Below are 56978 nucleotides of genomic sequence, written 5' to 3' on the forward strand. Positions count from 1 at the left end.
TCCATGCCATGTCCATCACCTCGACCGCGTCGAGCGCGCTGCGGCCTGCCCAGGGCGCGCCCGCCGCATGCGCGGTCTTGCCGTGGAAGCTGTATTCGACCGAGACCATGCCGTTGTTGCCGAGATCGCCGTAACCGGTGCCGAAGCCATTGCCGACATGAGTGAAGATCGAAGCATCGACATCCTTGAACAGGCCTTCGCGGACATAATAGGCCTTGGTCGCGAGCAACTCCTCGGCGACGCCCGGCCACAGCATCAGGCGGCCCTTGATGCCGTGCTTGATCATGACGTCCCTGGCGGCGATCGCCGCGGCGACGATCAGCGGCATGCCGCTATTATGGCCTTCGCCATGCCCCGGCGCGCCCGGGACCTGGGGCGTGATCTTGGGCGTGCCCGGCATCTGCGACAGGCCGAGCAGCCCGTCGATATCGCTGCCCAGCGCGATCAGCGGGCCACCCTCGCCCCAGGTCGCGGTGAAGGCGGTGGGAATGCCCGCCACGCCGCGCGTGACCTTGAAGCCTTCCTTTTCGAGGATGCCGGTGATGTATTCGGAGGTCTTGAACTCCTGGAAGCCCGGTTCGGCGAAGCTGTAGATGGAATCGACCATCTGCTGCACCAGCCTGGCATGGGCATCGACATTGGCGATCGCCTCAGCCTTCAGCGCCGGCTTGGCCTGGGCGTTGGCGGCGGTGGGAACGTAAAGCGCGGTGGACAGCAAGGCGACCGTCAATCCAACCATCTTCTTCATTGGGATTCTCCTGATCTTTTCTGGTCTTGGGGTTTAGAAATCGAAGCGGACGCCGACCCGGAACACGCGGCCCAGGACATCGTAGAGGTTGCGGTTGGTCTGCGGATAGGCAGGCGTGTTGTTACCGGTCGGGCCGTTGCCCACCAGCACCGGATCGGTATCGAGCAGGTTCTTGATCGACAGGAACGCGGTCGTCTTCGCGCCGGCGATCTCGAAGCTGTGATTGACCTGGAGGTCGAGGTAGATCGCGCCGGCGATATCGTTGCGGTTCACCGTGCGGTTCGCGACGGTGGAGACCGGGCAATCGGTGCTGCAGACGATATAACTGTTGTCGTACACGCCGCCGCTGACACCGCGCCCAACGATCTGGAAGCCCCAGGGCCCGACATCGTATCCGGCCGTCAGGCGATAGGTCCAGTCGGGCAGGCTGCCCGAATTCTGGCCGGCCGCCTCGGTCGGCACGTCGATGCCATTGTCGGTATAGAGGCTGATATTCTTGGTCACCAGCGCGCGAAGCGTCAGCGCGCCCGGGCCGATCGGCTTGCGATAACTCGCCTCGAAATCGATGCCCTTCGCCTCGATCCCGACGAAGTTGGTCGGTTTCAGCTCGATGCTGGTGATGACCAGGCCCGGCGTCGTGACGCCGCGACCGCCCGTGGTCGAGACGGCGGCGCAGGCGGCTGCGTTGCTCTGCTCATAGCATTGGGTCACCAGCGTCTGCGCGGTGATGGTGTTGATCGCGCCGCTCAGCTTGATCTGGAAATAATCGACCGAGAAGGCGAGGCCGGGGATGAAGCCGGGCGTGAAGATCGCGCCGACGCCATAGGTCCGGGCGATTTCGGGGTTGAGGGCGGGGTTGCCGACGGTGGACTCGTTGAACTGGTCGGCGCGCTGGCCGCCGCCGGCCAATGGCACGTTGACGGTATTGGTGCGGCCGGTGCCCGGCGCGAACAGCTCGCCCAGGTTCGGCGCGCGGATGTCTCGGGAAATGGTGCCGCGGAACTTGACGTCGCTGATCGGCTGCCAGGTCACGCCGGCCTTCCAGGTGGTGACGGTGCCGGAGGTCGAATAGTCGGTCAGGCGGAAGGCGCCGTTGAAGTCGGCGCCCTTGAACAGCGGTATGATGGTTTCGAGATAGGCTTCCTTCACATTGTATTTGCCGAATGTGGGCAGATAGTTGCCGTAGATCCAGGTGCCGCTGGTCACGCCATTGGCGACGCGCGGCTGGAACAGCGGGTCGACCGAGCCTGAAACCGATTCCTGGCGCCATTCGCCGCCGAAGCCGAGCGAGATGGGGCCTGCCCAGATATCGACCAGATTGTTGGTGAAGAAGTTGAGCGCCGCGACATCCTGTTTCAGCGTCTGCTTCCGCAGCGGCTGAAGGCCGCCATAGAGCACATAGGCAAGCGCCTCGGGCGAAACGCCGCCGATGCCGATGCGGTTGATCGGCACGCAGCCATTGTTGACATTGGCGGCGGTCAGGCGGGAACGGCAGACGATGGTGCCCGCCGCGATGCCCGATGCGTTGCCGGCGGGCGCGACCACCGCATCGGTCGCAAGCGCCATGCGATCGATATTCCACGCATTGGTCAGCAGTTCGTTGGTCTTGGTGATTCCCTTCTGGTAATAGGCGTCCCAGTGCCAGTTGCGGTCGAACAGGCCGAAATCGCCGCTCGCGCCCACCACATAGCGAAACACCTCGCGGGTATTGTCGCTGCCTTGCGGCGGGATGCCGATATTGCTGGTGCCGATCTGCGCCGTGGTGACGGGGGTGTTGCCCGGCGTCGCGTTATAGGCGTTGACCTGGTTGAGGAAGCTGGCCGGCAGATAGGCGTTGACCAGCCCGCCATTGGCGGTGGACGGCGCGATCTGGATGGTGACGCCGGTTGTGGGCGTCTGCTGGTAATAGCTCTGGCCCTGGTATCGGCTGTACGCGAACTGCCCGTAGATCTCGATGGCTGGCGAGAATTCGTAGCTGATGCGGCCGAACGCGCTCTTGCGGTCCTCCGACGGGAGCAGCGTCGCGCTGCTGACATGGCCCTCGCGCCCGATCAGATAATCGCCCCCGACCATCCACTGGCCGTTGGACGGGCCGAACACGAAATTATTGGTGGTCGCCTTGCCGGTGGCCGGATTGATCTGGCCGAAATAGACGCCCCTGAACGGCCCGGTGCTGATCAGGCCTCCTTCGGTGAACTGGCCGGTGCCGATGCCGCCCTGGATCAGGCGCGAGGGATAGCAGATCGTCGCGGGATTGGTGTCGGAACAGGCGGCCGCGCTATAGGCCGGGTTGTCGATCTGGAAGAAACCGGCGTCGTTCCAGTCGCGGTCGATCGTATGGATGCCCTTCTGGGTGAAATATTCGCCGCTGACCAGGACATGGCCCTTGCCGCCGGCGAAGGGCGCGCCGCCCGTCAGCGTGAACTTGTGGTTCGGGCCGTCGCTATAGGTGGTGACGCCATATTCGTAGCTGCCCTTGATGCCGGTATATTTCTTGTCGAGGATGAAGTTGATGACGCCCGACACGGCGTCCGAGCCATAGGCCGAGGACGCGCCGCCGGTCACCACTTCGACCCGTTCGATCAGCGCCTGGGGGAAGGTGTTGACGTCGACCACGCCGCTGGTGGCCGCCGCGACCGAGCGCTGGCCGTCGAACAGCACCAGGGTGCGCTGCGAGCCGAGGTTGCGCAAATTGACCGACGCGACGCCGGCCAGGCCATTGCTGAGCGAGCCGTTCGAATTGGCCGCGGTCGAGCTGCCGCGCACCGAAGGAAGCGTGTTGACGAAGTCGGCGACGTTGGCGGGCGCCTCCGCCTGCAATTCCTTGCTACTGATCACGCTGACCGGGGTGGGGGCGTTATAGCCGTCGCGCACGATGCGCGATCCGGTGACGGTGATCTCGTCTTGCGGCGTCTCGCCTCCGGCGGGCTGATCCTCGGGGGCCAGATCGGCCGGGATTGCATCGCTGGCGGCGGTGGGTGCCTTGTCCTCGACGCTCGCCATCATCACCGGGGCCGTCTGTGCACCGGCGATGCCGGGCATCGCGGCGGCGACCAAGGCCAGGATTCCGGCGGTCGACAGGTTGTGCCGTCTGAAAAACCGGCGGTCTAAAGACGTACTTGTGCTGAATAGAATTGTCATGGTCGCCCCCGATTATTGTTACTCCCCGGGCAACCTCTCCCTTCTTCCTGTTCCTTTGGAACATTGTTCTTTCACGCACCCGTTGCTGGCTGATATATTTAACGCGCACTTCACCTGTGGCGCCGACATGGTGCGTCGGCGCCCGGTTCGTGTCTCGCATTCTGAATTCTCCCGACGGGGTAACTCTCTTTGGAACTACCCCGGCGCAAGATTAGCAGAGTTTAGTTGGGGGATGTCGCTATTTTCACGCGTAGAATTACATCGTTTGCGTGGAATCTTTCAAAGACATCGGATGAAGCGCAGATTTCGGGCGCTGCTCGACGTCAGCTAGCCCGATTTCCACATTGCAACCGGATTCGGTCCGAATCGGTGGAACGGCCTATGCCGGGCCGGCCAGCAGCACTGGCGGAACCGAGCGTTGCGCCACTTCGCGCATCACGAAGCTGCTGCGGATCTTGGCGACGTGTGGCAGCATGGAAAGCTCGCTGCGATAGACCCGGTCGTAATCCTCGAACGATTTCACATGGACGATCATCAGAAAGTCGACATTGCCCGAGACGAAGCTGCAATAGGACATTGACGGGCACTTCACGACCGCCGTCTCGAACTCCATCAGCACGTTCTCGGCCTGGGAACGAAGTTCGATCATCACGATCACGACGATGCCGAAGCCAAGCCGCGCCATGTCCAGATCGGCTGAATAGCCGCGCACCGCGCCGCGCTCCTCCAGGATCTTGCGGCGCCGGGCAACCGCCGTGCTCGACAGATGGACCCGCTCGCTCAGTGCCACATCCGAGGCGCGCCCGTCGCTCGCCAGCTCGCGGAGGATCCGATAGTCGATCGCATCGATATCGCCGATGCCCAAATCGTTCATGCCCTGTCCCCTTTACGCATCAATCGATCGATTGTGCGTTGCAACATGATTGGAAGCAACAAGGATGGCAACGTGCCCGGCAGATTCTATCTTGTGAAAGCGATCGACGGTTACCGCGCGATGGCTGTCCAGGCAATGGCTGATGCTGCGGCGCGGCGAGCAATGTCGAGCGGCAGCATCCCGGACGGTACGGCCCGGGCGGAGGCGATCGTCATGTCGGGCGACCGCGGCACGGATAGGGGATCGGTATAGTCGTCGGTGACGATCACCTGCGCGCCGAGGCTGATGATCGAGAACAGCTTCCTGGCAAAGGCGACCGGCAGGCGCACGCATCCGTGAGAGGCGGGGTAACCGGGATTCCTGCCGGCATGCAGCGCGATCCCGTCCCAGGTGAGGCGCAGCATGAAGGGCATGGGTGCGTTCGAATAGATGTTGGAACGATGGTCCGCATCCTTTTCGAGGATGGTGAAGGCGCCCACCGGGGTGTCGAAGCCGGGCGCGCCGCTGGAAATCGGCGAAAGGCCGATCAGCGCATCGCCGCGATAGACATAGGCACGCTGGAGCGGGATGCTGACCAGGATGCGGATGTCACCCGTGCCGCCGGTGTCGTTCCAGAGGAACTGGCCGGGTCCGAGCGCCGCGGCGACGTCCATGGTGAATGTCGCGCCCTCCGCGGCACGGGCGGGCGTCGCGGTCCAGGCAAGGAGGAACATCGCGGCGAGAGACCAGGTCGAACTCCGGGACAGGACCATGCGCACCTCGTTGTCGATCGTGGTTGTCGATCGGGCCGCCCATCTTGGCACCTGAGCGGCCGAATGGTTAATATGTGCCGCAACTTTATCCGGGAATCGAGGGCCAAATCTGCTATCCCGGCCCCCACGGACGGTCGAGGCTTGCCAGTGCGATATGGGCCAATGCTTGATGGGGACTGGGTGCCGTCGCGGCGCGCGGTCCTGCGCAACGGCGCGGGTGTCGCCGCTTCGCTGGCCGCGTCATTCGTGCTGCCGGACTTCCCTGGCAACGCCGCCATGGCGCAGGATTTCCCGCCGATCAGCGCGCCTTGCAAAATGCCCCCAGCCTTGCTTGGCCAGGCGCTGGTCGCGCTCGACCGGCATCGCCATCGGATCGAGTTTGCTGACCGTATCGCCATCGCCGACTTCAGCGCGCCGTCCTTCCAGCCACGCCTCTATCTGGTCGATCTGCGTAACGGGGCGACCGTCAGCTTCCTCGTGGCGCACGGCAAGGGGTCTGACCCCGATCATAGCGGATGGGTGCGGCGATTCTCGAACGACGAGGGGTCGCTTGCCTCATCGGAGGGGGCCTTCCTGACATCGGACTATTATACCGGTGACCACGGCGTTTCTCAGCGTCTGATCGGCCTGGATCTCACCAACAATAACGCGGAAAGCCGCGCCATCGTCATTCATTGCGCCCGGTACGCCAATCCGGACATCCTGCTGAGTCAGCCGGTGCTTGGTCGCAGCGACGGCTGCTTCGTCGTGGGCGAGGCGGAAATCGACCTCCTGTTCGACCGGCTCGGGCCCGGGCGAATGCTCTTCTCCGCGAAGGTCTAGCGCGGCGTCACCGCCGTCGCGTGGCCAGCGTTGCTCAGGCGGGAAGGGTAGCGAAGGGGCGGCGACGCGGCCCCGCGATCCGGAAGCTGTCGCCCACGCCGCGCTGTTCGGCGCGCAGGCGAAGCTTCTCCGCCAGAACCCTGCCGACAAGCTCGTGATCGGCTCGGAAATAGATGGTGCCGTTCATTGTCAGTCTCCGTTTACCTGGCCTTGGACTCCTCTCGAGTCAGGTGCTTGATCGTATTTCCTGCACACCTCGACGTAGAACACCGCAGATTCGCGATTGTTCCGCGCTTCGTCGCAATCCGGGCCAACCGTATTTTTGTCGGCGTCGGGAGAAAACCGACAGGGGTGAAGGCGCCCGGCGATCCATTCGTGCCGCTATCGAAACGATTCTTCGATGCGGATGGCGATATCGCCGGGGGCGGTCCGAATCGTCAAAAGCCACGACCATCGTAAAATAAATTTCCGCCCGGAATCTGGCTGATTCCGGACCTATTCGTTCAAATCGAACGAGATAGAACCAAAGTGGCGTTGACCGGGCCGGGATATGTGTCTCATATCGGGACAGTATTCCGGGGGGGAATTATGACTGGCTTGGTGGAAGCCGCGACTGCGATTCTCAGCGCGTCCGAAAGACGCCTTGCTGCAGTTTCGGCAAATATATCCAACGTTTCTACGCCGGGCTACAAGCGTCAGATCAGTTTCGCCTCGCTCGTCTCGCGGGATCGGGCCGATATGATTGGCGGGCTCGTGATGCGGCTCAGGCCGGATCTCGCTCAGGGCAAGATGGTCGATACCGGCAATCCGCTCGACATCGCGATCAGCGGCGACGGCTTCTTCAAGCTGCGGGACGGCAATGCGATGGTCTATTCGCGCCAGGGCCAGTTCCAGCTCGGCGCCAACGGCGCTGTCGTCACGCCGCAGGGCCAAGTGCTGCAACAGGCGGGCGGCGGCGATCTGGTGCTTGAGCATGCCGGCGTCGAGATTCTTGCCGACGGCACGGTGCTTGATGGCGACCGGCCGGTCGCACGGGTCGGCGTGTTCCAGGCGAGTGCCGGCGCGATCGAGGCGATCGATGGCTCGCTGTTCAGGCTCGGCACGGGCGAGGCCGAAGAAGTAGCCGACCCGCTGGTGCGCCAGGGCATGACCGAGGCGTCGAACGTCTCGGTCGGCGACGAGATGGTGACGATGATGGCGGCGCTGCGTCAGGCGGAAAGCGGCGCCCGGCTGGTGCAGACTTATGACGATCTGCTCGGTCGCGCGATCACGACGTTCGGGCAGAGCGGGCGATGAACGGCGCCTTCTATATCAGCTCGGTGGGGCTTCAGTCGCAGCAGCGCGCGCTGGATGTCATCGCCGGCAATATCGCCAATGTGAACACGCCCGCGTTCAAGCGGTCGCAGGTGCGTTTCTCCGAAGTGCTGGCGATGCGCAGCGACCCGGATGTGCCGCGCGCTGACCTCGACAACACGGCGCTGGCTACGTCGGGCGTGCGGGCCGATTCGGTCGCGATGATGAACGAGCCCGGCACGATGCAGGTCACCGGATCGAGCATGGACGTCGCGATCGAAGGGCAGGGCTTCATCGAGCTGATGGGGCCGAATGGCCAGACGCTGCTATGGCGCGGCGGCACGATGAAGGTCGGCGAGGACGGGTTGCTCTCCGCCGTCAACGGCATGGCGCTGAAGGCGGCCATCACCATCCCCGACGACACGTCGGCGATCACCATCGCAGCCGATGGCGTGGTGCGCGCCCGGACCGGCGAGGCAAGCCCGGTGGAGGTCGGGCAGATCGCGCTGGTCAAGGTCTCCGATCCGGCGATGCTGCAGCAACTCGACGGTGGGCTGTACCGGGCGAATGACGGCGCGCGCCTGGTCGATGCACAGGCCGGCGAGGACGGCACCGGCATGCTGGTGCAGGGATCGATCGAGCGGTCGAACGTCGAGATGACGACCGAGATGGTGCAGCTGATGCTGGTGCAGCGCGCCTATGCGGCGAATGCGCAGCTCATCCAGGCCGCCGATCAGCTCATGTCGATCGCCAACAGCCTGCGTCGATAAGGCTGCTCGCATGATTGCCGCCATCCTGCTCGCCGCCGGAGCCCCGACGATCACCGCCGCCGCTGAAGTAGCGGTGGCTGGTCGCCAGGTGCTGATCGGCGATGTGGTGACCGGATCGATGCTCGACGCCCGGACACGGGCCCGCGTCGTGGCGACCCTGCCGCGCGATGGGGCGTCGGTGACGATTTCCCGGCAAGGGCTCGCACGTCTGGTCAGGCGCAGCCTGCCTGGCGCGGAGATGGCAGGGCCGGACGGTGAGATCGTCCTCCGCTCGATCGCGCCGGCCCCTGTCGCCGGTACGTGCTTCGTGCTGGCGGCTCCCGTAGCGAAGGGTGAGGCAATTACGCCGGATCTGGTCTCGGCGGCATCGTGCGGTGAAAGCCGCCCGGGCTCAGTCGGTTTCGATCGCGCGGCCGGTGGGGCCGTGGCGCTGGCGGCTCTGCCGGCCGGTACCCGTCTCGGTCACATCCCGCCATTGTCCGCGGCTGGCGTCGGCAAGGGCGCTGCGCTCCGGCTCGTATCGGTCGCAGGCCCGGTCCGGATCGAGCGGCAGGTCACCGCGCTTCAGCCGAGCCGCGGGCGACGCGTCTTCGTGCGCGACGCGGACGGCCGGGTTTTCGCGGCGCCGCTGCACATCGGAGGGACGAAATGACCGGTCGTATTGCCGCGTCAGCCATGCTCGCTGCGCTGACGCTCGCCATGCCGGCCGGGGCCGAGGATCTCTACAAGGGCGGCGGCTGGTCGGCGATGAGCAGCGATCGGCGCGCGAGCCAGATCGGGGACGCGCTGACCGTCGTGGTCTATCAGGCGGCTGAATCGACCAGCACGGCAAAGACGGATTCGTCGAAGAACACCGCGCTCAGCGGCGGGCTCAGGGCGGGGTCGCTCGACGAATCCGGCGCCCTGCGCGTCGGCGGCAGCTATGCCGGCGGCGGCCAGGTGCAGCGCAGCGAGCGCTTCGTCACCCAGATGACGGTGGTGGTGCGGGAGATCCTGCCCAATGGCGATTTCGTCGTCACCGGCGAACAGCGGATGCGCGTGAACGGCGAGACCAGCAATATCGGCGTGCGCGGGCGGGTCCGCCCGGCCGATATCGATAGCGACAACCGTGTCCTTTCAAGCCGCGTCGCCGACGCGGAGATCAACTATGACGGCCAGGGTTTCGTCGCGCGCAGCGCGAAGCCCGGGCTCATCAACAAAGTGTTCCGTTTCCTCGGGCTTGGGTGATTTCCCGTGTTGTGTTTGCTTAGGTTGCTTGCCCTGCTGCTTGTCCCGGTCGCGCTCGGCTCTCCCGCCCTGGCGTCGGCGCAGGAAGTGTCGTTGCGAGGTCTCGGCCGGTTCGACGGCTGGCGGGAGAATGCGCTGATCGGCTACGGCCTCGTCACCGGCCTTGCCGGATCGGGCGACACGCGGCGCAGCGCGGTGACGCGGCAGGCGCTGCGCAACGTGCTCAACCGGCTCGGCACCACCGTGACCGACGACCAGATCAGCAGCCGCAACGTCGCGGTGGTGATGGTCATCGGCACCTTGCCTGCGTCCGCCAATGTCGGCGATCGGATCGACGTCACGGTGTCCTCTATCGGCGATGCGCGCAGCCTTGCCGGCGGGACGTTGCTGATGACGCCGATGCTCGGCCCCGACCAGCACCCCTATGCGCTGGCGCAGGGTGCCCTGGTCGCTGGCGGCTACAGTTTCGAAAGCGATCTCAACCAGCAGCAGCGCAATTATCCGACCACCGCCATGCTGCAGGGTGGTGCCACGGTCGAGACCGCGGTCAACGCGACGATCCTGCGCAGCGACGGCCAGCTCTCTTTCCTGCTCAGCGACCCGAGTTTCGGCACCGCGCAGCGTATCGCCGAAACGGTCAACAACCGCTTCGGCTTCGGTTCGGCGATCGCGAAAAGCGCTGATGAAGTGAAGATCCGCTACGCCGGGGACCCCGCCCAGCTCACCAATTTCCTCGCTCAGATCGAGGCGCTGTCGGTTCGGCCGGATCGCGCGCCCCGCGTCGTGGTCAACGAGCGTACCGGCACGATCGTGGCCGGCGGGGATGTGATGATCTCGAGCGTCGCGATCTCCCAGGGTGATATCAAGGTAACGATCAAGGCGGAGAACATCGCGTCGCAGCCGAATTTCTATTCCGGCTTCGCCAGCGACGTGCGGAGCCTGATCGTCACCAACACCAAGCTCGATGTCGACGATTCAGTCGGGGATACCGTGGTCAGCTTCCCCAACACGACTGTTTCCGATCTGGTCCAGGGCCTGTCGCGGGCCCGGGTCAATACGCGCCGGATGATCAGCATCCTGCAAGCCATCAAGACCGCGGGCGCGCTGCACGCGGACATCATCGTTCAATAAGGGGCCTGGAGCGTGGACGCCATTTCCTCCGTCATCATCAACAAGGCGCTCGACGGGCTGTCGATGCGTGCTCTCGCCACGGCGCAGAACATCGCCGGGGCCAGCTCGCGCGGTTTCCGTCCGGTGGAGGTCAATTTCGAGGACAGCCTCAAGGCGGCCGCGGCGAAGGGGCCGGAGGCAGTGCGCGACCTCGTCCTGACGATGAAGCCGTCGGCGATCACCGGCATCGGCGACGAGGCACGGCTCGATCTGGAACTCGCCACCGCGTCGGAAACGTCGCTGCGCTACGGCGCGCTGCTCGACATGCTCGGGCGCCAGATGTCGATCGCACGCACCGTCGTGCGCGGGGGGCAGTAATCATGGACGCAATGCAGATCAGCCGCACCGGGCTCGACGTCGAATGGCAGCGGCTTCAGGTAATCGCGCAGAACCTCGCCAATGTGAATACCAGCCGCACCGCATCGGGCCAGCCGTTCCGCGCCATGCGGCTGGTGTCAGCCCCCAAGGAGGGTTTCGCCGCGGTCGTGGCCGGCAAGACTCAGGCGGCGAAGCCGAAGGGCGTGCAGGTGACGGGTCTCGAGCCGATGCCCGGCGGGTTGCGCCGGGTCTATGAACCGAACGATCCGCAGGCCGACGCGCAAGGCTATGTCAGCTATCCGGCGATCGACCATGCCGGCGAGATGACGCTGCTGATCAAGACGTCGCGCGCCTATGAGGCGAACCTCACCGCGATGAACATCGCGCACCAGATGTACAGCCGCGCGCTCGAACTGGGGCGTCAGTCGTGACCGGGGTCGAGGGCATCGCGGCGACGACCGCGCTTTCCACCGATCCGATCGCCCTGCGGCTCGGCGCGATGCCGCAGGTGCAGCAGCCCTCCGGCTCCGGCTTCGGCGACATCCTGACCGCAGGCATGAAGCAGGTCGAAAGCAAGCTCGCCACCGCCGACGATCTGGTCCGCCAGTTCGCGCTCGACGATTCAGTGCCGGTGCACAAGGTGACCTATGCGCTCGAGGAAGCGCGGCTGTCGGTCGAGCTTGCGATGCAGGTCCGCACCCGGCTGGTCGAGACGTATCGCGAACTTATGAACATGCAGCTCTGATTCGATGGCCATCGAGACTGCCACCCCACGGGCCTTCACCAACCAGCGGCGCATCGCCGTGGTGGCGTTCGTGGCGATCTGCCTTGCGCTGTTCGCCGGCTATTATCTGTTCCTGCGCACCGATTATGTCGTGCTCTACACCGGATTGAAGCAGAGCGACGCATCGGTGATCGTGGCCGAGCTCAAGGCGAAGGGCGTGTCGCACCGGCTGCGCGACAATGGCACCACCATCCTGGTGCCCACGACCCAGGCCGACGATGTGCGCCTGTCAGTCGCCGGGTCGGATATCCCGATGAAGGGGGCGGTCGGGTTCGAGCTGTTCAACAAGTCCGACATGGGGCTGACCGACTTCGCGCAGAAGATCAATTATCAGCGCGCGCTGCAGGGCGAACTCGCCCGCACGATCATGATGATGGAAGGGGTGGAAAGCGCCCGGGTTCATCTCGCCATCCCCGAACGCTCGCTGTTCCGGGGCAATCGCAGCACGCCCAAGGCGGCGATCGAAGTGATCGCGAAACCGGGCCAGCAGCTGACGGCGGAGCGCGTTGCTGGAATCCAGCAACTCGTCGCCTCGGCGGTGCCGGATCTGCCGCTTGGCGAAGTCGTGGTGCTCGACGGGGACGGTCATATCGTCAGCCAGGCGCCGACGTCGCAGGCGATCGCGTCGCCTGAGGTCGAGGAACAGGTTGCCGCGCAGAATTATTACAGCGCCCGTGCCAAGGCGGCGATGGCGGGCGTGCTGCCGGGGCTGAATGTCGGCGTGCGTACGCTGGTGCTGGGTGGCGGGGATGCCGGTACGATCGGGACCGCGCCGGGCAGCACGTCAGCACCGGGCGCACGCAATTTCCGGTTGCGCGTCACTGTGCTGACGCTGTCGCCACTGGAAGCAGGCGATCAGGATCGTGGGCGTGCCGCCGTTGCCGCGGCAATCGGCCTTGACGAAGCCATCGGCGACAGCCTCTCGTTCGAAGTCGGGCCGATCACGGCGCCGGCGGCGGCGCCCCAGCCGGTCCTCCCGGCGGCGGCGCCGGCAACTGTGGTCGATCCGGTGACGCCGGTCACGGCGCTCGATTTTGGCGGACTGTTCAGCTGGTGGTCGCTTGCGCTGGCCGCGCTCGTGGCGACGGCCGCGGTGATCCTGGTCGTGCGCAATCGCCAGGGTGCCTTGTCGGTGGAGGACCGTGACGCCTTTGTCGGGCGCCTGCGCGCGCAGCTTGCCGGCGATCGGGGTGACGATGGCCGCTGACAGCCTGATCGCCCTGGCCGCTGAGCTCGACGCGATGTCGCATGGCGCGCGGCGTGCGATCCTGCGCGCGTTGACACCGTCCGAACGCGCCGCGCTCGACCGGCGGCTCGCGGCCGAGACCGATGCCGCAGTGGCCTATGCGCCGCCCGAGGCCGCCAGTGGATATTCGGTCTGGATCGCCGAGCGGATCGATATCGCCCGCACCACCACCGGCCATGCCGTCGCGGGGAACATGACGAGCGCCGCGCGTCAGGCGTTGCTCCAGGCAGTCGGGGGCGGATCGAACCGTCCGGCGCAGCGGCCCGCGCTGGTGCCGCCGGGCACCTCTGGTCGCTCGCTGCTCGATGCGGTCGGCGGGTTGCTTGGCCCGCGCAAGGCGCGGCCATGATCATCAAGTCCGGCAGCGACGACGGCAGCGTGAAATCCTTTTCCGGTGCGCCCGCGGTTGCGCCCGCCGTACCCGCGCCTCGCGTCGCGGCACCGGTGAAGTCGGCCACCGAACTGGCGCTGGATGACGCGCATGAGGAAATCGCCGCGCTGCAGGGAGCGCTGCTCGCGGCGCGCGAAACCGCCGCTGCCGCGGAGCGCGTCGCGCGGGACGAGGGGTATCGCGAGGGTCTTGATGCCGCGACCAGCGACAGCGAAAGCCTCGCCGCCGATATCCGCGACGCCGCGGATGCCGCCCGTGCCGCATGGGACGAACGCTTGGCCGGGCTAGATGCCCTTGCCCTGATGGTCGCGCGAGCCTCGCTCGCGCGGATGTTCGGCGATGACGCCGACATGGCGGATCTGGTGACGCTGGCGATTCAGCATCGCATCGCCGCCCTGCGCGCCGAAAGCGTGGTCGCGATGCGTGTCAGCGGGGTGGATTTTGCCGGCGATGCGCTCGATCTGCTGCGGCAACAGGCCGGCGGGACCGAGATCATCGTCGACAAGCTGTTGCCGAGCGGCGAGTGCCGCATCGACCTGCAACTCGGCCATGTCGCCTGCGGGCCGGTCACGCAGTGGCGGGAACTCGACGCCTTTCTCGCCGGTCTGGCGAGCGGGTCGTGAAGACGCACGCCTTCCTTCAACGCATCGCCGAGGCGGATTTCGCGCAGCCCTATGGCCATGTGCGCAAGGTCGCCTCGGGACTGGTCGAAGCGAGCGGCCCCGCCGCGGCGCTGGGCGATCTGTGCGAGATCGAATGCGACGGCGACGGCAGCACCCATTGGACCCCGGCGGAGATCGCCGCGGTCGATACCGACCGGGTCGTGCTGATCCCGCTCGAATCCGGTGCCGGCATCCGCCTGGATGCGCGGGTCGTCGCCCGGCCGCGCCACCGCCAGGTGTCGGTCGGCGACGGTTTCGCGGGGCGGGCGGTCGATGCCCTTGGTCGTCCGATCGACGGCGGTGCGGCGATCGTCGCCGATGCCGGCATGCCGCTGGCCGGCAGCGTGCCCAGGCCGATGGATCGCGCCGACCCGTCGCGCGTGCTGGACACCGGGCTGCGCGCGATCGACGGGCTGCTCACGCTGGGGGAGGGGCAGCGCATCGGCATCTTCGCCGCGTCCGGCGTTGGCAAGACCAGCCTGATGGAACAGCTCGCGACGCAGACGGAGGGCGATCGCTGCATCCTCTGCCTGGTCGGCGAACGCGGGCGTGAGGTCGAGGCGATGTGGCGCCTGCTTTCGGCCCGCAAGGATGCCGCGCGTTTCACCCTGGTCGCGGCGACATCCGACGAGAGCGCGGCGTTGCGTGTCCGGTCGGTGCAATATGCGCTGTGCCTCGCAGACTATTGGCGCGCGCGCGGCGAGCATGTCGTGCTGATGATCGATTCAGTCACGCGCATGGCGATGGCGCTGCGCGAGATCGGCCTTGCCGCCGGAGCCCCGCCGACGGTGCGCGCTTATACGCCCAACGTCTTCACTGCCTTGCCACGCATCGTCGAACGCTGCGGCGCGATGCGCAGCGGCGGCGCGATCACCGCGATCATGACGGTGTTGAGCGAGACCGACGATGTCGACGATCCGATCGTCGAGCTGATGAAGTCGTTGCTTGACGGACACATCGTCCTGTCCCGGACCCTTGCCGAGCAGGGCCATTTCCCGGCGATCGATATCGCCCGCAGCATCAGCCGCCAGTCCGAGCGGCTGGTCTCGAAAGAACAGGCCGGCGCCATGCGCGAGGCGACGGCCATGCTTTCCGCCTATGAGGAAGCCCGGGTGATGATCGAAAGCGGTGTCTACAAGAACGGCACCAACGCCAATGTCGACCGCGCCATCGCGGCGCGGGCGGATCTCGCCGCTTTCCTGCGGCAGCCGCGGACTGAACGCACTGCCTATGCCGAGGTGGTGCAGCGCTTGCGGCAGGTGGTCGACCGGGTCCGCGCGCATGGCTAGGCAAGTCGATCCACGCCAGGTCGCGAAGCTGGTCGCGGTGCAGCATGTCCGCCGCGCCGCCGCCGATTCAGCTCTCGCCGCGGCGCGCGAGGCCGAGGCGGAGGCGTTGAGCGCGCAGCAATCGGCGCGGGAGGCGGCGGACAGCGCGCGCGACGACTGGTTCGCGCATCTCGCCGAGCCCGGTTTCGCGCCCGACTATGCGCGGGGACTCGCTGGTCGCCTCACGCAGCGCGAGGGGCTCGCTGAAGAGGCGGACACCCGTCACCGTCTGTCGGCTGATCTCCATGTCCGGCGGCAGGACGACTGGCGCTCGGCCGAGGCGCGCGTTCAGCTGACCGAGGCGCAGCACGAGGCAGCGCGGCGCGACGCCGCACGCCGTCGCGAGGAAAAGCGGCTCGACGCGTTGTCGGACCGAGTCACGTATAATTGGATGATACGATGACCGTCAGCATTGGACCGCGTGCCGCCGGGCAGCAACGCGTCGCACCTCCGACACCTCCGGTACCGGAAGCGCCGCGCTCGAATTCTTCCTTCGATGACCTGCTTGGCGGGCTGGGCGCCCGGTTCGTGGCGGATTTTGGCGGTGCCGCATCCGGAGGCGATGAGGATGCTGGCGTCGGGGGCCATGCCGACATGTTCAACGCCGACGGCTTCTTCCAGGGGGCGACGGCCCTACCGGGGCAAGCGAAGGTCGAGGACCCATCCGCTGATAGCGTCGAGCCGGCCCCCGCGGTGGATGGTGCCGAGGCGATCGTCGCTGCCGCCGATCCGGTGGTGCCAGCGGCCGTTCCCGTCATTCAATCCGTGCCATCGCCCGGCCTCGCGGCGGCGTCCCAGCCCAGGCCCATGCCGGGCACGGCATCAATGATTTCAGGCAAGGCCATCGTCCCCATACCGCCTGAATTCTTGGCCGTGCCAGCCGTAGCGCCTCCGCCCGAACACATCGTTGCAATGCCGTCGTCCTTTGACACCTCGCCTGCCGCTGCACCGGACATCGGCGCCCCTTCTGGCCGTGGTCTGCTCGCAAGGCTTTTCGCAACGCGCGGCGCGGCGCTTTCCGCCCGCGTCGCCGTGCGGGAGGTCGAACAGGGCCTGCAGATTTCAATGCAGATCGGCGAGCTGGAACCGGCCGACCGCTTGAAATTGCGCGACCGCGTCGTTGCGCTGCTGTCGCGGCACGGGCTGGCGGCGAAGGATATCATGATCAACGGTGACAGCCGGGGTACCCGCGCGGGTACGCCCGGCACCGGAACGGGAGGACAATGACATGCAGGTGAACCCTGTCGGATCGGGATCGAACAATGTCGTGGGTGGCGCAGCGCCATCGGCGCAGCAGGCGGCGACGTCCGCCTTCGGCCTTAGCTTCGACGCGCTGCTCAAGATCATCCTGACCCAGCTGACCTATCAGGATCCGCTGAAGCCGATGGACAATTTCCAGTTCGTCTCCCAGCTCGCGCAATTCTCGCAGATCCAGATCGGCCAGACGACCAACGACCGGCTCGAAACGCTGGTCACGGCGCAAGGCAATTCGCAGGCTGCGGGGTTGCTGGGGCGGCGCGTCGATATCGGCGCCAACGCCTCGCTCGTCACCGGCAAGGTCACCGCGATCAAGTTCGAGAATGGCGATCCCCGCATCACGATCCTGACCGCCGATGGCCGGACGATCAGCAACATCTCCATCGGCAGCATCACGCAAATCCGCGAAGGGAGCTAAGCAATGTTCGGGTCGATCTATATCGGGCTCAGCGGCCTGAACGCCTATTCCAAGGGGCTTCAGCAGGTCAGCAACAACGTGTCCAACCTGAATTCGCAGGGATTCAAGTCGTCGACCGTCTCGTTCGAGGACGTGGTCGGGATTCGGGGGAATGGCGGCCTGTCCTATGCGTCGAGCGGGGGCTCGGGCGGCCATGGCGTGACCAATGCCGGCACGCGGATCGATCTCAAGCAGGGCGAGTTGCGGCAGACCGAACGCGACCTCGATCTGTCGGTCGATGGCGCCGGATTCCTGATGCTGCTGCGCGGGGAGGAGGTGGCCTATACCCGCACGGGCAGTTTCCAGGTCGGCAAGGACGGCTTCATCATGCTGACCGGTACCGAGTACCGGCTTGCGATGCTCGACGCATCGGGACGCCCGGTCAGCGTGTCGGTCGACACGTCGAGCACCAGCGTGCCCAAGGCGACCACCAAGATCACTTTCTCGGACAATCTTTCTTCCGACCAGACGACCTTCAGCGTGAACGACGTCAAGGTCGTCGACAAGAACGGTGTCCAGCGTCTCTGGCAGGTCAAGCTTGATCGCAGCGCCACCACCACCGGCGAGTGGACGGTGACGGTCAGGGATGGCAGCACCGATCCGGTCGGTACGGCCACGCTGAAATTCATCAACGGCATCGTCGATCCGAGCACCGCGAAGCTGACCATCACCGATACCCGCAACAACAGTCAGGCGGTCGTACTTGATTTCACCACGGTGACGTCCTTTTCCGGCGGTACGACGCAGTCTTTGCGCGCGGCGTCGGTCGACGGGTATAAACTCGGTACGATTACCTCGGTGTCGGTCAACGAGAAGGGTGAGCTCGAGGTCGGCTATTCGAACGAGCAGAAGGTGCAGCTGGGCGCCATCGCGCTCGCGGATTTCCGCGATCCGCAGGCATTGAAGCAGAAGAGCGGCGGGCTGTTCACCGACGGCGGCAATGCGGGGCGGCAGTTGCTGACCAGCACAGACGATCGCGTCGGCACGGTGCTCTCGCGCCGGCTCGAGGCGTCGAATGTCGATCTATCGCGCGAATTCGGCGATCTCATCCTCATCCAGCGCGGTTTCCAGGCCTCGTCGCAGATCATCAGCGTCACCAACGATATGATCCAGCAACTGTTCGGCATCCGCGGACAGGGCTGACGTTTTAGGAAATTCCTGTGCAGCGTACCCCTATTTCCTGGCTGCCGCCCGGCGCGCTCGATCGATCGGCGATCGACGAGGGCCTTGCCGACATGGCGCGGCAATGGTCGTCGAAATGGTTCGCGCGGTCGACCGTGCGGCCGCTCGATGTGGTTGCCCCGCTGGCGACTCTCGCCGGCGAGGCGCAGTGGCTGATGCTCGACAATGATCTTGCCATCGCCGTTCAACCGGGTGCGCGTGCCGCGCTCGCCCGGCTGATGCTCGGGGCGCCCGCCGGTGCCGAAGCGGCTACCGACGGCGATGCCCGGATCGTCGCCGACCTGTCCTCCGCGTGTCTCGACGACCTGTGTCGCCGCGTGGCGCAGGCCTTCCGCCTGCCCGCCGAGGCGCGCTGGACACCGCTCGACGGGGATGGGGTGCCGGAGATCGGGCAGCCGCGGGGGTGCGGCCTCGGCGTCGATTCGCGCGCGCTGCTGCGCATCGTCGCCAGTACCGATCTGATGATCGCGCTGGTCAAGGCAGGCCTGCCGCCGACACCCAGAACCGCCACGCTGCCGCCGCTCGCCGCAGGTCTCGTCGCACAGGAGGTCTCGTTGTCAGCGCTGATCGGGCGCTGTGCCCTGACGCTCGCCGATTTTGCCGACCTGAGCGAGGGCGACGTGCTGGTATTCGATACCGCGCTCGATGCGCCGCTCGGGCTCATGCTGGGCGGCGGCGCAGCACCGGCTGGCCGATGTACCGTCGAACGTTCGGGCGACCGGCTCGACCTCCATCTCCTCGATTCCCTCAACAGGTAGTTTCATCACGTGACAGAGCAGAAGATCAAACCCGGCACGGCCGCGGTGCAAACGAGTCCCCAGAGCGCAGGCCCTGCAACGGCGCCGGATGCGGTGCGCAAGATCGACACCAGGCTGCTCGAAGCAGTCGAGGTGTCGCTTGAGGGTTTCCTCGGCAATGCCCGGATCACCGTCGGCGATCTCACCGCGCTGAAGCAGGGCTCGGTCGTCGCGCTCGACGCTGCGCTCAATTCGGCGGTCGAGCTTCGTCTCAACGGTTCGGCCGTGGCGCGGGGCGAGCTCGTGGCGGTGGGCGACAAGTTCGCAGTCAGGCTGACCGAAATCGCATCGTGATGCCACGCACGTTCCGGCGATGCGTCGCCCTTGCCCTGCTCCTCCTTCCCGCGGTCGCCCTGGCGCAGGAGGCTGCGCGCCCGCGTCTCGGCGGCGGCGGCGCGATCGACATCTCGCTCGGACGGATCATCATTTCGCTCATCTTCTGCATCATCATCGCCATCCTGGCGATCCTCCTGATCCGGCAGCGCAGCGGCAAGATGGACCTTGCCGCCCTGTTCGCCCGCATCGAGCCGCGCGCGGGGGCGATCAGAGTGGTGGAGACGCGTCGCCTCAGCCCGCATGCCGACATTTGCGTCGTGGAGCATCGCGAGACCGAATATCTCCTGGTCGTGCAGCAGGGCAGCGTGCAGGTGCTGCGCGAAGGCCCGGTCGACGAGAAACCGTCCGCATGAGGCGCGCCGCATTCATCGTCCTTGCCGGCATCGCCTTGCTCGCGGCGACGCCTGCCGTGGCGGCCACCAAGGGTCTCGGCCTGTCGTCCGACGTGGTGCGCACCGCGCTGATCCTGACCTTGCTCGCGGTGATCCCGTCGATCCTGATCTGCATGACGAGCTTCGTCCGCATCGTGGTGGTGCTGTCGATGGTGCGCCACGCCTTCGGCATGCCGGAGACGCCGCCCAACCCGGTCCTGGTCAGCCTGGCGCTGTTCCTCACTGCCTTCACCATGGCGCCGACGCTTGGCGCGCTCAACACCGGCGCAATCCAGCCGCTACTCTCCAACCGGATCACCGTCGAACAGGCGATGGCCAACGGCACCGCGCCGCTGCGCGATTTCATGCTCGCCCAGACGCGCGATTCGGACATCGAGGCGATCTATGCCATCGCCCATGCGACGCCGCCCGAACGGCCCGATCAGGTCGACATCCTGAAGCTCGCGCCGGCGTTCATGCTCAACGAACTGCGCGTGTCGTTCACGATCGGGTTCGTCATCCTGCTGCCGTTCCTGCTGATCGACCTCGTGGTCTCGGCGATCCTGCTTGCTCTCGGCATGATGATGGTGCCGCCGGCGACCATATCGCTGCCGATCAAATTGCTCATGTTCGTGCTGATCGACGGCTGGAGCCTCATCATTCAGGGGGTGCTCGGCAGTTTCAAATGATGCAGGCGCGCGACAGTTCGGGGCTTGAGCTCGTCGTCGATCCGCACCGGGTGGAGGCGTCGCTGTGGCGACGTTTCCGCTTCGAGGACGATGCGCGCTGCCGCGAGACGCTGTTCAACCGCTATTTCGCGCTCGCCCGCACGATCGCCGGGCGCCTGTTCCGCCAGCGCAATGCCCGGCCCGCTGATCGCGGCGATTTCGATCAGTTCGCCTGCGAAGGTTTGCTGCACGCGCTCGACAGCTACGATCCGCTGCGCGGCGTGCCGTTCAGCGCTTTCGCTCGACGCCGCATCTCCGGGAATATCGCCGACGGCATTGCCGCGCTGAGCGAGATCGGCGCGCAATCCAGCCACCGGAACCGCGTCGAGCAGGAGCGGTTGCGCTCGATCGTGCGGGAGGATAGCGATGCGCTCGTCGCCTTGTCCGATCTCGCCGTCGGCATCGCGCTTGGTCTGATGCTCGAAGGTACCGGGCTGATCGGCAACGAACAGTCGCCGGATCCCCGGCCCAATGGCTATGACAGCCTGGCCTGGCGCGAGACTCAGGCGATGCTGGTGGCGGAGGTCGGCCGCCTGCCTGACAGCGAGGCAGTCGTGATTCGCCAGCATTACGACCATGGCCTGCCTTTTGCGCAAGTCGCGCACTTGATGGGGATCAGCCGGGGGCGGGTATCGCAGCTTCACCGCGCCGCGCTGGACCGGCTGCGCAAGCGTATGAGATCGATCGAATGAGTGAGGTGAAGACATGACCACATTGTGCAACGATTCCGATCTGCAGGATCTGATGGCGGCGATCGCGTCCGACGACCGCGACGAGATCGCACGGATCGATCGGCTGATGGCGGCGCATCCGGACGACCCCCGGCTGCATTTCCTGCGCGGATCGGTACTGGCGGGAATCGGCCGGCCGATCGAGGCGCTGGCGTCGCTGAAGCGTGCGGTGGAGATCGCGCCCGACTTCGCTATCGCGCGTTTCCAGCTCGGCTTTTTCCAGCTCACCTCGGGCGAGGCGGTCGATGCGTTGACCACCTGGGGCCCGATCGCGCTGATGCCGGAGGGGCATTATCTCCGCTTCTTCGTCGGCGGCCTGACTCACCTGATCCGCGATGAATTCGACGCGACGGTCGAGCGGCTCAACCAGGGCATCGCCGCCAATGACGAGAACCCGGCGCTCAACAACGACATGCAGTTGATCATCGACCAGGTGACCGCGATCCAGCGCACCGCGCCGCCGTCAGCATCGGACGAGAATAGGGATGCCGCATCGGCGACGAGCTTCCTGCTCGATCAGTTCGCCGGTCGTCGCCCGAACTGAGCGGCCGCATGACGCGCATCACCAATGCGGATCATGTCCTGCTGTTGCTGCAGGAACAGCTTGCGCGCCTCGGCAAGGATCGCGCGGGCCGTGCCGCAAAACCGGCCCCAGTGCGTGCAGGCGTGCCGGAACCGATGGCGCGGCTGCGGGCGCTTGCCGGCCGGGAAGAGCTGTCGGACGAAGATCTCAGGCGGGCGCTGGTGCGCGGGCTGCTGGTTCAGCAACTCGGCGAGGCGATCGGCAATGACCCGGCGTTCGAGGCGATCGCCGGGGACGTGCTGCGCATCATCGGCGAGTCCGAACAAGGCCGCGTTCTGGTCGATCGCGCCATCCAGCAACTGGGAAAGACCTGATTTGATATTGGCTCCATTGCGGCGGCAGTTCCGCTAAACTTCTCCGCACTCTTCCTGATCCCCCCGCACCGAACCGATGACCTTGCATCGGCGGAGAGATGTGGGGAACAGCGGTGGCTGGTATCTTTACCGGATTGGGCACGGGCTTCGAGCGCGGATCGGCAATGACGCTGGGGAGCCGGGGGCTGCTCGGCCAGGCCTCGCTCGGGCGCGGTGGCGACAGCGTGTTCGTCAACGCGACGAACGGCAATCTGATGATCAGCCGGCAGGACGAGTTCCTTGTCGGCCGCGGCCCCGATATCGCCATCTCGCGCACCTACAACAGCCAGGCGACGCTGCCTGACGACAATAACGACAAATGGCGCCAGAGCACTGACCGCCGGGTCTTCGACTTCAACAGCACGGCTGGCACCGTGCACCGGGTGTCAGCCGACGGCAGCGACATCACCTACACCTATAACGGCACGGCCTATGTCACCACCGACGGCAGCGGCGCTTATGACCAGATCGTCAAGGTCGGCAACGAATGGATCTGGACTGATGGCGATACCCAGCAGGTCGAGAAATATGACGACCTGAACGGCGGCCGCATCACTTGGCAGGGCGATACCGACGGCAATGCGATCACCTACACCTATGTCGGCAGCACCACGAAGCTCGACAAGGCAACGACCGCCGACGGCGCCTGGACTCAATATAGCTGGGTCGGCAACGACATCTCGAAAATCGTCACTGGCTATACCGATCTGCAGACGGGGACCGCCAAGACGCTGACCCGCACCTGGTATGAATATACCTCCGGCCGGCTGACCAAGGTCCGTACCGACCTGACGCCCGACGACAATACGCTGCCGACCGACGCCCAATCCTACTGGACGGCCTATGGGTATGACGCGAACGGCCGGATCAACTCCGTCTCGCAGAAGGACGGGTCGCTCCTCTCGATTCTCTATGATGCATCGGGTCGCGTTTCGTCGCTGACCGAGACGCCGGCAAGCGGTGTCACGCGCGTTACGACGCTTACCTACAATGCCGCCACCATGACGACCAGCATCCTCGATGCTGGCGGCCAGACTACCGAACTGACTTACGACGCGGCGGGCAATCTCACCAGGATCAAGGCGCCGCCCGCTTCGGCCGGCGCAGCGCAGCAGATCGTGCAGTTCGGCTATGATGCCGCCACCGGCGACCTCACCAGCGTGACCGACGCGTTCGGCAATATCTCGACCTACACCTATGTCGGCGGCAACCTGACGAGCGCGACCGATCGTCTCAACAACGTCGTCACGCGGACCTATGGCAGCAAGAACCAGCTGCTCACCGAAACCCATACAGCGACGGACGCCAGCGGGGCGGCGGTCAGCATCACCACGCGCTACGCCTATGACGCGGAGAACCATCTGCGCTACGCGGTCAGCGGCGAAGGCTATGTCACCGAATATCGCTACACTCCGGCCGGTGAGCTGCAATACAGCTTCGAATTCCCCGAACATCCCTACACGATCGGGTCGACCGCGGTCACCGAAGCGGCGATGGACAGCTGGCGCGCGGCCATCGCCGACAAGCAGTCGATCAAGATCACTTATTACGCCAGCGACGCGCGCGGCGCGCTGACCGGGACCACCCGCTACGGTTACGCCACGACGGCGGGCGCCGCGTCGATGAACGAAAGCTATAGCGAAAGCTTCGTCACCTATGATCAGGCGGGCCGCCTGCTCAAGCGCAACGCCGGCGGACAGGCCGTCGAGACGTTCGTTTATGACGGCATGGGCCGGCTCACCGCCTCGACCGATGTCAATGGCGGCACCACCAGCTTCGTGTTCGACGATGCCCAGACGACCACCACGGTCACGCTTGCTTCCGGCTACGTCACCACCAACACCTACAACAAGTCGGGTGACCTGATCAGCCAGACCGATAGCGGCAGCGCGGTCACCGGCGGCACCACCAGCTACGCCTATGACAAGCTGGGTCGCCTGCGCGTGGCGACTGACGCGGTCGGCAGCAAGACTTTCCACATCTACGACAAGGCCGGCCGCAAGGTCGCGGAGGCCAATGCCTATGGCGACGTCGTCGAATATATCTACGATGCCGGCAACCGTCTCGTCGGTACCTGGCGCCACGGCGCAAGGCTCACCGCGTCGCAGATGACCACGCTGTCGGACCCGAACGCGGTGTTCGATTTCAGCTCCATGCGCCCGGCCGACCACGCCAATGACGTGCGATCCTGGACCGTGTACGACAAGGAAGGCAATGTCCTGGCCGCGATCGCCGGCGACGGCAGCGTCACGGCCTATGGCTATGACAAGGCCGGCAATCTCGTTTCCACCATCGGCTATTTCAACAAGCTGACGCCGGCCCAGATCGCTGCCTACAAGACAACGCCGCCAAGCGTCGTAACCACGCCGACGGCCGATGCACGGGACAGCATCGCGCGCACCTTCTACGATCGCGACGGACGGCTGCTCGGCACCCTCGACGGTGAGGGCTATCTCAGCCGCGTGATCTACGACAAGGCGGGGCAGAAGGTGGAGGATGTGTCCTTCGCCAACGCGACTGCCATCGCCCAGCGCGCCGCCGGCAGCTTCAACGACCTGCTCAACAGCGTCACCGTATCGGCCGACGACCGCCGCGTCCGCTATGTCTATGACGGCCAGGGCCTGCTGCGATACGCGCTGGACGGACTCAACCAGGCCACGTCGTACAGCTATAACATTGCCGGCCAGCAGACGAGTTGGACACGGTTTGCCGTCGCGATGGGCGCAACGGCCGACTATACCTATGACAATGTCAAGGCACTGCTCGCCGGGCAGGTGAGCAACGCCGCGAACCGTACGAACTGGTCGGTTTACGATACCGCCGGTCGTCTCGCCTACGGAATCGACGCCGATGGCGGTGTCAAGGGTTTCGGCTATGACACCATGGGCCAGGTCGTCCGCGCGGTGAAATACGCCACCCGGCGCGCGACGCCGTCACTGCCGCTGCTGAGCGACATGACCAGTTTCAACGCCACCAACATCGGCAATGCGGACAACCGCATCACGCGCACCTGGTACACGGCGCGGGGCGAGGCGCGCTTCACCGTCGATCCCGAAGGCTATGTCTCGGCCAGCGAGTTCAATGCGCTTGGCCAGGTGATCGCTGTGAAGAGCTGGGATGCCAAAATCACGGTGAGCGACGCCACCACGCTGGCGCAGGTCCAGGCACTGGCGACCGGCACGTATACGGGGCGTACCTACACCTATCACCCCAATGGCAGGGTGTTCATGGAGTATGACGCGTACGGCGTGGCGACGCTGTACGATTATCTTGCCAACGGCCTGCTCAACGCGCGCTACGACGCCTATAACACCGCCGACCAGGCGCTCACCGCTTATGGTTATGACGCGACCGGGCGGCTGATCTACGAAGTGCGCGGTGTCGGAACGCCCGAGGTTTCGGCGGTCGGTTTCGCCTATGACGGCCTCGGCAATCGTATCTCGATGATCGATGCGCGCTCGATCACCACTACCTACACCTTCGACAAGATCGGGCAGCTCAAGACGCAGACCAATGCCTTGGGCGGCGTCATCGCCTTTGACTACAACGCCTTTGGCGAGGTCTGGAAGACGACCGATCCACGCGGCGCCGTCAGCTACAACTGGTACGACAGTCTCGGCCGCGTGACTCATGCTCGCGACGCCGAGAACTATCTGACGAAGACCAGCTACAACGTGTTTGGTGAGGTCGCCTCAGTAACCCGCTACTTCAACCCGGTCGTTGGTACGGCGGCGATCGGCGTGCCGCCATCGGCCACCGCAAACGCTGTCGAAGATGCGACCACCAGTTTCGTTTATGACAAGCTTGGCCGCGTTCTGACCTCGACCGACGCGCTCGGCTTCTATGCATCCTACAGCTATAATGCGTTCGGGGATCGTATTTCGGCCACTGCCAAGTCTGCGACCGGCACGGTCGCGGCCGGCGCCGTCACCAACTACAGCTTCGACCGCCGCGGGTTGATGCTGAGCGAAACGTTGCCGATGGCGACGTATGACAATGCCGGCAATCTGGTCAGCACGACCATCGTCAATCGCTTCGAATATGACGCGCGCGGCAACCGCACGAAGCTCGTCGGAGCGGACAATCTCTCCTACAAGCGCACGACGCTCTACTTCTATGACAAGAGCGATCGCCTAATCGAGACACGCGGTGATCAGGTGAGCGTCATCGGTGACGATCTGGTCACTGTGACCACGCCCGCCGCACCGAATGAGCAGATCAAGTATGACGGGCGTGGCAACATCATCGAAACCATCGATGCCGGCGGCGCGCGTACCCTGCTTTATTATGACGATCTCAATCGGAAGACGGTGGAGATTCGTCAGACCTCGGCCAGTGGCAATACCTATTCGACCTACGCCTATGACGCGAACGGCAATGTCACGCTGACCCGTGTCTATGCCGGATCGATCGCCCTGCCGGGCATAGTCACCGCGACACCGCCGGGTGCGCCGTCCGGTGGCTACCGCGAAACCAGTTTCACCTATGACAATCTCAATCGCCTGAGCGCCAGCCAGGTCTCGAATGTCGTCGTTGGCACCCAGGCGACCGGCTATGCCGCCGCGAACCTCGTCACGGCCTATGTCTACGACGCCAGCGGCAATGTCGTGAACGTGACTGATCCCAATGGCGGCGTCACTTATTCCTATTTCGACAAGCTTGGCCGGAAGCTGGCGAAGGTTGATGCCGAGAAAGCGCTGACCACCTGGACCTATGATCCGGACGGTAACGTCACGGCGGAGATGCGCTTCGCCAATCGCGTCAACACGCAGAGCGGATCGCCGGTCACGCTCGATCAGAATGCTGGGGTGTCCGCACTGGTCGCGTCGGCGGGGTATAACGACGATGATCGCTATACCACCTTCACCTATGACAGGAACGGCAACCGGCTGAGCGAAACGCGCTATTCGCTGCGTGACGTGATGGTGTCGGGAGGCGCGACGACGATCGCCGGCTACAGCGCGGCAACGATCAGCTATCTCTATAATGGTCTTGGCCAGGTCATCCGCAAGACCGAGGCGACCGGCGACCAGACCAACTATGTCTATGATGGCGCCGGACGACTTTCGACCGAGACCCGTGCGGCCTTTGTCGATTTCAACGGTCAGAGCGTCTCGCCGACCACGCAATATCTCTATGATGGCCTCGGCAACCTTTCGCGCACGGTTCAATCGGGCGCAACCGGTGCCGCGGCGCGGGCTACGATCTATGTTTATGGAACGGGTGGTCGTCTTGCGAGTGTAACGGACGCGTCGGGTTTCACCCGCTCCTTCGCTTATGACATCATGGGCCGGGTCAAGAAGGAGAGCTATACCCGTGTAACGGCTGCCGGCGCGACAGTCAGTGACGCCATTGCCACCCGCTACGACCTGGTCGGGCGGACGATCTATCAGGGAGTCGCCAAGCTCGACGGAGCCAGCTTCACTGTCGTCGATTACAACGAGACACAGTACAATAATTTCGGAGATGTCTGGAAACAGGGTGTTCACGGCCTCTGGCAGAGCGAGAATCTCTACGACAATGCCGGTCGCTTGACGGCGACCAATGCTGGCGACGGCGTATGGAAATTCTTCGGCTACGACAGGAACGGGAACCAGACCGTTGCGATCACCTCGGCAGGCACCAGCCTTGCCGCCCAGAGCTTCGTCGGCGCTCTCTCGTTGATATCCTTGGCGACCGTCAACGCCACGTACACGATGTACGACAAGCGTAACATGGCGGTGCAGGTAAAGGAGGAGGGGCGGCAGCTCAACGCCGCCGGCGGCGCTGTCAACGAACTGAACACGTATCGCACATACAACGCGTTCGGCGAGGTGGCGAGCGAGACCAACGCCATCGGCGCGACCCTCGCGTATAGCTACAACAATATGGGCCGGCTGGTGAAGACGGAGAGCCCGTACGTCAACGTCACGCTGGAAAACGGCACGACGTCCAGCCTGCGGCCGACCGAATATTATTATTACGATCTGAGCGGCCGCCTGACTGGCAGCCGCGACGCCAACGGCAATCTCACCCGGCGCAGCTTGCTGGCCGGCACCGGCTATGGTGGCGGTCAGGCGCTGGTCGTGGCCACTGTCGCGGCGGATGGCGGCACCGTCACCAACAGCTATGACATCCAGGGCGACGTGCGTCGCGTTACCGACCAGATGGGTCGCGTCACGACACAGGACTATGACGGGATGGGCCGAGCAATCCAGGTCTCGCGTGCCGGTGGTCTGGTCGAGAATTACGCGTATGACGGACTGGGCCAGCGTATCCAGGCATGGAACAACCAGTTCCAGACGCCCATTTATGGCCCGACCGAGGAATATTGGGTCGAAGATTACGATCCCTATTACGGCTATTATACCGGCCAGGGACATTACGAATATTACACCCCGATCATCGGCTACACGCCCGAAAAAGCGCTGACCGAATATGACAGTTCTGGCCGGGTCATCAGCCAACTGGCTTTTGGCGGCGATTTGACCACGGTCAGCTACGTCTGGAATGCCGGCATCGGTACCGCCGTTGGCACGACTGGCGGCTGGGTGCAGACGACCACCTACGTCAATGGCAAGACGCTAGTTGAAACCAGCGACGTGTTCGGTCGCACAACCGCCAAGACCGATCTCGGTGGTCATGCCTGGACCTATACTTACGACGTTTCCGGCCGCATGGCGCAAACGTCGATGGGTGGATTGTCGACCTATTTCAGCTACTTCAACACCGGGCAGCTCGCCCAGACCGTCGTCGGCACGCTCACGCCGCAGGTCAACACCAACTGGTCGCGTACCGTCGCCGTCTATGGTTACGACCAGCTCGGTCAGCGTATCCGGGAACAGCAATCCGAAGAGGCAGGATATTATACCGAAGGTCACTATGAATATTATGGCGACCCATATGATCCATGGGGAAATTACGGCGAATATTGGGTCGACGAGAGCTATTACACGACCTCGGCGACGCTGACCGACGTTACGGTCGGGTATGACTGGCTCGGTCGGATGACGTCGTTCCAGGAAGCTGGCACGACTTATTCGCCCGCAGCCAGCATCAACTATAGCTATGACGCGAACGGCAATGTCCGCCGTACCACCGCGACTTATCGCATGCTCGACCGGCACGGCGTGGCGTCGGGGCCGGTGACCAGTGATTACTGGTTCCGCTATGATGGCCTGAACCGCCTAGTCACCGACAAGGGGACTTTGCGCGGCGGCCAGATCGTACGGGGCGAAGCCGGCGGGCAGGATATCCTGTACAACGCGGCCGGTGATCGTGTCGCAATCCTCAAGACCGAATATGGTGCCGGTTACTACGACTATGAATATGGTTATTATAATCCCGGCTATTATTACGAGAATCGCGAAACCTATCTTTATGACGGTGCCGGTCGCCTGTCGGAAGTCCAGGTCTCGACCGGAGGTATCGTTTATGAGGAATATGACTATTATACCGGCCTGACGACGCCGCCGACGAGCGTCCCGGCAGCGCCGGTAACGGGTACGAGGCGTTCGAGCTTCGGCTATGATCTGATGGGCCGCCAGGTATCGCAGAGCGACTATGACTATAACGGTACCACCGTCATCTACAGCCGGACTGCTGGGTATAATAACAAGGGGCAGCTTACGTCGGACAGCACCTCGACCAAGAAATATGACGGCTACACCTATCAGTCCGTCACAACCTATGATTATGGCTATGGCACCAATTATGCATTGGGCAGCGTCGTCAGCTCCTATTCCCGGAACTATCGTAACTGGAACGATGGCCAAGCGCCCGATACCTCGACCGTAAACACCTACCAATGGTGGGACGGCGCGGTGCAATCAAGCATAAGCTTCAAGCCGAACACCAGCCAGTCGACGACCTATACGACGGGCTTCTATTATAACGGCTTTGGTCAACTGAGCTCGATCTACGTCTCTGACGGCCGCGCGCGCTCGATCACCTTCAAGACCAACGTCGAAGGCCAGATCATTCGCCGCGACGAGGAGGACTGGCGCGCCCAGGGCAATCCGCACGAGATCTGGTATCGCTTCAACGGCCGCCAGCTTGGCTATACCGGCAATAACGGCACCAGCGACGTCACCACCACGACCTCGATCGCCGAGCGGCAGCAGGTTTCACCCAGCAGTCCGGGCGCGTTCCGTGGTGGCTACAACTATGGTGCGTCCTACGCCGATTTCGCCAACAGCTACGATCCGATCAACAGCTATTCACAGGGCTCGGCCGGCGGCAGCTACACGGTGCGGGCAGGCGACAGCCTGCAGTCGATTGCACAGAGTCTTTGGGGCGATAGTTCGCTCTGGTATAAGATCGCCCAGGCCAACGGCATGTCCGGCGCAGGCGGCCTCGTCGAGGGGCAGACGCTGACCCTGCCTACCGGTGTGATCAAGTCTGCCCACAACGCCAATACATTCAAGCCCTATGATCCGTCCGAGGCCATCGGTGATGTGTCTCCGACGACGCCGAAGCCGGCGGCGCCCAAGAAGAATAAATGTGGCGTATTCGGCATGGTCCTGCTCGCGGTCGTTGCGATCGCGGTGACAGCCTGGGTCGGGCCTGGAGCGATCGCGTTCTTTCAGGGCTCGCTTGGGACATTGGGCGGCGCCATCGTGGGCGGCGCAGTTGCGGGTGCAGCCGGTTCGATCGCGTCGCAGGTGGTTGGACTTGCAACGGGCATCCAGGACAAATTCAGCTTCAAGGGTGTTGCTTTGGCTGCTCTCGGCGGTGCGGTTGGCGGTGCGCTCAAAGGGCTCGATGTCTTTGGTAAGCTTGGCATTGGCGGCAATATCGCCGGCAGTGAGTTCCTGGGTAACGTGGTACGTGGTGCTGCAACCAGCGCCATAAACCAGGGTGCAGCTGTTGCGCTCGGCCTCCAGGATAAGTTTGATTGGGCTGGCGTCGCCGCGGCGGGCATCGGTGCGGGAGTTGCTGGCGCGACGGGCAAAATGTTCGGCGTAGAGTCGTTCGACTTCGACAATTCTGTCGCTAATCACGCAGCAAATCTAGGGGCAGATGCAGCCTCTCTGCTTGCGAATGCCGCTGCCAGAAGTTTGATAGATGGATCGGACTTCGGCGATAACATCATTGCTGCCTTACCAGATGTGATTGCTCAGGCTTTCTCTAATGTACTGATGCACGGCATAGGAGGGTCGCTCAAGTTTGACGATGTGGCAGAGCGGGTGCTTGCAGCACAGAGCGAACAAGTGGCGGCGCTGCAAAATAAGCGCGATGAGGCGGCGCGGCGCGGTGACGTCCAGGAGGCCGGAAGGCTTGATGCGCAAATCGAACTTCAGGGTAACCGAGATCTGGCGATAGCCAATGCCGTGGCGATCACGGGGCGTCGTCGTTTCGGCAGCAGCGCCGCGAATATGCGCGTGTCTGATATTGTCGGCCCCAATAGCAGATATGTCAGTGTAACGTCGGGCGGACCCAGTTCGAGTATGGCGTCTGTATCCACTTATGGCGATGATGCGACAGGAAGTGCCGACTCCACAGCCAGCGCGGAACCCGCTTTCGAGTTGGAGGAAATCGTCGTTACTGCCCGGCGAAGGCTCTCTGTGGATGGTGAATCGTCGCTTGGTCGTCTCGCGGTAGATGCAACAGTATATGCCAAATCAAAGGTCGAATCGATTGATCCATTCTTCCGTGGGGCCGCGATCGCTGGCACGCGGGCAGTACTGACGGGCGGAATAGCGCCCGTCATTCAATTCGGCATCGATCAGGGGGTCAGTGCGATGATTCCCTATCTCCCCGATGCTATCCTAGAGCCGCTGACCCGAGTGGGAAATGCTATTGACGATTTCATCGGCCGTGGCGGTGGTGGAATGTTGCTCGGTATCGATCGCGAGAATGTGAATCGGGTTGACAGTGGGGGCGTGTCATGGGCCGCTGAAACCCTTTTAGGCGTCAGCTTTGGTCGTATCGCTTCGCTGGCGAGGAGGAATTATGCAGGGAGAATAAGCAATTCTAGGATCTTCACGGGAAGGACATCTTTTAGGGGGCCGGGCACTGGCATAAATTATCGGGTGTATCAGCAGAGTATAGATCCGAACTTCACCTATCGCGGCGTTTCGAATATGGATAGAATGTTGGCAGGAAATGCGCCCTACGTCATGAAGGATGGTCGAGCGCAGCGTATAGAGCTTCATCATTCTAGGCAGGATGCTGAAGGGTCTTTATTCGAACTTAGCGAAGGATCGCATCGCGCTAGATCCGGGCAAGGTCGGGAGGCTCTCCACCCTTATGGAAATTCTCCGCATCCCTATCGTCCCGTCGATCGCCCCTTGTTTGGTCAAGATAGAACTGCATACTGGATGCAGCGGGCGGCCGCCCTTCAAGGTGGCTCGAGGAATTGAGCGGCATCGCTCAGCCATGAATCAATATCGTATCTGGATCGAATATGGCCATTCCGAATGATCTAACCAAACTGTGCGAGCAGAATGCGTTTTGCTGGCACAGGAACTCACCAAAGTACATTGATGAGGCATTCGATCAATTCGGATGGGAACGCAGCGGTGAGCTATATGAATTCTTGCTCATATACGCATTGCAATTTAATGCGATCAAGTTTGGATATGAGCTTTTAGACATAGTCGATGAAGATGGCCGCATCAGTGACAACATTGAATTCTTTTATGAAGAATTGGGTATAGAACGAGATTTTATACCACTCTCCTCCTTTGAGGCGGGGGGGGCGTATGTTTATAGAATTCGGGATGGAAAGGTGTTCGAAATTAAATCAAACGCCGATCTTGGTCAATTCGAGTATGAAGAGATAGCTGGAAGCTTCTTCAATTTTATGCGTATATATTTATCGTAACGATCAGATTTTCTGCGGTCGCCGCCTCGGGCGCGAAGTGCGTGTTGCCTATGCTTGCGCGCTCAAATGGAACTCGTCTCCCGTTGGGCAGGCCGGCGTTTCACTTCGTCCAATCGCTTCAGTCCCGCTTTTGCCTCTGTCCCGACCTGATCGACAATAGATCTGAAGTCTGCCTGTAGGGGACTTGGCCGCACGTCGCCCGTCTCTCACCCGATCCCCATGCCCATTTTCGCCAGTGCCTGGCCGATCGTCCGGCCGCTGCCGTCGATCGGCGTGTTCGCGGCGCGTTCGAAGATGCGTCGCGCGGTTTCCTGGTCGCCGCCGCTCGCCGCGAGCAGCGACTTGGCCAGGGCAGCCGAATAGCATTGCCGGTCGAGGCGGAGCGCCACGTCGCTCTTCGTCTTCGCCTGTTCCAAGTCGCCGGCCAATATGTCGAGCACCGCCAGCGACCCATGCGTCTCCGCGAAGGTCGGGTCGATCGCCAGCGCTGTCTCGAATCTCGCGCGGCTGGTGACCAGGTCGTTGTTGACGAAATAGGCCCAGCCAGCCGCGATCCATGATCCCAGATGGTCGCCGAACAGTTCAGCGCCGCGATCGATATCGGCCGGCGCATCGCCCGCCTTGCCGGTCAGCAGCTTGGCGAGACCGAGCCCGATCCAGGCGCGGGGCGATTCCCCGTTGGCTGCCAGCGCCCGCTCGAACAGCACGAGCGCGTCGGTCGCATGTTCGTCGGCGAGCGCCAGCGTGCCGCGGGTGGTGAGCGCGTCCGGATGGTCGCCTGCCTTGGCCGCGCACTCCGCCGCCAGCGCCTCGTCCTCGATGTCGAGCGCCAGCACCGAGACAGCCGCCATCAGGCCACGATGCTCCGGGTGGAGCGCGACATAGGCCCGCGCTGCATCGCCGGCGCCGTCGAAGTCACCCGTCTCGTGCATCAACTGCACCCGCAGCATCGCCGCCTGCGGCAGGGCGCGGGCGCTGTCGTCGTCAAGCACGTCGAGCGCGGCGGTGAACTCCTTCAGGTTCGCGCGCGCCCAGGCGAGGTTGAAGCGCACCGCCGCATCGTCGGCGCCGCCGTCGAACAGCCTGCCGAAGGCGCCAGCCGCAGCGCCGAAGTCGTGCACCTGCAACGCCGCGATGCCGGCCAGGTTGGTCTCGCGCGGGCCAAGCGGTGCGATCGCCGCATAGCGCGCCAGCAGCGCGGCCGTGGTTTCCGGCTGCCGCTCGTCAAGCGCCGCTTCGGCCGTGTCGGCGAGCAACGGCAAATTGCCCGGATCGGTCTCCAGCAGCGCCAGCAATCTCTCCAGCCGGCTGGTCGTGGCGGGGCTTGCGGGATCGTTCATCATCGGCCTTTCTCGGGGCTGGCTTTCTCGGGATTGTGCGGCGTCATGCCTCGACCTTCACGACATCGAAGGAACGCAGGTTGATCCGCATCGGGATTTCATTGACCGACAGGACCGCGAGCTTCGGGATGCTGCGCTTGGTGAAGGCCTTCAGGTGGCGGCGCAGCTCCGGCCCGCACAACAGCACCGGCGCGCGGCCGTCATGGTGCATCGCCTCGACCATCGAGGACAATTTGCGGATGAGCTGCTCGGCCAGCCTGGGCTCGACCAGCAATGTCCCCTGCGCGCTGGCCTGGGCGACATTGGCGGAAATCTGGTTCTCGATGCGTGGATCGAGGCTCAGCACCGCGAGGTCCTGATGCTTGCCGCGCAACTGGTGGCAGATCGCGTAGCTCAGCCGCTGGCGGATCTGCTCGGTCAGTTCGGAAGGTTCCTTCTGCGTGCGCGCAAGGTCAAGCAGATGCTCAAGGATCAGGTCGAAATTGGCCACCGAAACGCCCTCGGACAGCAGGTTCTGCACGATACGCTGCACATCCGACACGGCAAGCGCATTGGGAATCAGTTCCTCGACCAGCCCGGGCTGGTTTGACCGGGCGTCCTCAAGCATCTTGACGATTACCGAACGGGTGACGAGCGTTGCCATCTCGCTGCGCACGATCTCCCCGAAATGCGTGATCAGCACCGTCACCGGATCGATCACGCGCAGGCCGGTTTCGCGGGCTTCGCCGGCCTGCGACTGCTCGATCCACGACGCCGGCAGGCCGAAGGCCGGATCATAGGTCTCGATCCCGTCGATCGCGATCTTCCTGTCGGCCGGGTGGATTGCTAGCAGGCGCTCGGGATGCACCTCGGCCAGCGCGAAGCGCGACCCGAACAGGCGGATTTCATATTCCAGGCTGCCCAGACCGGGCCCGTCGATCACGCGCACCGCCGGGAAGCCGATGCCATATTCCTGCTCGTGCAGGCGGCGCAGGCTGGCGATGCGATCCATGATAATCGGCTCCTCGCTGCGCCACGCTTCGCCCAGCTCGCTGCCGAGCCGGACCTCGAGTGGCGGGGCCGCCCCTGACGCGACCATCTCCCCGGCGTCCTCGACGATCACTTCGCTTTCGGCGCGCGCTTCGGCGGCGGCGCGGCGGGCACGGTACCAGCCGAACAGCGACAGGCCGATAATCACCGCGATCGGCCATTTCGGCATGCCCGGCAGCAGCAGCAGGACCATCAGCACGCCCGCCACGATCAGCGGGATGCGTGGCACTGATGCGAGCTGGCGGAACACTTCTGTGCTCAGCTCCTTGTCGGCGGAGGAGCGCGTGACGATGATGCCGGTCGCGATGGAGATGATCAGGGCGGGCAATTGCGTGGCGATGCCGTCGCCGATCGTCAGCAGGGTGAAATGCGCCAGGGCCTGGGTCCATTCCATCTCCATCTGCATCACGCCGACGATCCAGCCGGCGATGATGTTGATCAGCAGGATGATGATCCCGGCGATAGCGTCGCCCTTCACGAACTTGCTCGCGCCGTCCATCGCGCCGTAGAAGCTTGCCTCCTTCTCGAGCTCCTCGCGCCGTCTGACCGCCTCCTTCTGGTCGATCAGGCCCATGTTGAGATCGGCGTCGATGCTCATCTGCTGGCCCGGCATCGAATCAAGCGTGAAGCGCGCCGCCACTTCGGATACGCGCTGCGCGCCCGATGTCACCACGACATATTGCACCACGACCAGGATCAGGAACACGACGAGGCCGATGACGAAATTGCCCTGAACCGCGAAGGTGCCGATCGATCCGATCACCTCGCCCGCGCTGCCCCCGGTCAGGATCAGGCGCGTCGCGGCGACGTTCAGCGACAGGCGATACAGGGTCGCGACCAGCAGCAGCGACGGAAAGGTCGAGAATTCGACTGGCTTGCCGACATAGAAGGTCAGCAGCAGGATCGTCAGGCCAAGCCCGAAATTGGCGATGATCGCCAGATCGAGGATCGCCGGCGGGATCGGCGAGAACAGGATCACCAGGATCAGGATCATGGCGGTGACCAGCGCCAGATCCTTGTTGTTGCGGAGAATGCGGTTGATCATGGCAAATCCTCGGGCTTCGTATCGGCCGTTTGGGCAGAGTCGGGGGCAAGCTTGAAATACAGGTCGGCGACGGCGTGATAGTGGCTGGCGCCGATCTCGCTGCCGACCTCGCACTCGGCGAACAGCGCGCGCGCCAGCGGCGGGCTTTCGAAGATCGGAATGTTCAGCTGGCGGGCGCGGCGCTTCATGATCTGCGCATGGAGGTTGCGGCCCTTCGCCAGGACCACCGGCGCGCCGGATTTTGCCCGGTCATAGGCAAGGGCAACCGCGACATGTTGCGGATTGACCACCAGCATGTCCGACCCCGGCAGCGCGCCGAGCCCTGCTGAACGCTGGGCGAACTCGGCATGGAGCTGCTTGCGCTTGCGCTTCAGCCGCGGATCACCCTCGCGCTCCTTGCCTTCGCGCGTCACCTCGCGCCGGCTCATGCGCATCTGCTTGCGGAACTCGCCGCGCGTCAGGATCTGGTCGAGGATCGCGAAGAAGAAGGCGAGGCCGGCAAAGACCCACAGCATGCGCATGCCGGATTCGTGCATCGCGCCGCTCAGGCTGGCCGCGTCGCTGACCGCCAGCCCGGCGCCGTTCACGGCCGATCGGATCAGCAGATAGGCGACCGTCGTATATACCGCCATCTTGATGACGCTCTTCAGCGCTTCCTTCAGCAGGCGCATCGAGAAGAGCCGCTTCAGCCCCTTGGCCGGGTTGATCCGGCTGAAATCAGGCTTGAGCGGATGCGCGCTGAACACGAAACCGCGCAGCTGGATGATCTCGAACAAGGCGACGACCGCGAGGATCGTGCCGCCGAACAGCAGGACCGGGCGCAATGCCGCGCCATAGGAGGTGGCGACCACGCCGAGCGCCTGTTGCGGATCGCTCGCCGTCGAGATGCCGGCGGCGAGCGCGCGGCGCATCATCATCGCCAGGTGCCCGATCATCGCCTCGCCGGCGACGCTGAGGAAACCGGCAAGCGCGATCAGCCCGGCGAAGAAGCTGAGGTCGACGCCGCGCGCGACCTGACCCTTTTCGCGGGCGCGGGCGAGCTTGTAGGGGCTTGCCTCCTCGCTCTTGTCCTGGTCCTGCGACGCCTCGGCCATGTCAGATCAGGCGCGGCGCGGTTTCGAGCGCGTAGCGCAGCATGCGCAGGAACAGCGTGCCCGACACGCCGATCGCGACCGGCAGGACAGCCAGCGTGGCGATCGCCTTCACCTGGAAACCGAGCAGCATCACGTTCATCTGCGGCAGGGTGCGCGACAGGAAGGCGACCGTGATGTCGGCGAGGAACAGCGCCAGCATGATCAGCCCGCCAAGCCCGAAGGCCATCACGAACACGCCCGAGATATAGGCGGTCAGCACCGTCACGTCGCCGCCGATGCCCGCACTGCCCAGCGGTACCCGGTCGAGCGATTCCGACCAGATGGCGAGCAGGTCGGCGGGCCCTTCGGTGGCGAAGAACACCGCGCCCGCGGCATAGGCGAACAGGGTGCCGACCAGCGGCAATTGAGATCGCGTGGTGGGATCGATCAGCACGGCGAGCCCGAACCCGGCCTGGATGTCGATCGCGCGCCCGGCGGTGAGCAGCGCCGCAAACGCCAGCTGAAGCGAGAGCGCCAGCGCGATGCCCAGCAGCAGCTCGCCGATCACCGTCAGGAACAGACCGTGCGACCAGAAATCCGCCTGCCAGCTCGCCGTCGGATGGCTCGACACCAGCCAGCCGGCCAGCGCGATACCCAGCATCACGCGGATCGTGGCGGGAACGCGGATCAGGGTAAAAGGCGGCGCGAAGGCAAGGGTCGGCGCAATCCGCAACGACACCAGCAGGATCGCGATCGCCTGGTCGGTCAGGTCCTCCATCGTGTTGCCGATCAGCCGGCGAGCGATGGAATGATCTGGTAGAGCGAAATGGCGAACTGGGTGACCCGGCCCATCATCCATGGCCCGATCGCGATCAGCAGGAATGCCGCGACCAGGATCTTCGGCACATAGCTCAGGGTGATTTCCTGGAGCTGGGTCGTCACCTGGAACACGCTGATCAGCAGGCCCACCAGCAAGGTGGCAATCAACACGGGACCAGCCACCAGCAGACTATTCCACAGCATATCGTTCAATATGCCAAGTGCACGATCCGCCCCCAATTCATCCCCCCGCGATACGCAACTGAGGCATTGCCCCCGAGTCGACCTGCCCCCGATCGTCTCATTTTAGGACATATGGGCTGAGCGTTCGAAAGACAATCATATGCGGCAGGCCGAAACGGATCGCGGCGATCGATCCCCGTCCGGACCATGGTCGTGGCGTCGTTCCGCCCGGTGATTCGCGCGATCGGCCGCCTTCGGGGCCAGGCGGCTTCCGTCGCTTTTCCACCGGGACCGGAGACGTCGCAATCCATTGGAAGGGTTCGTTACCGCGCGTCCATTTCGCGGCGGAGAAACTGGTCATGTCGTGCCCCCCGACCAGCCGATGTGAAACATGCCGGTCATCCTCCCCGCCTAAGCGCCTTCGCAGTGCGGCGAATCAGGGGCGGCGATGTCGATCGAGAATGCGGACTACCGGCAGTTGCGCGAGGACGCGTACCGGCTGGTTTATCGGCAGATTCGCGATCATGCCGCCGCGGAGGACGTCGTGCAGGACAGCTTCCTGCGCCTTTCGCGCTACCAGGGGACGATCGGCAATCTCGGTGCGATGGTGCGGGTGATCGCCACCAACCTGATGCGCGATCGGGCGCGTATCCTCGGCCGCCGCGCCGAAGATCCGCTGCCGGAGACATATGAGCTTGCCGCTGGCCTGCCATCCGCTGAAGAGGCGCTTCTCCACCGGGAAAGGGTCGAGATGGTCGAGCGCATCCTACAGGACATGCCGCCGCTGCGACGCGAGGTCTTCCTGCGCCGGCGCCTGCGCGGAGAATCCGCGCGCGACGTTGCGAAGGCGCTGGAAATCACACCGGCGGCGGTGGACACCCATGTCGCGCGCGCGGTGCTTGCGCTGCACAAGGCGATGGCCGAAATCAGCCGCCGGGAGAACGCGGCATGAGCCGGACGTGGGACGACATGGAGGACGAGGCAGCGGCGCTCTGGGTCTCGCGGCATCTGGGCGGGATGATCGACGCCACCGCCTTCAACGCATGGCTTGCGGGCGGGCAGGGGCGCCGGGCCCGGTTCGATGCTCTGTGGGCGACCTGCATGTGTCCGGCGGTGACCGACGCGCTGGACCGCCTGGACAGTGCGCAGGCCATGCCGCGGTCAACGGCCCGGCGCCGTTCGCTCGGGATCGCGGCGGGGGTGCTGGGCGCCATGGCGGCGATGGTCGCGCTTTTTCTGTGCCTTCCCGCCATCCGTTTCGCTCTTGCCCCGGCGCAGGACTATGCGACTCGTGTCGGCGAGGTTCGCACCTTCGCGCTCGCCGACGGATCGCGCGTGACGCTCAGCGGGGCGAGCCGGATACGGGTGAAGCTGGCGGGGGATCGGCGCGAGGCCGTGCTGCAGGGGGGCGAAGCCTTTTTCGACGTTCATCATGACGTCGAACGACCCTTCTCGGTTACCGCGGGCGATGGCCGGGCGACCGTGCTGGGTACCCGTTTCGACGTAGCGCTGGCCGGGCAGCGGATCGAAGTGTCGGTGGAACAGGGACTGGTGCGTTTCGGTCCGCGCGATCCGGAGCGCGATTCTGTGCTGGTGCCCGCAAATCATGGGACCGCGCTTGACGCGGGACATCTGGAGCCGGTCCGGAAGCTGGAAGGCGTTCCGGTCGCCGCATGGCGCGAAGGCTGGCTGGAGGCGGAGGACATGCCGCTCTGGCGACTGGTGTCGGCGCTTCAGCGCTGGACCGACCGGCCGATCCGGATCGCGGATCATGCTCTGGCTGACAAGCGCGTGGCGGGCCGTTTCCGCCTGAACCGGGCTGAGCAGCAACTGGTCAATCTCGCGAGCCTGCACGGTTTCCATCTACGCAAGGACCCCGCCGAATACGTTCTTTCAAGTCATTGAACTGACGTAAAAATGTAACAAAATTCCTCGCTCGGTCTCGTGTCAGATTTGCCGATTCCCGTCGTCATTGCGTGAGACGGCCATCGGGGCCGGAACATTCAAAGCGGGGATTTATGCAGTTTCGTAGCATGATGTTGTGCAGCGTTGCCGCGCTGTCAGCGACGGTGGCCGGGCCGGCGAGCGCACGGGAGATGGACTTCGCGATCCCGGCGGGCGCGCTGGCTCCGGCGCTGACGGCTTTCTCGCGCACTGCCTCGGTCGATTTGATGGCTGACCCCGCGTTACTACGCAATCGCAAGACGCCGGGCCTGCGCGGCCGTTTTGCCGTGGCGGGCGGCCTCGGGCAGTTGTTGAGCGGCACCGGCCTGACCTATCAGCAGCGCAACGGCTCCTTCGTGATCGTCGTCCAGCCGGGGCCCGCGCCGGTCGCCACGCGCGTCTCCGCCCAGGCGCATGCCGTCGCGGCCCATGCCGACGATGTTGAGGATGAGGCAGGCGCCGCCGAGATTACCGTTACCGGCCAGCGCGGCGCCAACCAGAACGCCATCGCCATCAAGCGGCGCGAGCGCAACATCGTCGACGCCATTTCCTCCGACGAGGCGCAGCGCCTGCCGGATCTGACTATCGTCAACGCAATGCGCCGCATCCCGGGCGTGTCCGTGCTACCGGTCGCGGATAACGAGCATCCTCGTGACGAGGCCATCGCGCCGGTGCTGCGCGGCCTCAACCAGTCGTACAACAACGTCACCATCAACGGCCTGCCTGTCGCGTCTCCTGGCATTCCGCAATCGGGCACGGGCGCGGCCGGGCGCGGCGTTCGCCTCGACATCCTACCGACATCGCTGGTCAAGCAGATCGTGGTGGTGAAGACCTTCACGCCTGAACTCGATGCCAATGCGGTGGGGGGCGCGGTGGACCTGCGCACGCGCAGCGCCTTCGACGGGGGCGGGCGCCCGTTTCTAACGGCGGAGGCCGGTCTCGCCAACACCAGCCAGAAGGGCGTGCCGCATCCGCAGCAGGATTTTGGTCGCCGCTTCTCGATGACGGGCAGCACCACCTTTGGCGCCGAGCATAATCTCGGCGTCGTGGTGTCGGGCAATTACCAGCGATTGCAGAATTACACTGAAGTCCATGGCACCAGCGATTCCGTCTACTACAATTTCTACAACGACAAGGGCATTCGGCTGACCGACAACAGCCTGGGCAATGGCCGTGCGGTGCCGCAGCAGGACAAGAGCTGGTACAATGAAAGCGACCGCGAACGCTGGAGCGTGACCGGCCGGCTGGAAGGCGCGTTCGGTGATCTCAAGCTGTTCGGCATGGCCGGCTACTACAAGTTCATCGACGGCTACAACCGCAACGAGGTGGTCATCAACGGCCGTAACACCTCCATCACGCAGCAGACCGACACCGGCGGGCACTACGCCGCCGCCTCGGTTGAACTCGGTTACCGCACCGGCAGGACGATCAGCGCGACGAAGCTGTTCCAGGCGGGCGTCGACTGGCAGCCGAGCGATGCCGACGCAATCTCGGTGCGGGGCAGCCTGTCCAAGGCGACTTCGCGCGAGCCGCATGACATGGTGAAATATAATGGCGGCATCAACGCATCCGGCAGCACTATCGGCCTGCCGCAATTCGCGTTCGACTACGACACGAGCCAGTTCCACCACAGCTTCAACATCTCGCCCGACGCCTATTACAACATGTCGCTCTACCAGCCCGCCTATTGGCGTCATCGCGAGCGCAATTCGAGCGGCCGGATCAACAGCGTGCGCGCCGACTGGGCGCACAACATGGACAATGACAGCGAGGGTCTGGGCTTCGGGCTTGGCGCCGCCTATTCCGACACGCAGGCCACGCATAATTTCTACGGCGATCAGTACAGCACCACCGACCGCAGCCTCACGCTGGCGGGCATCGGCACGATGAGCAATGCCTGGCTGTCCTTCAACCGCAGCGGCCTGCGCCTCATCACCATCGATAACGACCGCGCCTGGCAGCAATTCTCCGCCAACCGGGCCTCGATCAAGCTGGACGATTCCATCAACGGCAACAACCAGGACAATTTCGTCCATAACGAAGAACTGCTGAGCGGTTATGCGACGCTCGCCTATGCGGCGGGTCCGCTGAAGCTCCTCGGCGGTTTTCGCGCCGAACGCACGAATATCGATACGCGGAGCTTTGTTCGGCTCGGCGGGCGGTGGACGCCCAATAACGCCAGGTCGAACTATAGTTTCCTGCTGCCGTCCTTCCTCGCCAGCTATGATGTGTCCGATGCGCTTCGCGTCCGGGGCGGCTTTTCGCAGACCATCGGTCGCCCAAGCTACGAAGCCTATGCCGCCCGTTCGTCCATCAGCTTCGAGAGCGACGCTGATATCGGCAATCCCAATGCCCAGAATATCACGGTCAATCTGGGCAATCCCGCCATCAAGCCGCGCCGGGCGGACAATTTCGACCTGAGCGTGGAGTGGACCTTGTCCAACGACTATGGCGGCATGCTCTCGGCGGCGGTCTTCCGCAAGGAGATCCATGACGAAATCTATGCGGCCCGCTCGACCGGCTTCACCTATGACGGCGTGACCTATGCGAATGCCGACGTGATCCAGCCCGCCAACGCGAGCAGCGCGCGGATCAGCGGTATCGAACTGTCCGCCGTCGTCAACTCGCTGGAATTCGTCAGCCCGATCCTCAAGGATATCGGCGTCTCCGCGAACTGGAGCCTGCTGGATGGTCAGATGAAGGTGCCGATGGCCAGCAAGGCCACCCGTCGCATCGACCGGCTGCTCGGCCAGCCCGGCGAGATTCGCAACGTCTCGATCTTCTATGCGCGCAACGGCTTCGAACTGCGCGGCGCCTATAACTGGACCGGCCGTGCGCTGCGCGACATCGTGCCGGACGTTTCGTGGCAGGATGTCTATTGGGCGCCCCGCAAGCAGTTCGACCTCCAGGCACGCTACCAGGTCAAGCCGGGCCTCCATTTGGTGGCGGAGGTCAACAACCTCACTGAAGAACGCATGGACAGCGTGACCGGGCCGAAGCGAAACCTGCTCAAGGACAGCTACTCCACGCCGCGCACCATCTGGCTGAGCATCAACTGGACGCCGGGCCGCTGATCGACGCCTCCATGGCTGACAAGGCGTGCGCGGCCCCGGTGACGGTCGCGGGCTCCCTTCTTGAAAGGAAATCATAATGCCGAACCGGATCACGACCCGGCTGCTCGCCTGCGCCCTTGCCCTGGCGCAGACGATGCCGGCACAGGGTGCCGAGAAGACTATAGGCCATGCGCGAGTGCTTGAACGGCGCCTCGCCGGGCCGGATGGATCGGTGATGGTGGTCGCCCATCGCGGATGCTGGAAGCAGACGTCGGAGAACAGCATCGACGGGATCGAGGCGTGTATCGCCTTTGGCGTCGATATGGTCGAACTGGATGTGCGCGCCACGGCGGATGGCGTGCTGGTCCTGATGCACGATGCCACGGTGGACCGGATGACGGACGGGACCGGCAAGGTCGAGGAGCTTGGGTGGGCCTATCTCCAGGCCTTGCACCTGCGCGAAGGAGCGGGTCGGGGATCGCCGGTCACGACGCGTCGTATCCCCCTGTTCGAGGATGCCCTGCGCGCGGCGAAGGGCCGCATCCTCATAAACATCGACGCCAAGAGCGACCTGACTCGGGAGGTGCTCGCGCTGGTCGACCGTTTCGGCGATCGGAAACAGGTATTGTTCAAGGCGCCGGCACCGGCGGCCGAAGTAATGACGAGCGCGCCCTGGGTGCGCGATGTGCGCTTCCAGCCGATCATCCGGGAAAGGGAGATGCAGGGGGACCCGAAGGCGACCATTCCGCCCTACGACCCGATCCGCCCGGTGGGTTATGAGATCGACGTGGTCAATCCGCCGATCATCGCGACGCTGCGTGACACGATACGCACGCGTTGCGCCCGCTTCTGGGTCAACAGCCTGAACGGCACGCCCGCGCTTCACGATGCGGAGGCGATGCTGGCGCCGGACCGGATATGGGGCCGGATGATCGCCGACGGCGTCGACACCATCCAGACCGACGAGCCGCTGGCGCTCAAGGCGTATGTCGCGAGCCGCGGACTGGAGACCTACCGGTGTCGTCCGAGGCCGGGAAGCTGACGACCTCCGCACCTCTCGCCTTTTGGCTCTCGTTTGATGACACTGGACGGCCGTCACGGGTCGAAGAGCCGGATGGCGATTGGTGACGCGCCGCCGCTTTATCGGGCCGGGGGGCGGCGCGGGCGATAGAGGATTTGGGCCTCGCCCTGTGCTTCGACCGGCAGGAACAGGCCCTGGCCGGTCGCCTTGATCAGGCCGTTGTCGACGCGCGAGACGTCTGCGGACAGGATGAAGTCGCCCTCGCGCCGCTCGGCGATCGCGCCACGCGCCGCGGTCAGCACTTTTTCATAGTCGCCGACGAAATCGTGGACGAGTGCTTCCCGGATGCTGTCGCGCACCGAACTGTTTTCGAACAGGGCGAACAGCAGGTTGACGCCAGTGCTGTCGGTTCGGCCGGCGATCTGGAGGTCCTTGACCCTGACCAGTTGCGAATTGGCATCGTTATAAGGAATGGCCGACAGCCATATCTCTCCCTTGGTCGCGACAAGCGAGGTCTTGCGCGCCTTCACGCTGGCGACGATGCCGACCGCGAGGTGATTGTTGTCGGTCGCATAGATGGTGACCTTGCCGAAGGTCGCGTCGACCGGGCCGACCCCGGTCAGGACGATCTGGCGCTTCTTGGCCAGCTTGGCCAAGGCCCGCTCGACGACCGGCTGGAGTTGTTCGTAATCGGCCAGCACCGGGATGAAGAAGCGCAGGCCGCGCGGCCCGGGCTGACGGGAAGGCGGCGGCAGCGGTGTCGGCACCGGATCGGGCGGACGATCGCCGACAAAAGTCTCGGTCAGGGCCTCGGCGGCAAGCGTCATTTCGAGCCGGTCGCCAACGATGCGGTAGCCGCCGAACCCGAGCGAGCGCGGCGTGATGCGCATCCACACCGGCGGGCGTTCGCGGTTGAGCATCACTGAGGTGAAACCCTGCCGCCAGACACCGTCGAGGCGGTTGCGCAGGTCGATCCGCGCGAGTTCCTTCGGCAGATCGCGTTCCAGGCCGGCGATGACTGCCTCCAGCTTGTCGTCGGCTTTCCCGGCGAACTTGATTCGCTGGCCAAGGAAATCGATGCCCGGCGGTTCGGTCCAGTCATAGGCGATCCGCACCTTGGCGGTGGGCGACCATCTGCGGTCGATCGACAGCGTCGCCGACGCGCGCACGATGGCGCTGCCGGTTGCCGTTTCCCGGCGGATGATGCCGCCGACATTCTCCGCGCGGATCGTGGCGGCTACCGGCATGGTGATGAGGAGCGTCGCACCGCTGCCGCTCAGCCTGATCCGCCCGCGTTTCACATGCCCGACAATGTCGCAATGCAGGCTTGGCGTGACCTTCAGCTTCTTGCCGAACAGCTTGACCCGCTTGGGCGGCACGCACAGCAGGCCGCGCTTTTCGATTCGCCACAGGGTCTTTGGCGTGCGCTGATTCAACCCGCGTTCCAGGTCGGCCAGCTTTGCGGACACCGGGACCACGATGGTGGAACTGCGCTGCGGCAGTTCGGCCGGCGTGACGACTCGTGGCGGCGCGGGATTGCCCACCTGGGAGGAGCATGCCGCGAGCAGGGTGACGAGGACACCGACGGCGATGGCGCGAAAGGATCGGAAGTCAGTCATCCTGCCCTTGAATAGCCGCCTGGCCGGTGAAGGCGCAAATATTCCTGCCTGCGCGGGCTTCGGACCTAGCTTCGTATTTTCGGGCCTCTCCCGGGCATTCCGCATCTGTGGGGAGAGATGAGGCGGCGCAGTGGCAGGACACAATTTGCCCGCCGTTGCTGTGGATGTCGCCGTCCAGCGCGCAGCTATCGCTATCGCAGTCCTTGGGATGATCGAACCTGACGCCTCGCCCGCCACGGAGTCGCCCCTAGTGCTGGCATGGTGGATGTGCCACCCTCTAAGGCTCGCCTGCCGCTGAAAATCGTTGCGCCAAGCGATGCTCGCGGAATGCGACGGTCATATGGTCGACAAAGGCGCGGGTCTTGGCGGGCAGTAGTTTTCGGCCGGCGAAATAAAGCGAGATCGCGCCGAGATCCGCGTGCCAGTCTGGCACCAGGCGTTGCAACGCGCCGCTTTCCAGATGCCGCTCGACATAGGGCATGGCGATCATCGCCACGCCCAGCCCCATCAGGGCCGCACGGCATATTGCCTCGGGATCGTTGGCGACCATGCGGGCCTTGTGTTCCAGCGTCGCCTCCTCGCCGTCGCGGTTGCGCATCTTCCAGACGCGCACGCGGCCAGTCAGGGCTGAGCGCATGGATATCCCATCGAACTGCGCCAGTTCATGCGGTTGCCGTGGCGGCTTGCGGCCTTGCATATAGTCCGGCGAAGCCACGGCGATGACATGCAGCGGTGCCAGCCGGTGCGCCACCACGCCGGGCGCCAGTTCCATGCCACCACCGATCGCCGCGTCGAACCCTTCGCCGATCAGATCGACCTGCCGATTCTCGAAGCTCCAGTCCATCTGAACGTCGGGATAGCGCTCCATGAAGGCCGGCAGAAACGGCAGCACGTAGTCCAGCCCGAACGTCAGGGCCACGCTCACCTTCAGCACGCCTGCGGGCTTGCCGGACTGTGTCGTCAAGTCGGCGATGGCCGCCTGGATCGACTCGACGCCGTCAGTCACCGACGCGAGAAAACGATCGCCGTCCTCAGTGAGACTCAGGTTGCGGCTGCTGCGCTGGAACAGGCGGACACCCAGGTTACGCTCCAGCATGGCCACATTGCGGCTGATGGCCGCCGGTGTCACGCCCAGCCGTCGCGCCGCGGCGGAGAAGCTGCCGCATTCGGCGCTGCGGATGAAGGATTCCAGATTGGCCAATGTCTCCATGAGATGATTTTAAACAGATCGTTGAGGTTGGTTCCAGTCATCAGCGACTAATCTTATCAAATTACCTCGCTATGCTGACTGCCTCGATCCAACCCGAATGAGGCCGCGGCAATGCCCATCCAGCCGGAAAATTCCATCGACTATGACCGGCTGATGCAGGCGAATCTCGCCCGTGTGTTCAGCGAGCGGGACACCGGGCGGCGTATCGCCGCGATCCATGAACTCTATGCGGAAGACGCCGTCCTCTATGAGCCGGAGGCATCGGCCACAGGGCATATCGCGATCGATGCTGCGGTGTCGGCGCTGCTTGCGAGTCTGCCGCCCGACTTTGCCTTCACGGCGATTGGGCCTGCGATCGGCCATCATGGCATCGGCCGGCTCCGCTGGCAGGCAGGCCCGGCGAACGGCCCGGTCGCCGTCGCCGGCATGGATATCGCCCAGGTTCAGGGCGGCCGCATTCACTCCCTCTACGTTTTTCTCGAACCTGCCGCCTGAACCACATCCAACACCCCAAAGGAGCCCCTATGCCCAAAAACGGTCTTGATGCCCTGCTGCGCCCCGAAGACAGCATTCTCGTGCTAATCGATCACCAGCCATATCAGTTCGCAAATCTGAACAGCCACGAACCGACGATGATTACCAACAACGTCGTCGGCCTTGCCAAGACGGCGAAGGTCTTCAATGTGCCGACGATCCTGACCACGGTGCTGGCGGAACGTGGCGGCCACCTGATCAAGGGCCTGCAGGACGTCTTTCCGGACCAGAAGCCGGTCGACCGCAGCTTCATCAACACCTGGCAGGACACGAACGTCACCGATGTTGTCAGGAAGAGCGGACGCAAGCAGCTCATCCTGGCGGCTCTCTGGACCGAGATTTGCCTCGCCATGCCGGCGATCCAGGCGCTTGGCGAAGGCTACCAGGTCTTCGTCGTCACCGACGCCTCGGGCGGGGTTTCGGTGGAAGCACACGACATGGCGGTGCGCCGCATGGTTCAGGCCGGTGCCGTCCCGATCACCTGGCTTGCTGTGCTGGGCGAGTGGCAGCGCGACTGGGCGCGCGAAGAGACCGCCGCTGGCGTCGCCGGGGTCGTTCTCGAACATGGTGGCGCCAGCGCCGTTGCCTTCGCCTGGGAAATGCAGCTCCTCGCCGCGGGCGCCAAGGCAGGCGGCTGACCATGCCGTCCGCGACCGCGCCCGTCCGCATCGGCTATTGCCTCTCGCTGACCGGGCCGCTCGCGGGCAACAGCCGCTCGGCCCGCCTGGCCCATGACATCTGGCGGGAGGACGTCAACAGGCGGGGTGGCCTGCTCGGCCGCCCCGTCGAGTTCGCTTGCTATGACGATCAGGGTGAAGCGTCGCGCGTGCCCGGCCTCTACAAGCGGCTGATCGACGAGGACAAGGTCGATCTGGTTATCGGCGGCTACGGCACCAACACCATCCTGGCGGCCATGTCCGTCATCATCGAGCGGCAGCGTTTCTTCGTCGGGCTGATGGGACTCGGCGTCAACAACGCGCTCGCTTATCCTAACTACTTCGCGATGATTTCGACCGGGCCAGACCCCAACGCCGCACTCACCGAAGGTTTCTTCGCGTTGGCCGCCGAGCAGGCACCGCGGCCGACGACCGTGGCGCTGCTGTCGGCTGATGCCGAGTTCTCGAAGAACCCGATCCTCGGTGCGAAGGCCAATGCCGAAAAATACGGGTTCAAAATCTTCCATGAAGCAACGTATCCGCTGGCGACGGAGAATTTCGAGCCAATCATTGATGCCGTCGCGGCAAGCAATTGCGATTTGCTGTTCCTCTGCTCCTATCTCAACGATTCGATCGGCCTCGTGCGCGCCATCCACGCGCATCCATTCCGCCCGAAGATGGTCGGGGCTAGTATGATCGGGCCGCAGAACACAGCGGTCAAGGTAGCGCTCGGTCCTTTGCTGAATGGTTTCGTGAACTACGAATACTGGGTCCCGGTCCCGACAATGATGTTTTCCGGAATTCAAGAATTTCTGGATGCCTATCAGGCCCGCGCCGTCAACACCGGCGCCGACCTTCTCGGGCACTACATGGCCCCGCTGGCCTATGCGCAGATGCAGGTCGTCACGCAGGCCGTCGAAGCAACTGGCGGTTTCGATGACGCCGATCTCGCTGCCTATACACGGGACACGGTCTTTGAAACCGTGATGGGAGCCGTTCGCTTTGGGATGAACGGCGAATGGCAGGAGCCTCGGGTACTGCAGGTCCAATTCCAGGGCATCACCGGCAATGAGATCGAGCAGTTCCGCAGCGGATCACGGCAAATCGTCGTTTCACCTCCGGGCTTGGCCTCCGGCGCGCTGCGCTTTCCGTATGCAGATGCGCTTTCGGCCCAGTGAAGCGCGCACTTCGATCGCACTCTAAATGGCGCATCCGCAGGATTCGAACATGTTGCCGACCAGGTCGGAAATGATCAGGCCGCGAGCAGCGCGACGGCGAGCTGACCCAACCGGCGCACGCCATCTTCGATACGCTCGTTCCAGCCATGACCCGCGCTCAAGCGCAGGCAATTCCTGAAGCGCCGGCTGGCGGAAAACACATCGCCGGGCGCGAAACAGATGCCCTGGTCCAGCGCCTTGTCGAAGAGCGCGCGAGAATCGAAGCGCTTCGGCAATTCGAGCCACAGCACGAAACCGCCAGCCGGCCGGCTCATCTTCGTCTCGGCCGGGAAGCTTGCCTCGACCGCATCTGCCATGCGCGCGAGAGTCCCTTGCAAGAGCTGGCGGACGCGGCGCAGATGGGCGTCGTAGCCACCCCTCGCCAGAAACTCGGCGATCGCGACCTGCGGCAGGACAGCGCCGCACAGGCTGAAGGCGAGCTTACGTTCGATCACCTGACGGGTGCGACGGTCTGCCGCGATCCAGCCGACGCGGTAGCCGGGGGCCAGGCTCTTCGAGAACGAACTGCAATAGATCGTGTTGGCGCCGCCATCGAGCGCGATGAACGGCTTCGGCCGCTCCCGCCCGAAATAGAGATCGCCGTAGACATCGTCCTCGATAAACGGGATGGCGTAGCGCCCGAGCACTTCGAGGAGTGCCCGCTTGTCGGTCTCCGCCATCATCGAGCCGAGAGGGTTGTTGAAGCTCGACGCGATCGCGAACGCCGCCACCCGTTCCGTTTCCAGCAGCCGGGCGACTGCGGCAACATCGATGCCGCGAATAGGGTCGGTCGGCAGTTCGACGGCCTTCAGACCCAGCATCTCCAGCGTGTGCAGCAATCCCATATAGGTAGGCGATTCAACCGCGATCGTGTCACCGGGCTTCGCGACGGAGGTGAGGGCCAACGTCAATGCTTCCGTGCAGCCGCTCGTGATCACCACCTCGTCCGGTGACAGCATATGGCCGACGCGCATCGCGCGTTTGGCGATCTCGCCGCGCAACGCCGGATCGCCCAGGGGGGTGCCATAGACATTGTATCGCGCGCCGTGCTGGCGGGCGGCGCGGGCGAGCGACAGGTCGAGCCGTTTCGATTCCAGCAGCGCGCCATCGGGCACGGCGCACCCGAACGGGAGAAAGGCCGGGTTCGACGAATGTTCGAGCAACGCCGCGACGGCACCGCTGATCGAGACGGCCGATGCCCTTGCGCGGGGGCGCGAAGCGGAGGGCAACGCCAGCACCTTGCGCGGCTTTGGCGCAACGTAGAAACCCGATCGCGGCCGCGCGACGATGACCTCCCGATCTTCGAGCATTCGGCAAGTCTGCAAGGCGGTCGAGATGCTGACGCCATGCTGGTCGCTGAGCGTCCGCACCGAAGGCAGCCGAGCCCCCGGCGCGAGAGCGCCGTTGTCGATCATGGTGATGATAAGCGCGGCAAGTTGCTCGTATCGATACATGGTGGCGGCCGTAGGAGACAAAACGAAGTCTCCGTACCATAACGTCGCGCTCCCGGTTCGCCAATAATCTGTTATGGTCGAATAGACATATACTGTGTCTGTTATGCTCGGTTCGCGAGCCGTATGATGTGCCCATGACCGCGCTCCTTCATCCTTCCGACGGAACGCAAACGCCCGACCTTGAGGAGGCAGGCTCCGCGAAATGGCGTGGGCGCTTTCCCTACAACGAGATCATCACGCTCCTGAACGTGAACCGCCCGCACAATCTGGCGGAGAGCACGTCGCGGGATTTGACGGTCGGTGAAGTCCTCGATCTCGCCGGTCTCGATCGCATCCGCGACCTCAATCTCGGTTATGGAAAATCCGCAGGCGCACTCGATTTGCGCGAAGCGATAACCGACGCTTGCGCGGTTCCCGCCGACCACATCGTCACGACACAAGGCACAGCGCTCGGCATCTTTCTTCTCGCGCTCGAACTCTGTCGGGCGGGCGATGAGGCCGTGCTGGTGTCGCCATGCTTCCCGCTGAGCCGTGACAGCCTGGTCGGCGCGGGCGCTCGCGTCCGCGAAGTCGCCTTGTCATTCGACAGCGGCTACCAGCTAGACCCGGATCGGATCGAAGCCAGCCTGTCGACGAGGACGCGGCTCGTCAGCCTCGCGTCGCCGCAGAATCCGAGCGGCATCCAGACATCCCGCGCCGTCATCGAAAATCTGCTGGCGATGATGGAGCGGCGATCTCCGCAAGCGCTGCTGTTCATCGATGAGACCTATCGGGAAGCGACCTATGGCGACGCTCCTCCGGTCGACAGCTTCGCCGGGTTCGATCCGCGCATCGTCACGGGCGCTTCTGTTTCCAAGGCACTCGGCGCGCCCGGCCTGCGAACGGGCTGGCTGACGGTCGCGGATGCCGACCTGCGCGCGCGGCTGACCGTCGCCAAGATGAACACCGTGATTTCCGGTTCGGTGCTCGACGAGACGCTGGCCGCCGCGCTGCTGCGCAACAAGGAAAGGGTTCTCGCGCCGAGACGCCGGTTGCTGGCCGGCGCGATCGAGGAATTGGCGAGGTGGCGCGAGGCGGAGCGCGCGCGTATCGACTGGGTGCGGCCCGACGCCGGCGCATTGTGCTGCCTGCGCCTCCGTCCGGGTGTGTTCGACGGAGCCGCCGTCTCACGCTTCTGGCGGCTTCTGCCTCACCATGACCTGCAACTGGCCTCCGGACGCTGGTTCGGCGAGAGCGAGCGCGTGTTCCGCCTTGGATTCGGCTATCTGCCGCCGGAACGCCTCGGACCGGCATTGTCGGCGCTTTCCGCCGCACTGGGTGCGGCCATCGCCTGATCGCACCGAAATTTTCAACACCTAACGATGAGCAGGATCATGAAAATCAAAGTCGCCTATATCGAGGAACCGCCATTCTACTGGACCGGAGACGATCAGCGTCCCACCGGCGCGGACATCGAAGTCGCGGAAGTGGTCCTGCGCGCGATTGGCGTGACCGACATCGAATATCACCTCACATCGTTCGGAGAATTCCTGCCGGGTGTGCAGGAAGGGCGTTGGGACATGAATGTCCCGATCTTCGTCACGGCTGAGCGCGCGCAGCAGGTTGCGTTCAGCGTGCCAATCTGGACGATCGGCGATGGCTTCGTCGTCCGGTCGGGCAATCCGAAGCAGCTGACGAGCTATGAAGCGGTTGCCGCGCGCAGCGACGCCCGGATCGGTCTCATCCCCGAGCAAATCCAATTTGCCGCCGCGAAGGCGGCGGGCGTGCGCGACAGCCAGATCGTGGTGCTGAAGGAGCAGCCCGAGGGCATCGCTGCGTTTATGGCGGGGACAATCGACGCTTTCCCCGGCACCGCGCTTGGCTGCCGTTCCATCGCCGGTGCCAATCCCGCACTGGAAGCCGTGGATGTGGAAATGGGTCCGTCAAGCGACGCGCCGGTCGGCGGCTTTTCGTTCGCCAAGGGCAATCACGCTCTGCTGGATGCGGTGAACAAGCAGCTTCGCCAGTATCTCGGCACGGCGGACCATCGGGCGCGGGTCGCGAAATATGGTTTTACCCCATCGGAGATCGACGGCGTGATCGGACGTGGGCAATGACAATCACGCTGCACAATCCGGCGACCATCGCGCCGCCATTCTCCTGCTACAGCCATGGTGCGTCGGCGTCGGAGAACGCCCGCTGGCTCTACGTTTCCGGCCAGGTTGGCGTGACACCGGATGGCACCGTGCCGATCGATCCGAGGCGGCAGATCGAGCTGGCCTGGGATAACCTCGAAGCGGTGCTGGCCGACGCCGGCATGGGTATGACCGATCTGGTGAAATTGGACGGCTTTATCACGCGCCCCGATCTTGTCCCGCTCTACCGGCAAGAACGCGAACGTCGATTTGCCGGGCACGCGGCCGCGACGACGATGGTCATCGTCGCGGGCCTCGCCGAGCCAAATCTGCTCGTGGAAATTCAGGCGGTTGCTGCGCGCTAGGCTTTCCCACGCCCGCTAATGCGTTCGCGATGGTATGGCCGATAACGCCTGCGACCGCAGGGTAGGCGTTATCACTTGTCTGGGGCAGCCATTTCCCCGCCGCTCTTGGTTGCGGCATAGGCCCAGGATAGCGGGCCGCCGTTCCAGCCGGTGAGGATGATCGCCGTCGCGATGACCTTGAAAAAGTCATTGTTGAGGAGGGTGTCTGCCGAGAGAAAGCCGTCACAGGGGGGTATTGGCTTCGGGAGCAACGGGTGCGCTACGTCGAGGTCGAACCAACAGCCGAGTGCATCGAACACACTGGCCGGCGTGTACCACTCATCAGATGCGCCGACAGACGCTTCCCACCCGCTCACAGCGCGCACCCCCAGAGGCTATTGGCGGGGGATGGGGAGAGGCAGACTTCACAACCGCAGGGTCGGACTACTGTCCTCGCGCCGCAGAGGTTGTGGAAGACGGGGAGCTCTTCCGATTCGCGGCTGTACGGGAGTTGTACGCGCGCGCCGGTTTTGTTCGCGCAAGTTTCTGCAATGTTCCGCAAGGAACTACATGGGAGGCGGCGGGAACATGGCGCACCCGACAGGATTCGAACCTGTGGCCTCTGCCTTCGGAGGGATTATCGCTTGCTCCGCCGATTAGCGCAAGGAGCCGCCGATGACCACCTATCTCCCTATAAACACTGAACAATTTGATTTCATAGCCCGCCAGCGGTATCCTTTCTCCCGCAGCGATTTCCGTCCCGCTGCTTACGTGGTGCTTACGCGAGAAAGCGGCGTCACGCTGGAGATGTCCAATGACTAAGATCACAAAGAGGGTCGTAGACGCAGCGGATACCCGCGAGAAGGACTATGTCGTCTGGGACGACGAACTTCCCGGCTTCGGCCTGCGCGTGTTCGCCTCGGGCAAGCGCAGCTATGTCATTCAGTACCGATTGGCAGGTCGTTCTCGTCGCTTCACCATTGGCCTCCACGGTGTCTGGACGCCAGAACGCGCACGTCAGGAAGCCAAGGCGCTGATGGGCCGCATCGCTCAGGGCGAGGACCCAGCCGAGGAAAAGCAGCTCGATCACAAGTCCATCTCCGTCAAGGAACTTTGCGATCTCTATCTTGCCGATCTGCGGGCGGGTCTCATCCTCGGGAAAGGCGGTCGGCCGAAGAAGCCTGGGACCATCGTCTCCGACATAGGCCGCATTCACCGCCACATCGTTCCTCTGCTCGGAACGCGCCGAGTCAAGGATCTCACCAAGCCCGATATCACGAAGGCGATGAAGGATATTATGGCGGGCAAAACCCGCCTGGTGGCCAAGACCAGGAAGCTTCGCGGCAAGTCCATCGTGAAGGGCGGGGCCGGCACCGCCACGCGAACCATCGGATTGTTCGGGGGCATTCTCACCTATGCGGTGGAGGCCGGCATCATCGGTGGCAACCCCGCGCATGGAGTCCGCCGTCCCAAGGACAACATTCGGGCTCGACGCCTCAGCGAAGCCGAGTATCGAGTTCTCGGCGAGATGCTCAAAGAGGCGGCAACAAACGAAGCCTACCAAATGACGTCTGAGATCATTCGGCAAATCGCTCTGACCGGATGCCGGCGAGCTGAAATGGTTGCGCTGCAATGGGAAGAGGCTGACACGGCTTCGAGTTGCCTCCGGCTGATCGACAGCAAGGAAGGCCGCTCGGTTCGCCCGATCGGGTTGCCCGCCGTCGAATATTTTGAGAAGCGCCGGAAGGAGACGTCCGGCGACTATGTCTTCCCGAGCCGAAGCGGTGACGCCGCATTCGGCAGCTTCCCCAATCACTGGAAAAAGATTTTCGCCGGCTCGCCGTTGGCGGACATCACGCCTCACGTCCTCCGCCACAGCTTCGCCAGTGTGGCCAACGATCTGGGCTTCACTGAGGTGACGATCGCCGCTTTAGTGGGCCACGCCAAGGGCTCGGTGACGAGCAACTATATCCATACGCTCGATACCGCCCTGATCATGGCCGCTGACACCATCTCCGGCTATATTCAGGGGCTGCTCGACGGCATCGAGTTCAAGCAAACCACCTATGCGCTGGACCGCGACTCGCGTAAGGCCGCCCTCGCGCGGTTCCTGCAGAAGGCGGCAGCTTCGGCGGAGGATTCGGCCGACAGCGAGGAGCAGCGCATTGCCGCATAGCCGGAGTGATGGCCTTTCAGTTATTGCAGTTATGGCCCCGCTCAGCTATATACGCTGGCTAGGAGCAATCGCCATGGTCAGCCAAGTCGTCAAATTTTCTGGTCTCTCCGATCGGGACCGCAAAAAAGTGTTGCCTTTGGCCAAGCTGGCTGAGGGTGATCGGGTCGAGTTGCGGGTTCGACGCCGCGACGGTGAGGATCAGACGGTCGCGCTACCCCCCGCTGCGGCCAATGCGGTCGAGACGTTGATCACGCGCTTGCTGAGCGGCGAGCGCGTGGCAGTTCTCGCCGAAGATCAGGAACTGAGTCCCACGGAGGCGTCCGCCATCTTGGGCATCTCGCGGCCGCTCGTCGTACTGAGGATGGATCGCGGTGACTTGCCGTTCCGGTATGTCGGCAAGCACCGCCGCGCGCTGCTCAAGGACGTACTGGGACTGAAGGCCAAGCTCGATGTTCGGCGCAAGGCTATGGAAGACTTGGCCGCCGACGCTGAGGATCTCCATCTCCGCTATGGCATTTGATCCCGCTGTAGCGATCTACGACGCCTGCATTCTCTACCCCTTCCACTTGAGGAACATCGTCGTTCAGGCCGCTGTAGACGGCTTGGTGGATGCGCGGTGGACCGAAGCGATTCATGACGAATGGATGCGGAGCCTTTTGGCCAACGCGCCGGACCTTCCGGCCGCGCACCTGCAGGCCACGAAGGGCCTCATGAACTTGGCAGTGCCGGAGGCCACAGTCACCGGCTACGAAAGGCATATCCAGATCGTCAATCTTCCCGATCCGGACGACCGCCATGTCGCCGCAGCCGCGATCGAGGCCGGCGCGCCAATAATCGTAACTTGGAACCTGCGCGACTTTCCCTTGGCCGAGTTGAGGAAGCACGGCTTGGTGCGTCAGTCGCCGGATGCTCTTCTGGTCAATCTCTATGAGCAGATTCCAGAAATGCTGGTCGCTTCCCTGGCCAACGCGCGGCGCAATCTCAGCCGATCGCGTATTTCAGGCTCCGATTTCATTGGC

At 64.0% G+C, this 56978-nt stretch carries 54 protein-coding genes (2 of these 54 running past the window's edge); 40 read left to right on the plus strand and 14 right to left on the minus strand.

Translation table 11 applies throughout. The features are described from left to right. From NDN01_RS25510 to NDN01_RS25525, 4 genes are all read right to left on the minus strand, one after another. Nucleotides 1-739: the 5' end (the start) of an amidohydrolase gene (locus NDN01_RS25510; RefSeq protein ID WP_443025269.1), read on the minus strand. Its footprint begins 854 nt before the window's first position; 739 of the gene's 1593 nt are visible here — the first part of the coding sequence; its start codon is at nt 737-739; the stop codon falls past the left edge of the window. A gap of 42 nt (nt 740-781) precedes the next feature. Beyond that, on the minus strand, nt 782-3889 hold the full coding sequence (locus tag NDN01_RS25515; RefSeq protein WP_272625025.1) for a TonB-dependent receptor plug domain-containing protein: 3108 nt from the start codon (nt 3887-3889) through the stop codon (nt 782-784). Between the two features lie 379 nt (nt 3890-4268). After that, entirely contained in the window at nt 4269-4763 is a 495-nt protein-coding gene (locus NDN01_RS25520) for an Lrp/AsnC family transcriptional regulator (protein WP_272625026.1), read from the minus strand. A 110-nt stretch (nt 4764-4873) separates the two neighbouring features. Continuing rightward, nucleotides 4874-5515 carry a L,D-transpeptidase family protein gene (locus tag NDN01_RS25525; protein WP_272625027.1) on the minus strand — a complete coding sequence of 214 codons (642 nt, stop codon included), beginning with the start codon at nt 5513-5515 and terminating at the stop codon, nt 4874-4876. A 162-nt stretch (nt 5516-5677) separates the two neighbouring features. Here NDN01_RS25525 and NDN01_RS25530 point away from each other — a divergent pair, with 162 nt between their 5' ends. Next, nucleotides 5678-6337 (plus strand): murein L,D-transpeptidase catalytic domain family protein, encoded by a 660-nt coding sequence (locus NDN01_RS25530; RefSeq protein ID WP_272625028.1) that lies wholly within the window; start codon nt 5678-5680, stop codon nt 6335-6337. Between the two features lie 34 nt (nt 6338-6371). Here NDN01_RS25530 and NDN01_RS25535 read toward each other — a convergent pair whose 3' ends face one another. After that, a complete protein-coding gene (locus NDN01_RS25535; RefSeq protein ID WP_272625029.1) occupies nt 6372-6524 on the minus strand; it encodes a hypothetical protein in 153 nt (50 codons plus the stop codon). A gap of 401 nt (nt 6525-6925) precedes the next feature. Between NDN01_RS25535 and NDN01_RS25540 the strand changes: the two genes are divergently transcribed. The 25 genes from NDN01_RS25540 (at nt 6926) to NDN01_RS25660 (ending at nt 33128) form a co-directional block, all read left to right on the plus strand. Beyond that, on the plus strand, nt 6926-7633 hold the full coding sequence (locus NDN01_RS25540) for a flagellar hook-basal body protein (RefSeq protein ID WP_272625030.1): 708 nt from the start codon (nt 6926-6928) through the stop codon (nt 7631-7633). Beyond that, on the plus strand, nt 7630-8400 hold the full coding sequence (locus NDN01_RS25545) for a flagellar hook-basal body protein (RefSeq protein WP_272625031.1): 771 nt from the start codon (nt 7630-7632) through the stop codon (nt 8398-8400). The genes NDN01_RS25540 and NDN01_RS25545 overlap by 4 nt, the downstream gene beginning before the upstream one ends. Before the next feature lie 10 nt (nt 8401-8410). Then, on the plus strand, nt 8411-9052 hold the full coding sequence (locus NDN01_RS25550; RefSeq protein ID WP_272625032.1) for a hypothetical protein: 642 nt from the start codon (nt 8411-8413) through the stop codon (nt 9050-9052). Then, nucleotides 9049-9627, plus strand: coding sequence for a flagellar basal body L-ring protein FlgH (locus NDN01_RS25555; RefSeq protein WP_272625033.1), 579 nt, complete (start codon nt 9049-9051; stop codon nt 9625-9627). Before NDN01_RS25550 ends, NDN01_RS25555 begins: the two co-directional genes overlap by 4 nt. A gap of 6 nt (nt 9628-9633) precedes the next feature. Further along, the gene (flgI, locus tag NDN01_RS25560; protein ID WP_272625034.1) at nt 9634-10758 is read left to right on the plus strand and encodes a flagellar basal body P-ring protein FlgI; all 1125 of its coding nucleotides are present in this window, start codon (nt 9634-9636) and stop codon (nt 10756-10758) included. A gap of 12 nt (nt 10759-10770) precedes the next feature. Continuing rightward, nucleotides 10771-11115 carry a flagellar basal body rod protein FlgB gene (locus NDN01_RS25565; protein WP_272625035.1) on the plus strand — a complete coding sequence of 115 codons (345 nt, stop codon included), beginning with the start codon at nt 10771-10773 and terminating at the stop codon, nt 11113-11115. 2 nt (nt 11116-11117) lie between these two features. Further along, complete coding sequence (gene flgC / locus NDN01_RS25570) at nt 11118-11546, plus strand: flagellar basal body rod protein FlgC (RefSeq protein WP_272625036.1); 429 nt, start codon at nt 11118-11120, stop codon at nt 11544-11546. Continuing rightward, nucleotides 11543-11860 carry a flagellar hook-basal body complex protein FliE gene (locus tag NDN01_RS25575; RefSeq protein ID WP_272625037.1) on the plus strand — a complete coding sequence of 106 codons (318 nt, stop codon included), beginning with the start codon at nt 11543-11545 and terminating at the stop codon, nt 11858-11860. Before flgC ends, NDN01_RS25575 begins: the two co-directional genes overlap by 4 nt. 4 nt (nt 11861-11864) lie before the next feature. After that, nucleotides 11865-13106: a flagellar basal-body MS-ring/collar protein FliF gene (gene fliF, locus NDN01_RS25580; protein ID WP_272625038.1), complete on the plus strand. Its 1242-nt coding sequence runs from the start codon at nt 11865-11867 to the stop codon at nt 13104-13106. Continuing rightward, complete coding sequence (locus NDN01_RS25585; protein WP_272625039.1) at nt 13096-13494, plus strand: hypothetical protein; 399 nt, start codon at nt 13096-13098, stop codon at nt 13492-13494. The genes fliF and NDN01_RS25585 overlap by 11 nt, the downstream gene beginning before the upstream one ends. Next, on the plus strand, nt 13491-14159 hold the full coding sequence (locus NDN01_RS25590) for a hypothetical protein (RefSeq protein ID WP_272625040.1): 669 nt from the start codon (nt 13491-13493) through the stop codon (nt 14157-14159). Before NDN01_RS25585 ends, NDN01_RS25590 begins: the two co-directional genes overlap by 4 nt. Next, nucleotides 14156-15487 carry a FliI/YscN family ATPase gene (locus NDN01_RS25595; protein ID WP_272625041.1) on the plus strand — a complete coding sequence of 444 codons (1332 nt, stop codon included), beginning with the start codon at nt 14156-14158 and terminating at the stop codon, nt 15485-15487. Before NDN01_RS25590 ends, NDN01_RS25595 begins: the two co-directional genes overlap by 4 nt. Next, complete coding sequence (locus tag NDN01_RS25600; protein ID WP_272625042.1) at nt 15480-15929, plus strand: hypothetical protein; 450 nt, start codon at nt 15480-15482, stop codon at nt 15927-15929. Before NDN01_RS25595 ends, NDN01_RS25600 begins: the two co-directional genes overlap by 8 nt. A 191-nt stretch (nt 15930-16120) precedes the next feature. Further along, complete coding sequence (locus NDN01_RS25605; protein ID WP_272625043.1) at nt 16121-16753, plus strand: hypothetical protein; 633 nt, start codon at nt 16121-16123, stop codon at nt 16751-16753. 1 nt (nt 16754) lies between these two features. Continuing rightward, the gene (locus NDN01_RS25610; RefSeq protein WP_272625044.1) at nt 16755-17201 is read left to right on the plus strand and encodes a flagellar hook assembly protein FlgD; all 447 of its coding nucleotides are present in this window, start codon (nt 16755-16757) and stop codon (nt 17199-17201) included. Nucleotides 17202-17204: 3 nt separating this feature from the next. Next, nucleotides 17205-18383: a flagellar hook-basal body complex protein gene (locus tag NDN01_RS25615; RefSeq protein WP_272625045.1), complete on the plus strand. Its 1179-nt coding sequence runs from the start codon at nt 17205-17207 to the stop codon at nt 18381-18383. 17 nt (nt 18384-18400) lie between these two features. Further along, nucleotides 18401-19180: a FliM/FliN family flagellar motor C-terminal domain-containing protein gene (locus NDN01_RS25620; protein ID WP_272625046.1), complete on the plus strand. Its 780-nt coding sequence runs from the start codon at nt 18401-18403 to the stop codon at nt 19178-19180. 9 nt (nt 19181-19189) lie between these two features. Continuing rightward, nucleotides 19190-19513, plus strand: coding sequence for a FliM/FliN family flagellar motor switch protein (locus NDN01_RS25625; RefSeq protein WP_272625047.1), 324 nt, complete (start codon nt 19190-19192; stop codon nt 19511-19513). After that, complete coding sequence (locus NDN01_RS25630; protein ID WP_272625048.1) at nt 19513-19908, plus strand: flagellar biosynthetic protein FliO; 396 nt, start codon at nt 19513-19515, stop codon at nt 19906-19908. The genes NDN01_RS25625 and NDN01_RS25630 overlap by 1 nt, the downstream gene beginning before the upstream one ends. Continuing rightward, entirely contained in the window at nt 19905-20615 is a 711-nt protein-coding gene (gene fliP, locus NDN01_RS25635; protein ID WP_272625049.1) for a flagellar type III secretion system pore protein FliP, read from the plus strand. Before NDN01_RS25630 ends, fliP begins: the two co-directional genes overlap by 4 nt. After that, nucleotides 20612-21346, plus strand: coding sequence for a sigma-70 family RNA polymerase sigma factor (locus tag NDN01_RS25640; protein ID WP_272625050.1), 735 nt, complete (start codon nt 20612-20614; stop codon nt 21344-21346). Before fliP ends, NDN01_RS25640 begins: the two co-directional genes overlap by 4 nt. Nucleotides 21347-21359: 13 nt before the next feature. Then, complete coding sequence (locus NDN01_RS25645; RefSeq protein ID WP_272625051.1) at nt 21360-21929, plus strand: hypothetical protein; 570 nt, start codon at nt 21360-21362, stop codon at nt 21927-21929. 8 nt (nt 21930-21937) lie between these two features. Then, nucleotides 21938-22282: a hypothetical protein gene (locus NDN01_RS25650; protein ID WP_272625052.1), complete on the plus strand. Its 345-nt coding sequence runs from the start codon at nt 21938-21940 to the stop codon at nt 22280-22282. Nucleotides 22283-22395: 113 nt separating this feature from the next. Then, a complete protein-coding gene (locus NDN01_RS25655) occupies nt 22396-32664 on the plus strand; it encodes an HNH/ENDO VII family nuclease (protein ID WP_272625053.1) in 10269 nt (3422 codons plus the stop codon). 44 nt (nt 32665-32708) lie between these two features. After that, on the plus strand, nt 32709-33128 hold the full coding sequence (locus NDN01_RS25660) for a hypothetical protein (protein WP_272625054.1): 420 nt from the start codon (nt 32709-32711) through the stop codon (nt 33126-33128). A 206-nt stretch (nt 33129-33334) separates the two neighbouring features. On the opposite strand, the gene NDN01_RS25665 is transcribed toward NDN01_RS25660, so the two are convergent. From NDN01_RS25665 to NDN01_RS25685, 5 genes are read right to left on the minus strand one after another with little or no spacing between them, the layout of a single operon-like run. After that, nucleotides 33335-34471 carry a tetratricopeptide repeat protein gene (locus NDN01_RS25665; protein WP_272625055.1) on the minus strand — a complete coding sequence of 379 codons (1137 nt, stop codon included), beginning with the start codon at nt 34469-34471 and terminating at the stop codon, nt 33335-33337. 40 nt (nt 34472-34511) lie between these two features. Then, nucleotides 34512-36542 (minus strand): flagellar biosynthesis protein FlhA, encoded by a 2031-nt coding sequence (locus tag NDN01_RS25670; RefSeq protein WP_272625056.1) that lies wholly within the window; start codon nt 36540-36542, stop codon nt 34512-34514. After that, nucleotides 36539-37636: an EscU/YscU/HrcU family type III secretion system export apparatus switch protein gene (locus NDN01_RS25675; RefSeq protein WP_272625057.1), complete on the minus strand. Its 1098-nt coding sequence runs from the start codon at nt 37634-37636 to the stop codon at nt 36539-36541. Before NDN01_RS25675 ends, NDN01_RS25670 begins: the two co-directional genes overlap by 4 nt. Nucleotide 37637: 1 nt before the next feature. Beyond that, nucleotides 37638-38393 carry a flagellar biosynthetic protein FliR gene (locus tag NDN01_RS25680; protein ID WP_272625058.1) on the minus strand — a complete coding sequence of 252 codons (756 nt, stop codon included), beginning with the start codon at nt 38391-38393 and terminating at the stop codon, nt 37638-37640. Nucleotides 38394-38404: 11 nt separating this feature from the next. Continuing rightward, entirely contained in the window at nt 38405-38617 is a 213-nt protein-coding gene (locus NDN01_RS25685) for a flagellar biosynthetic protein FliQ (RefSeq protein WP_443025175.1), read from the minus strand. 448 nt (nt 38618-39065) lie between these two features. On the opposite strand from NDN01_RS25685, the gene NDN01_RS25690 reads away from it, so the two are divergent. The 4 genes from NDN01_RS25690 (at nt 39066) to NDN01_RS25705 (ending at nt 44656) form a co-directional block, all read left to right on the plus strand. Then, on the plus strand, nt 39066-39569 hold the full coding sequence (locus tag NDN01_RS25690; protein WP_272625060.1) for an RNA polymerase sigma factor: 504 nt from the start codon (nt 39066-39068) through the stop codon (nt 39567-39569). Then, complete coding sequence (locus NDN01_RS25695; protein ID WP_272625061.1) at nt 39566-40522, plus strand: FecR family protein; 957 nt, start codon at nt 39566-39568, stop codon at nt 40520-40522. The genes NDN01_RS25690 and NDN01_RS25695 overlap by 4 nt, the downstream gene beginning before the upstream one ends. 113 nt (nt 40523-40635) lie before the next feature. Further along, on the plus strand, nt 40636-43635 hold the full coding sequence (locus NDN01_RS25700; protein WP_272625062.1) for a TonB-dependent receptor: 3000 nt from the start codon (nt 40636-40638) through the stop codon (nt 43633-43635). A 76-nt stretch (nt 43636-43711) separates the two neighbouring features. Continuing rightward, a complete protein-coding gene (locus tag NDN01_RS25705; RefSeq protein WP_272625063.1) occupies nt 43712-44656 on the plus strand; it encodes a glycerophosphodiester phosphodiesterase family protein in 945 nt (314 codons plus the stop codon). Between the two features lie 98 nt (nt 44657-44754). On the opposite strand, the gene NDN01_RS25710 is transcribed toward NDN01_RS25705, so the two are convergent. Together NDN01_RS25710 and NDN01_RS25715 are read right to left on the minus strand one after the other, a co-directional pair. Next, nucleotides 44755-46254 (minus strand): DUF4403 family protein, encoded by a 1500-nt coding sequence (locus NDN01_RS25710; RefSeq protein WP_272625064.1) that lies wholly within the window; start codon nt 46252-46254, stop codon nt 44755-44757. A gap of 277 nt (nt 46255-46531) precedes the next feature. Further along, complete coding sequence (locus tag NDN01_RS25715) at nt 46532-47464, minus strand: LysR family transcriptional regulator (protein ID WP_272625065.1); 933 nt, start codon at nt 47462-47464, stop codon at nt 46532-46534. A gap of 111 nt (nt 47465-47575) precedes the next feature. On the opposite strand from NDN01_RS25715, the gene NDN01_RS25720 reads away from it, so the two are divergent. Genes NDN01_RS25720 through NDN01_RS25730 form a run of 3 tightly spaced genes read left to right on the plus strand, consistent with a single transcriptional unit; the run spans nt 47576 to nt 49832 of the window. After that, on the plus strand, nt 47576-47959 hold the full coding sequence (locus NDN01_RS25720) for a nuclear transport factor 2 family protein (protein ID WP_272625066.1): 384 nt from the start codon (nt 47576-47578) through the stop codon (nt 47957-47959). Between the two features lie 29 nt (nt 47960-47988). Then, nucleotides 47989-48636: a hydrolase gene (locus NDN01_RS25725; RefSeq protein ID WP_272625067.1), complete on the plus strand. Its 648-nt coding sequence runs from the start codon at nt 47989-47991 to the stop codon at nt 48634-48636. Nucleotides 48637-48638: 2 nt separating this feature from the next. After that, a complete protein-coding gene (locus NDN01_RS25730) occupies nt 48639-49832 on the plus strand; it encodes an amino acid ABC transporter substrate-binding protein (protein ID WP_272625068.1) in 1194 nt (397 codons plus the stop codon). Between the two features lie 74 nt (nt 49833-49906). Here the strand turns inward: NDN01_RS25730 and NDN01_RS25735 are convergent, their stop codons facing one another. Further along, the gene (locus NDN01_RS25735) at nt 49907-51325 is read right to left on the minus strand and encodes an aminotransferase-like domain-containing protein (RefSeq protein ID WP_272625069.1); all 1419 of its coding nucleotides are present in this window, start codon (nt 51323-51325) and stop codon (nt 49907-49909) included. Between the two features lie 134 nt (nt 51326-51459). Here NDN01_RS25735 and NDN01_RS25740 point away from each other — a divergent pair, with 134 nt between their 5' ends. From NDN01_RS25740 to NDN01_RS25750, 3 genes are read left to right on the plus strand one after another with little or no spacing between them, the layout of a single operon-like run. Further along, the gene (locus NDN01_RS25740) at nt 51460-52659 is read left to right on the plus strand and encodes a pyridoxal phosphate-dependent aminotransferase (protein ID WP_272625070.1); all 1200 of its coding nucleotides are present in this window, start codon (nt 51460-51462) and stop codon (nt 52657-52659) included. A gap of 39 nt (nt 52660-52698) precedes the next feature. Next, on the plus strand, nt 52699-53421 hold the full coding sequence (locus NDN01_RS25745; RefSeq protein ID WP_272625071.1) for a transporter substrate-binding domain-containing protein: 723 nt from the start codon (nt 52699-52701) through the stop codon (nt 53419-53421). Then, nucleotides 53418-53804: a RidA family protein gene (locus tag NDN01_RS25750; RefSeq protein ID WP_272625072.1), complete on the plus strand. Its 387-nt coding sequence runs from the start codon at nt 53418-53420 to the stop codon at nt 53802-53804. Before NDN01_RS25745 ends, NDN01_RS25750 begins: the two co-directional genes overlap by 4 nt. A gap of 71 nt (nt 53805-53875) precedes the next feature. Here the strand turns inward: NDN01_RS25750 and NDN01_RS25755 are convergent, their stop codons facing one another. Continuing rightward, nucleotides 53876-54169, minus strand: a complete 294-nt coding sequence (locus NDN01_RS25755) for a hypothetical protein (protein ID WP_272625073.1) — start codon at nt 54167-54169, stop codon at nt 53876-53878. A gap of 289 nt (nt 54170-54458) precedes the next feature. Here NDN01_RS25755 and NDN01_RS25760 point away from each other — a divergent pair, with 289 nt between their 5' ends. The 4 genes from NDN01_RS25760 to NDN01_RS25775 all read left to right on the plus strand — a co-directional run. After that, complete coding sequence (locus NDN01_RS25760) at nt 54459-54605, plus strand: hypothetical protein (protein WP_272625074.1); 147 nt, start codon at nt 54459-54461, stop codon at nt 54603-54605. After that, nucleotides 54598-55959, plus strand: a complete 1362-nt coding sequence (locus tag NDN01_RS25765; protein WP_272625075.1) for a tyrosine-type recombinase/integrase — start codon at nt 54598-54600, stop codon at nt 55957-55959. Before NDN01_RS25760 ends, NDN01_RS25765 begins: the two co-directional genes overlap by 8 nt. Before the next feature lie 73 nt (nt 55960-56032). Continuing rightward, complete coding sequence (locus NDN01_RS25770; protein ID WP_272625076.1) at nt 56033-56479, plus strand: DNA-binding protein; 447 nt, start codon at nt 56033-56035, stop codon at nt 56477-56479. After that, a protein-coding gene (locus NDN01_RS25775) for a PIN domain-containing protein (protein ID WP_272625077.1) crosses the window boundary here: on the plus strand, nt 56469-56978 show its 5' portion. 66 nt of this gene lie beyond the right edge of the window; the window shows 510 of its 576 coding nt (coding positions 1-510); the start codon lies at nt 56469-56471; its stop codon lies beyond the right edge, outside the window. The genes NDN01_RS25770 and NDN01_RS25775 overlap by 11 nt, the downstream gene beginning before the upstream one ends.

This window comes from Sphingomonas sp. QA11, from assembly GCF_028473665.1.
Lineage (GTDB): Bacteria > Pseudomonadota > Alphaproteobacteria > Sphingomonadales > Sphingomonadaceae > Sphingomonas > Sphingomonas phytovorans.

What these genes read in the sequence shown, in the direction of transcription:
- NDN01_RS25515 (WP_272625025.1), bottom strand. Translation starts at nt 3,889, where the DNA reads ATGACAATTCTATTCAGCACAAGTACGTCTTTAGACCGCCGGTTTTTC.
- NDN01_RS25520 (WP_272625026.1), bottom strand. Translation starts at nt 4,763, where the DNA reads ATGAACGATTTGGGCATCGGCGATATCGATGCGATCGACTATCGGATC.
- NDN01_RS25525 (WP_272625027.1), bottom strand. Translation starts at nt 5,515, where the DNA reads ATGGTCCTGTCCCGGAGTTCGACCTGGTCTCTCGCCGCGATGTTCCTC.
- NDN01_RS25530 (WP_272625028.1), top strand. Translation starts at nt 5,678, where the DNA reads ATGCTTGATGGGGACTGGGTGCCGTCGCGGCGCGCGGTCCTGCGCAAC.
- NDN01_RS25535 (WP_272625029.1), bottom strand. Translation starts at nt 6,524, where the DNA reads ATGAACGGCACCATCTATTTCCGAGCCGATCACGAGCTTGTCGGCAGG.
- NDN01_RS25540 (WP_272625030.1), top strand. Translation starts at nt 6,926, where the DNA reads ATGACTGGCTTGGTGGAAGCCGCGACTGCGATTCTCAGCGCGTCCGAA.
- NDN01_RS25545 (WP_272625031.1), top strand. Translation starts at nt 7,630, where the DNA reads ATGAACGGCGCCTTCTATATCAGCTCGGTGGGGCTTCAGTCGCAGCAG.
- NDN01_RS25550 (WP_272625032.1), top strand. Translation starts at nt 8,411, where the DNA reads ATGATTGCCGCCATCCTGCTCGCCGCCGGAGCCCCGACGATCACCGCC.
- NDN01_RS25555 (WP_272625033.1), top strand. Translation starts at nt 9,049, where the DNA reads ATGACCGGTCGTATTGCCGCGTCAGCCATGCTCGCTGCGCTGACGCTC.
- flgC (WP_272625036.1), top strand. Translation starts at nt 11,118, where the DNA reads ATGGACGCAATGCAGATCAGCCGCACCGGGCTCGACGTCGAATGGCAG.
- fliF (WP_272625038.1), top strand. Translation starts at nt 11,865, where the DNA reads ATGGCCATCGAGACTGCCACCCCACGGGCCTTCACCAACCAGCGGCGC.
- NDN01_RS25585 (WP_272625039.1), top strand. Translation starts at nt 13,096, where the DNA reads ATGGCCGCTGACAGCCTGATCGCCCTGGCCGCTGAGCTCGACGCGATG.
- NDN01_RS25590 (WP_272625040.1), top strand. Translation starts at nt 13,491, where the DNA reads ATGATCATCAAGTCCGGCAGCGACGACGGCAGCGTGAAATCCTTTTCC.
- NDN01_RS25600 (WP_272625042.1), top strand. Translation starts at nt 15,480, where the DNA reads ATGGCTAGGCAAGTCGATCCACGCCAGGTCGCGAAGCTGGTCGCGGTG.
- NDN01_RS25605 (WP_272625043.1), top strand. Translation starts at nt 16,121, where the DNA reads ATGTTCAACGCCGACGGCTTCTTCCAGGGGGCGACGGCCCTACCGGGG.
- NDN01_RS25610 (WP_272625044.1), top strand. Translation starts at nt 16,755, where the DNA reads ATGCAGGTGAACCCTGTCGGATCGGGATCGAACAATGTCGTGGGTGGC.
- NDN01_RS25615 (WP_272625045.1), top strand. Translation starts at nt 17,205, where the DNA reads ATGTTCGGGTCGATCTATATCGGGCTCAGCGGCCTGAACGCCTATTCC.
- NDN01_RS25630 (WP_272625048.1), top strand. Translation starts at nt 19,513, where the DNA reads ATGCCACGCACGTTCCGGCGATGCGTCGCCCTTGCCCTGCTCCTCCTT.
- fliP (WP_272625049.1), top strand. Translation starts at nt 19,905, where the DNA reads ATGAGGCGCGCCGCATTCATCGTCCTTGCCGGCATCGCCTTGCTCGCG.
- NDN01_RS25640 (WP_272625050.1), top strand. Translation starts at nt 20,612, where the DNA reads ATGATGCAGGCGCGCGACAGTTCGGGGCTTGAGCTCGTCGTCGATCCG.
- NDN01_RS25645 (WP_272625051.1), top strand. Translation starts at nt 21,360, where the DNA reads ATGACCACATTGTGCAACGATTCCGATCTGCAGGATCTGATGGCGGCG.
- NDN01_RS25650 (WP_272625052.1), top strand. Translation starts at nt 21,938, where the DNA reads ATGACGCGCATCACCAATGCGGATCATGTCCTGCTGTTGCTGCAGGAA.
- NDN01_RS25660 (WP_272625054.1), top strand. Translation starts at nt 32,709, where the DNA reads ATGGCCATTCCGAATGATCTAACCAAACTGTGCGAGCAGAATGCGTTT.
- NDN01_RS25665 (WP_272625055.1), bottom strand. Translation starts at nt 34,471, where the DNA reads ATGATGAACGATCCCGCAAGCCCCGCCACGACCAGCCGGCTGGAGAGA.
- NDN01_RS25670 (WP_272625056.1), bottom strand. Translation starts at nt 36,542, where the DNA reads ATGATCAACCGCATTCTCCGCAACAACAAGGATCTGGCGCTGGTCACC.
- NDN01_RS25675 (WP_272625057.1), bottom strand. Translation starts at nt 37,636, where the DNA reads ATGGCCGAGGCGTCGCAGGACCAGGACAAGAGCGAGGAGGCAAGCCCC.
- NDN01_RS25680 (WP_272625058.1), bottom strand. Translation starts at nt 38,393, where the DNA reads ATGGAGGACCTGACCGACCAGGCGATCGCGATCCTGCTGGTGTCGTTG.
- NDN01_RS25690 (WP_272625060.1), top strand. Translation starts at nt 39,066, where the DNA reads ATGTCGATCGAGAATGCGGACTACCGGCAGTTGCGCGAGGACGCGTAC.
- NDN01_RS25695 (WP_272625061.1), top strand. Translation starts at nt 39,566, where the DNA reads ATGAGCCGGACGTGGGACGACATGGAGGACGAGGCAGCGGCGCTCTGG.
- NDN01_RS25700 (WP_272625062.1), top strand. Translation starts at nt 40,636, where the DNA reads ATGCAGTTTCGTAGCATGATGTTGTGCAGCGTTGCCGCGCTGTCAGCG.
- NDN01_RS25705 (WP_272625063.1), top strand. Translation starts at nt 43,712, where the DNA reads ATGCCGAACCGGATCACGACCCGGCTGCTCGCCTGCGCCCTTGCCCTG.
- NDN01_RS25710 (WP_272625064.1), bottom strand. Translation starts at nt 46,254, where the DNA reads ATGACTGACTTCCGATCCTTTCGCGCCATCGCCGTCGGTGTCCTCGTC.
- NDN01_RS25715 (WP_272625065.1), bottom strand. Translation starts at nt 47,464, where the DNA reads ATGGAGACATTGGCCAATCTGGAATCCTTCATCCGCAGCGCCGAATGC.
- NDN01_RS25720 (WP_272625066.1), top strand. Translation starts at nt 47,576, where the DNA reads ATGCCCATCCAGCCGGAAAATTCCATCGACTATGACCGGCTGATGCAG.
- NDN01_RS25725 (WP_272625067.1), top strand. Translation starts at nt 47,989, where the DNA reads ATGCCCAAAAACGGTCTTGATGCCCTGCTGCGCCCCGAAGACAGCATT.
- NDN01_RS25730 (WP_272625068.1), top strand. Translation starts at nt 48,639, where the DNA reads ATGCCGTCCGCGACCGCGCCCGTCCGCATCGGCTATTGCCTCTCGCTG.
- NDN01_RS25735 (WP_272625069.1), bottom strand. Translation starts at nt 51,325, where the DNA reads ATGTATCGATACGAGCAACTTGCCGCGCTTATCATCACCATGATCGAC.
- NDN01_RS25740 (WP_272625070.1), top strand. Translation starts at nt 51,460, where the DNA reads ATGACCGCGCTCCTTCATCCTTCCGACGGAACGCAAACGCCCGACCTT.
- NDN01_RS25745 (WP_272625071.1), top strand. Translation starts at nt 52,699, where the DNA reads ATGAAAATCAAAGTCGCCTATATCGAGGAACCGCCATTCTACTGGACC.
- NDN01_RS25750 (WP_272625072.1), top strand. Translation starts at nt 53,418, where the DNA reads ATGACAATCACGCTGCACAATCCGGCGACCATCGCGCCGCCATTCTCC.
- NDN01_RS25760 (WP_272625074.1), top strand. Translation starts at nt 54,459, where the DNA reads ATGACCACCTATCTCCCTATAAACACTGAACAATTTGATTTCATAGCC.
- NDN01_RS25765 (WP_272625075.1), top strand. Translation starts at nt 54,598, where the DNA reads ATGACTAAGATCACAAAGAGGGTCGTAGACGCAGCGGATACCCGCGAG.
- NDN01_RS25770 (WP_272625076.1), top strand. Translation starts at nt 56,033, where the DNA reads ATGGTCAGCCAAGTCGTCAAATTTTCTGGTCTCTCCGATCGGGACCGC.